Source organism: Actinoplanes xinjiangensis, assembly GCF_003148685.1.
GTDB lineage: Bacteria > Actinomycetota > Actinomycetes > Mycobacteriales > Micromonosporaceae > Actinoplanes > Actinoplanes xinjiangensis.
Genome location: NZ_QGGR01000010.1, coordinates 1 through 57454 on the forward strand (window position 1 = coordinate 1; position 57454 = coordinate 57454).

52 protein-coding genes, 1 tRNA gene and 1 other RNA gene are annotated in these 57454 nt (G+C 69.3%); 30 read left to right on the forward strand and 24 right to left on the reverse strand.

Annotation, left to right across the window (positions count from 1 at the left end; genetic code table 11):
• Positions 1-1526 precede the first annotated feature (1526 nt).
• The 8 genes from ahcY (at position 1527) to hpf (ending at position 10064) form a co-directional block, all read left to right on the forward strand.
• The gene (ahcY, locus tag BC793_RS22435) at positions 1527-2972 is read left to right on the forward strand and encodes an adenosylhomocysteinase (protein ID WP_109595314.1); all 1446 of its coding nucleotides are present in this window, start codon (positions 1527-1529) and stop codon (positions 2970-2972) included.
• 51 nt (positions 2973-3023) lie between these two features.
• On the forward strand, positions 3024-3872 hold the full coding sequence (locus tag BC793_RS22440) for a helix-turn-helix domain-containing protein (protein ID WP_109595316.1): 849 nt from the start codon (positions 3024-3026) through the stop codon (positions 3870-3872).
• Positions 3873-3925: 53 nt separating this feature from the next.
• Positions 3926-4129: a DUF397 domain-containing protein gene (locus tag BC793_RS22445; protein WP_109595318.1), complete on the forward strand. Its 204-nt coding sequence runs from the start codon at positions 3926-3928 to the stop codon at positions 4127-4129.
• A 130-nt stretch (positions 4130-4259) separates the two neighbouring features.
• Entirely contained in the window at positions 4260-4949 is a 690-nt protein-coding gene (mtrA, locus tag BC793_RS22450) for an MtrAB system response regulator MtrA (protein ID WP_109595320.1), read from the forward strand.
• A gap of 101 nt (positions 4950-5050) precedes the next feature.
• A complete protein-coding gene (gene mtrB / locus BC793_RS22455; RefSeq protein WP_239170285.1) occupies positions 5051-6631 on the forward strand; it encodes an MtrAB system histidine kinase MtrB in 1581 nt (526 codons plus the stop codon).
• Between the two features lies 1 nt (position 6632).
• Positions 6633-8444: an LpqB family beta-propeller domain-containing protein gene (locus tag BC793_RS22460; protein ID WP_109595324.1), complete on the forward strand. Its 1812-nt coding sequence runs from the start codon at positions 6633-6635 to the stop codon at positions 8442-8444.
• A 12-nt stretch (positions 8445-8456) separates the two neighbouring features.
• Positions 8457-9173, forward strand: a complete 717-nt coding sequence (locus BC793_RS22465) for a ComF family protein (RefSeq protein ID WP_109595326.1) — start codon at positions 8457-8459, stop codon at positions 9171-9173.
• Positions 9174-9446: 273 nt separating this feature from the next.
• Positions 9447-10064 (forward strand): ribosome hibernation-promoting factor, HPF/YfiA family, encoded by a 618-nt coding sequence (hpf, locus tag BC793_RS22470; RefSeq protein WP_109595328.1) that lies wholly within the window; start codon positions 9447-9449, stop codon positions 10062-10064.
• Here the strand turns inward: hpf and BC793_RS22475 are convergent.
• Positions 10053-11012, reverse strand: a complete 960-nt coding sequence (locus BC793_RS22475; protein WP_239170282.1) for a GNAT family N-acetyltransferase — start codon at positions 11010-11012, stop codon at positions 10053-10055. The two genes, hpf and BC793_RS22475, sit on opposite strands and share 12 nt — an antisense overlap.
• Before the next feature lie 185 nt (positions 11013-11197).
• Between BC793_RS22475 and secA the strand changes: the two genes are divergently transcribed.
• The gene (gene secA / locus BC793_RS22480; RefSeq protein WP_109595330.1) at positions 11198-14089 is read left to right on the forward strand and encodes a preprotein translocase subunit SecA; all 2892 of its coding nucleotides are present in this window, start codon (positions 11198-11200) and stop codon (positions 14087-14089) included.
• A gap of 414 nt (positions 14090-14503) precedes the next feature.
• Here secA and BC793_RS22485 read toward each other — a convergent pair whose 3' ends face one another.
• Together BC793_RS22485 and BC793_RS22490 are read right to left on the reverse strand one after the other, a co-directional pair.
• The gene (locus tag BC793_RS22485) at positions 14504-15058 is read right to left on the reverse strand and encodes an Rv3235 family protein (protein WP_239170284.1); all 555 of its coding nucleotides are present in this window, start codon (positions 15056-15058) and stop codon (positions 14504-14506) included.
• 800 nt (positions 15059-15858) lie between these two features.
• On the reverse strand, positions 15859-16089 hold the full coding sequence (locus BC793_RS22490; RefSeq protein ID WP_109595332.1) for a helix-turn-helix transcriptional regulator: 231 nt from the start codon (positions 16087-16089) through the stop codon (positions 15859-15861).
• Between the two features lie 173 nt (positions 16090-16262).
• Between BC793_RS22490 and BC793_RS22495 the strand changes: the two genes are divergently transcribed.
• Entirely contained in the window at positions 16263-16766 is a 504-nt protein-coding gene (locus BC793_RS22495; protein WP_109595810.1) for a DUF6912 family protein, read from the forward strand.
• A gap of 168 nt (positions 16767-16934) precedes the next feature.
• Here BC793_RS22495 and BC793_RS22500 read toward each other — a convergent pair whose 3' ends face one another.
• Entirely contained in the window at positions 16935-18101 is a 1167-nt protein-coding gene (locus tag BC793_RS22500) for a hypothetical protein (protein WP_239170281.1), read from the reverse strand.
• Positions 18102-18552: 451 nt separating this feature from the next.
• Between BC793_RS22500 and BC793_RS22505 the strand changes: the two genes are divergently transcribed.
• The 10 genes from BC793_RS22505 (at position 18553) to BC793_RS22555 (ending at position 27095) form a co-directional block, all read left to right on the forward strand.
• Complete coding sequence (locus tag BC793_RS22505) at positions 18553-19068, forward strand: PadR family transcriptional regulator (RefSeq protein WP_109595334.1); 516 nt, start codon at positions 18553-18555, stop codon at positions 19066-19068.
• A gap of 50 nt (positions 19069-19118) precedes the next feature.
• A complete protein-coding gene (prfB, locus tag BC793_RS22510; RefSeq protein WP_109595336.1) occupies positions 19119-20231 on the forward strand; it encodes a peptide chain release factor 2 in 1113 nt (370 codons plus the stop codon).
• A 140-nt stretch (positions 20232-20371) separates the two neighbouring features.
• On the forward strand, positions 20372-21052 hold the full coding sequence (gene ftsE, locus BC793_RS22515) for a cell division ATP-binding protein FtsE (protein ID WP_109595338.1): 681 nt from the start codon (positions 20372-20374) through the stop codon (positions 21050-21052).
• A gap of 66 nt (positions 21053-21118) precedes the next feature.
• Positions 21119-21994 carry a permease-like cell division protein FtsX gene (gene ftsX / locus BC793_RS22520; RefSeq protein WP_109595340.1) on the forward strand — a complete coding sequence of 292 codons (876 nt, stop codon included), beginning with the start codon at positions 21119-21121 and terminating at the stop codon, positions 21992-21994.
• 101 nt (positions 21995-22095) lie between these two features.
• Positions 22096-23340, forward strand: a complete 1245-nt coding sequence (locus BC793_RS52355) for a M23 family metallopeptidase (protein ID WP_109595342.1) — start codon at positions 22096-22098, stop codon at positions 23338-23340.
• A 22-nt stretch (positions 23341-23362) separates the two neighbouring features.
• A complete protein-coding gene (gene smpB, locus BC793_RS22530) occupies positions 23363-23839 on the forward strand; it encodes an SsrA-binding protein SmpB (RefSeq protein ID WP_109595343.1) in 477 nt (158 codons plus the stop codon).
• A gap of 120 nt (positions 23840-23959) precedes the next feature.
• On the forward strand, positions 23960-24673 hold the full coding sequence (locus BC793_RS22535; RefSeq protein WP_109595345.1) for a cellulose binding domain-containing protein: 714 nt from the start codon (positions 23960-23962) through the stop codon (positions 24671-24673).
• A gap of 25 nt (positions 24674-24698) precedes the next feature.
• Positions 24699-25080, forward strand: a transfer-messenger RNA (tmRNA) gene (ssrA, locus tag BC793_RS22540).
• 375 nt (positions 25081-25455) lie between these two features.
• Positions 25456-26568, forward strand: coding sequence for a helix-turn-helix domain-containing protein (locus BC793_RS22550; protein ID WP_203896350.1), 1113 nt, complete (start codon positions 25456-25458; stop codon positions 26566-26568).
• The gene (locus tag BC793_RS22555) at positions 26565-27095 is read left to right on the forward strand and encodes a PIN domain-containing protein (RefSeq protein WP_109595349.1); all 531 of its coding nucleotides are present in this window, start codon (positions 26565-26567) and stop codon (positions 27093-27095) included. Before BC793_RS22550 ends, BC793_RS22555 begins: the two co-directional genes overlap by 4 nt.
• 444 nt (positions 27096-27539) lie before the next feature.
• On the opposite strand, the gene BC793_RS22560 is transcribed toward BC793_RS22555, so the two are convergent.
• Complete coding sequence (locus BC793_RS22560; RefSeq protein WP_109595350.1) at positions 27540-27914, reverse strand: type II toxin-antitoxin system VapC family toxin; 375 nt, start codon at positions 27912-27914, stop codon at positions 27540-27542.
• A complete protein-coding gene (locus BC793_RS22565) occupies positions 27911-28135 on the reverse strand; it encodes a type II toxin-antitoxin system Phd/YefM family antitoxin (RefSeq protein WP_109595812.1) in 225 nt (74 codons plus the stop codon). Before BC793_RS22565 ends, BC793_RS22560 begins: the two co-directional genes overlap by 4 nt.
• Positions 28136-28623: 488 nt before the next feature.
• Here BC793_RS22565 and BC793_RS22570 point away from each other — a divergent pair, with 488 nt between their 5' ends.
• A complete protein-coding gene (locus tag BC793_RS22570; RefSeq protein WP_146246388.1) occupies positions 28624-31002 on the forward strand; it encodes a carboxypeptidase-like regulatory domain-containing protein in 2379 nt (792 codons plus the stop codon).
• Positions 31003-31057: 55 nt separating this feature from the next.
• On the opposite strand, the gene BC793_RS22575 is transcribed toward BC793_RS22570, so the two are convergent.
• The gene (locus BC793_RS22575) at positions 31058-31750 is read right to left on the reverse strand and encodes an aggregation-promoting factor C-terminal-like domain-containing protein (RefSeq protein ID WP_203896349.1); all 693 of its coding nucleotides are present in this window, start codon (positions 31748-31750) and stop codon (positions 31058-31060) included.
• 253 nt (positions 31751-32003) lie between these two features.
• Here BC793_RS22575 and BC793_RS22580 point away from each other — a divergent pair, with 253 nt between their 5' ends.
• On the forward strand, positions 32004-33317 hold the full coding sequence (locus BC793_RS22580; protein ID WP_109595356.1) for an extracellular catalytic domain type 1 short-chain-length polyhydroxyalkanoate depolymerase: 1314 nt from the start codon (positions 32004-32006) through the stop codon (positions 33315-33317).
• A gap of 69 nt (positions 33318-33386) precedes the next feature.
• Here the strand turns inward: BC793_RS22580 and BC793_RS22585 are convergent, their stop codons facing one another.
• Positions 33387-34193 (reverse strand): S-methyl-5'-thioadenosine phosphorylase, encoded by an 807-nt coding sequence (locus tag BC793_RS22585; protein WP_109595358.1) that lies wholly within the window; start codon positions 34191-34193, stop codon positions 33387-33389.
• A gap of 122 nt (positions 34194-34315) precedes the next feature.
• Between BC793_RS22585 and BC793_RS22590 the strand changes: the two genes are divergently transcribed.
• A complete protein-coding gene (locus BC793_RS22590) occupies positions 34316-34864 on the forward strand; it encodes a YqgE/AlgH family protein (protein WP_170167265.1) in 549 nt (182 codons plus the stop codon).
• A gap of 97 nt (positions 34865-34961) precedes the next feature.
• Positions 34962-35034 (forward strand) — tRNA-Ala (locus BC793_RS22595).
• Between the two features lie 403 nt (positions 35035-35437).
• Here the strand turns inward: BC793_RS22595 and BC793_RS22600 are convergent.
• The 10 genes from BC793_RS22600 to BC793_RS22645 form a co-directional block, all read right to left on the reverse strand.
• Positions 35438-35842 (reverse strand): response regulator, encoded by a 405-nt coding sequence (locus tag BC793_RS22600; RefSeq protein ID WP_109595360.1) that lies wholly within the window; start codon positions 35840-35842, stop codon positions 35438-35440.
• Positions 35843-35968: 126 nt separating this feature from the next.
• Positions 35969-36550: a type 4a pilus biogenesis protein PilO gene (gene pilO / locus BC793_RS22605; RefSeq protein ID WP_109595362.1), complete on the reverse strand. Its 582-nt coding sequence runs from the start codon at positions 36548-36550 to the stop codon at positions 35969-35971.
• Positions 36550-37245 carry a PilN domain-containing protein gene (locus BC793_RS22610; RefSeq protein WP_109595364.1) on the reverse strand — a complete coding sequence of 232 codons (696 nt, stop codon included), beginning with the start codon at positions 37243-37245 and terminating at the stop codon, positions 36550-36552. Before BC793_RS22610 ends, pilO begins: the two co-directional genes overlap by 1 nt.
• Entirely contained in the window at positions 37242-38267 is a 1026-nt protein-coding gene (gene pilM, locus BC793_RS22615; RefSeq protein WP_109595366.1) for a type IV pilus assembly protein PilM, read from the reverse strand. The genes BC793_RS22610 and pilM overlap by 4 nt, the downstream gene beginning before the upstream one ends.
• Positions 38268-38307: 40 nt before the next feature.
• Positions 38308-39090: a prepilin peptidase gene (locus BC793_RS22620; RefSeq protein WP_109595368.1), complete on the reverse strand. Its 783-nt coding sequence runs from the start codon at positions 39088-39090 to the stop codon at positions 38308-38310.
• 77 nt (positions 39091-39167) lie between these two features.
• Complete coding sequence (locus BC793_RS22625; protein WP_109595370.1) at positions 39168-39665, reverse strand: type II secretion system protein; 498 nt, start codon at positions 39663-39665, stop codon at positions 39168-39170.
• 115 nt (positions 39666-39780) lie between these two features.
• Complete coding sequence (locus BC793_RS22630; protein WP_109595372.1) at positions 39781-41010, reverse strand: type II secretion system F family protein; 1230 nt, start codon at positions 41008-41010, stop codon at positions 39781-39783.
• 4 nt (positions 41011-41014) lie between these two features.
• The gene (locus BC793_RS22635) at positions 41015-42139 is read right to left on the reverse strand and encodes a type IV pilus twitching motility protein PilT (RefSeq protein ID WP_109595374.1); all 1125 of its coding nucleotides are present in this window, start codon (positions 42137-42139) and stop codon (positions 41015-41017) included.
• An 86-nt stretch (positions 42140-42225) separates the two neighbouring features.
• Positions 42226-43893 (reverse strand): GspE/PulE family protein, encoded by a 1668-nt coding sequence (locus BC793_RS22640; protein ID WP_109595380.1) that lies wholly within the window; start codon positions 43891-43893, stop codon positions 42226-42228.
• 86 nt (positions 43894-43979) lie between these two features.
• On the reverse strand, positions 43980-44951 hold the full coding sequence (locus tag BC793_RS22645; protein ID WP_109595382.1) for a GlxA family transcriptional regulator: 972 nt from the start codon (positions 44949-44951) through the stop codon (positions 43980-43982).
• A 53-nt stretch (positions 44952-45004) separates the two neighbouring features.
• On the opposite strand from BC793_RS22645, the gene BC793_RS22650 reads away from it, so the two are divergent.
• On the forward strand, positions 45005-46282 hold the full coding sequence (locus BC793_RS22650; protein WP_109595384.1) for an MFS transporter: 1278 nt from the start codon (positions 45005-45007) through the stop codon (positions 46280-46282).
• Here the strand turns inward: BC793_RS22650 and BC793_RS22655 are convergent.
• Entirely contained in the window at positions 46266-47936 is a 1671-nt protein-coding gene (locus tag BC793_RS22655; protein WP_109595386.1) for a putative bifunctional diguanylate cyclase/phosphodiesterase, read from the reverse strand. The genes BC793_RS22650 and BC793_RS22655 overlap by 17 nt on opposite strands.
• Before the next feature lie 207 nt (positions 47937-48143).
• Here BC793_RS22655 and BC793_RS22660 point away from each other — a divergent pair, with 207 nt between their 5' ends.
• Positions 48144-48401 (forward strand): hypothetical protein, encoded by a 258-nt coding sequence (locus BC793_RS22660; protein ID WP_146246389.1) that lies wholly within the window; start codon positions 48144-48146, stop codon positions 48399-48401.
• Positions 48391-48783 carry a hypothetical protein gene (locus BC793_RS22665; RefSeq protein ID WP_239170280.1) on the forward strand — a complete coding sequence of 131 codons (393 nt, stop codon included), beginning with the start codon at positions 48391-48393 and terminating at the stop codon, positions 48781-48783. The genes BC793_RS22660 and BC793_RS22665 overlap by 11 nt, the downstream gene beginning before the upstream one ends.
• A 17-nt stretch (positions 48784-48800) precedes the next feature.
• Here the strand turns inward: BC793_RS22665 and BC793_RS22670 are convergent, their stop codons facing one another.
• Positions 48801-49085: a DUF427 domain-containing protein gene (locus BC793_RS22670; protein WP_109595391.1), complete on the reverse strand. Its 285-nt coding sequence runs from the start codon at positions 49083-49085 to the stop codon at positions 48801-48803.
• Between the two features lie 119 nt (positions 49086-49204).
• Between BC793_RS22670 and BC793_RS22675 the strand changes: the two genes are divergently transcribed.
• Positions 49205-50290 (forward strand): hypothetical protein, encoded by a 1086-nt coding sequence (locus BC793_RS22675; RefSeq protein WP_109595393.1) that lies wholly within the window; start codon positions 49205-49207, stop codon positions 50288-50290.
• Positions 50287-51798 carry a hypothetical protein gene (locus tag BC793_RS22680; RefSeq protein ID WP_239170279.1) on the forward strand — a complete coding sequence of 504 codons (1512 nt, stop codon included), beginning with the start codon at positions 50287-50289 and terminating at the stop codon, positions 51796-51798. The genes BC793_RS22675 and BC793_RS22680 overlap by 4 nt, the downstream gene beginning before the upstream one ends.
• Here the strand turns inward: BC793_RS22680 and BC793_RS22685 are convergent.
• The 4 genes from BC793_RS22685 to BC793_RS48925 all read right to left on the reverse strand — a co-directional run bounded on the left by BC793_RS22685 (position 51691) and on the right by BC793_RS48925 (position 56388).
• Positions 51691-53466, reverse strand: a complete 1776-nt coding sequence (locus BC793_RS22685) for a GAF domain-containing SpoIIE family protein phosphatase (protein ID WP_239170278.1) — start codon at positions 53464-53466, stop codon at positions 51691-51693. The genes BC793_RS22680 and BC793_RS22685 overlap by 108 nt on opposite strands.
• 217 nt (positions 53467-53683) lie before the next feature.
• A complete protein-coding gene (locus tag BC793_RS22690; protein WP_109595397.1) occupies positions 53684-54532 on the reverse strand; it encodes a bifunctional DNA primase/polymerase in 849 nt (282 codons plus the stop codon).
• 107 nt (positions 54533-54639) lie between these two features.
• A complete protein-coding gene (locus BC793_RS22695; RefSeq protein ID WP_109595399.1) occupies positions 54640-55944 on the reverse strand; it encodes an AAA family ATPase in 1305 nt (434 codons plus the stop codon).
• Positions 55945-56034: 90 nt separating this feature from the next.
• The gene (locus BC793_RS48925) at positions 56035-56388 is read right to left on the reverse strand and encodes a hypothetical protein (protein WP_146246390.1); all 354 of its coding nucleotides are present in this window, start codon (positions 56386-56388) and stop codon (positions 56035-56037) included.
• Between the two features lie 141 nt (positions 56389-56529).
• Between BC793_RS48925 and BC793_RS22700 the strand changes: the two genes are divergently transcribed.
• Positions 56530-56985 (forward strand): hypothetical protein, encoded by a 456-nt coding sequence (locus tag BC793_RS22700; RefSeq protein WP_109595401.1) that lies wholly within the window; start codon positions 56530-56532, stop codon positions 56983-56985.
• Positions 56986-57454: the final 469 nt, after the last annotated feature.

Here is a 57454-nt window from a genome sequence, read left to right on the forward strand (position 1 = left end):
ATCCAGACCCGCTTGCCACTCCGCGAGCACCGCCCCACCCAACATGACCAGTCAACGAGCGACCGCTGCTCAAGTCGCAACACCGGGTTGCAGTACTAGTAGCCCCCTTGGCCGTCACGTCATGGGCTGAGGGGCGTCCGGACAGAGGCGAACTCGGCTGTCGTGCTGGGCCCGCGTCACCGCTCCCTGCGGGCCGGTGACGCTCTGTCTAGAAGACATGACGGAAATTTCTGCAAATAACTTGACATGATGGTTGCGGAGTGTGAATCTAAGAGCACGCAGCGTCATTGGTGATCGGGGGGTCCCACGGACGCGCGCGGTACCAAACCGGGGGGATGAACGGGGCGGCGGGTTTCGACCTGTCGCCCCGTTCGCTATGCCTGGACGATTTCACCCCACGGTGGGCGGGTCTACGCCCGAGACAGGCCGTGCCGTCCGGACAATCGGCGCGGCACGCTCGCTGATCTCAGATATATCCCTTCATCCCCGGCGGGCATCAGCTGCATCCGTGGAGGTCGCCGGGTGCAGCTGAGGGAACCGAATGGGCGGCGACATCCAGTGAGATCCTCCGGTGGGCCGAGGCGGCTCCCGCGGGGTCATGCCGGGCCAGGGCTGCCGACCGTGTGGTGAGCCTGTCGACCGTGTCGGGCGGGGTGTCGACCGTTATGCCCGGCTCATTAAAAGCTGGGCGTGTGTGCCGGGCCCTTGGGGCTGGCGATGTGAGAGCGCACGATCGGCGATCGTGCGCTTCGGCCATCGTCATCACGCTGATCAGGTCACACACTCGACATTGCGTGAGCGCTCATCGTCGGTATCGCGATGGCAGGCGACCACGAACGGGCATTGTGTGCCCCCGTCGTCGTGGCAAGCGCCCGTCGGCCCGTTGGTCGTGGCCGACGCTCGCTGTGACCTCTCGCCGGGGCAGGCGCCCGTCGGCCCCGTGGGTCGTGGCAGACGCTCGGCAGGCGCCCGTCGGTCCGTTGTCGTAGCAGGCGCTCGCCGTGACGGCCGTCCGGCCACGCTCGGCCCAGGTGAGCAGGGCCCGCGCCGGTCCGCCCGCCACCGCCCCCGTCGGGGACCGCCTGGTGGCGGTTGCGGGCACCGGTCATCGGCGAGGCGGGCGGGCGGGGCGATGCGAGGCGATGCGAGGGGCGGGGCGATGCGAGGGGCGGGGCGATGCGGGGCGGGGCGATGCGGGGCGGGGCGATGCGAGGGGCGGGGAGATGCGGGGCGGGCGAGGCGGGCCGAGGCGGGGCGAGGCGAGGCGGGGCGAGGCGGGGCGAGGCGGGGCGATGGGAAGCGGCAACTCGATGCGACGGGGGACGGGCTAGGCGGGGCGGGCTGAAGGCGCCCGGGTGACGGATTGCGGTGTGACGGTGAGTGGGGCAGCCCCGGTGAGCTTCGCCACGGGACAGACACGTGACGGCCTGGCTTGATGGGCCTGCCTGGGTCGTACCAAATCGGGGTTTTCTGGGTGAAGCTCGTCTTAGAGTGAACCGCTGCTTCGGCCATCCACGGGGGTTCGCATGACTGGCACCGACGGTGATTTCAAGGTCGCAGACCTGTCGCTGGCCGCGTTCGGCCGTAAGGAGATCGAACTCGCCGAGCACGAGATGCCGGGCCTGATGGCGTTGCGGGAGGAGTTCGGGCCGTCGCAACCGCTGCGCGGGGCGCGGATCACCGGCTCGCTGCACATGACGATCCAGACCGCGGTGCTGATCGAGACGCTGACCGCGCTGGGTGCGCAGGTGCGCTGGGCGTCCTGCAACATCTTCTCGACGCAGGATCATGCCGCCGCGGCGATCGTGGTGGGGCGCGACGGCACGCCGGAGAAGCCGGACGGGGTGCCGGTCTACGCGTGGAAGGGCGAGACGCTCGACGAGTACTGGTGGTGCACCGAGAAGGTGCTGCTCTGGCCGGACGGCGAGGCGCCGAACATGATCCTCGACGACGGTGGGGACGCGACGCTGCTGGTGCACAAGGGCGCCGACTTCGAGCGGGCCGGCGTCGTGCCGTCGCCGGAGACCGCCGAGTCCGAGGAGTACGCGGTGGTCCTGAAGCTGCTCGGGCGCAGCCTGACCGAGGACGGCAGGCGGTGGACCCGCATCGCGGCCGGGATCAAGGGGGTCACCGAGGAGACCACCACCGGTGTGCACCGGCTCTACGAGATGCAGCAGGCCGGGACGCTGCTGTTCCCGGCGATCAACGTGAACGACTCGGTGACGAAATCGAAGTTCGACAACAAGTACGGCTGCCGGCACTCACTGATCGACGGCCTCAACCGGGCCACCGACGTGCTGATCGGCGGCAAGGTGGCGGTCGTCTTCGGGTACGGCGACGTCGGCAAGGGTTGTGCGGAGTCGCTGCGCGGCCAGGGAGCCCGGGTGATCGTGACCGAGGTGGACCCGATCTGCGCGTTGCAGGCCGCGATGGACGGCTATCAGGTGTCCACGATCGACGAGGTCGTGACGTATGCGGACATCTTCGTCACGGCGACGGGGTGCTTCGACGTGATCACGCACGAGCACATGGCGCGGATGAAGCACCTGGCCATCGTCGGGAACATCGGGCACTTCGACAACGAGATCGACATGGCGGGGCTGCAGCGGCGCCCGGACGTTCAGAAGATCACCATCAAGCCTCAGGTGGACGAGTGGAGGTTCGCCGACGGGCACTCGATCATCGTGCTCTCCGAGGGCCGCCTGCTGAACCTCGGCAACGCCACCGGGCACCCCTCGTTCGTGATGAGTAACAGTTTCTCGAACCAGACGATCGCGCAGATCGAGTTGTTCACCAAGACCGGGGAGTACCCCGTGGGGGTGTATGTGCTGCCGAAGAAACTCGACGAGAAGGTGGCCCGCCTGCACCTCGCCGCGCTGGGTGTGCGCCTGACCGAACTGACCAAGGAGCAGGCCGCATACCTCGGGATCGCGGTCGAGGGGCCGTACAAGCCGGAGCACTACCGCTACTGAAGAGCGTTTGCAAGTTGCATCGAAGGGTCGCCGCGTCGATATGGTGACCACGTGGCGAGGCCGACTTCGACAGCACGCCGGGAGCTGGGCAGTGAACTGCGCCGGCTCCGCGGTGAGCGCCGTGCTGTCGACGTGGCGACGGCGCTGGGATGGTCCGAGTCGAAACTGAGCCGGATCGAGACCGCGCACACCGGGATCAGCGAGCCCGACCTGGACCGTCTGCTGACCCTCTACGGGGTCGCGGTGGAGGACCGGGGACGGCTGCGGGGCCTGGCCCGGCGCGGGCGGGCACGGGCCTGGTGGACGCCGTACCGGTCGTCGGTGCCGGATCCGTACGACGAGTATCTGGCCCTGGAGGCCGAGGCGGTCCGGATCTTCGAGTGGGAGGCCCAGGTGGTCCCGGGCCTGTTGCAGACCGACGAGTATGCCCGGGCGGTGATCGAGACCGGCGCGGACATCGACGACTCGGCGATCATCCAGCGCCGCCTCGCGCTGCGGATGGGCCGGCAGAACACGATGAACCGGGTGCCGCCGCCCACGCTGCGGATCGTCGTCGACGAGGGGGTCCTGCTGCGCCAGATCGGTGGGCCGGCCGTGCAGCGGCGCCAGTTGACCCGGCTCCATGAGGCGAGCAGCCGCCCCGGGATCGAGTTGTTGATCCTCCCTTTTGAGGCGGGCGCGCACGCCGGACTGATCGAGTCGTTCATGGTCCTGGAGTTCGCGCCCGGCACCAGGTCACCCGTGGTGCACATCGAAGGGCTGACCGGCGGCCTCTTCCGGGTGAAGCCGGAGGAGATCGACGTGTACCGCGACGCCTTCGATGACCTGCAGGAACGCGCATTGTCGCCAGAAGAGAGCCGAACGGCCATCGCCCGGTCGAGGGATCGGATCGGCCGTTGACTCCTCGCCGTGGGGTCCAATGGAGAAGCATTCCACGGTAAAGGGAGACGATCATGCAGGACACCACACTGACCTGGCGCAAGAGCAGCCGTAGTGGCGCTGCCGGGCACTGTGTCGAAGTCGCCGAGGCGCCCGCCACGGTGCTGGTTCGCGATTCCAAGAACGTCACCGGCCCGGTGCTCAGCTTCGGCTCCGGTGACTGGACCGGCTTCATCGCCGGTGTTCGCGCGGGAGAGTTCGACCGGCCCGGCATCTGATCGCTGATCGCGTGCCACGGGCGGTCCCGGACCGGGACCGCCCGTTTTTCTATCGCTGAAGGTAGGCTCCCGGGCAAGATCGGCCCCCAGGTAACGCGAAGACCGGGAGGACAGTGCAATATTGGACCGCATGAGAGCCCGGGTACTGGTCGTCGATGACGACCCAGCGTTGGCCGAGATGCTCGGCATCGTTCTGCGCAGCGAAGGCTTCCTCCCGTCCTTCGTAGCGGACGGTGAACGGGCCCTGGCCGCCTTCCGGGAGAACCGCCCCGACATCGTCCTGCTCGACCTGATGCTTCCGGGCATGAGCGGGATCGACGTGGCTCGCGCGATCCGCGCCGAGTCGGGTGTCCCGATAGTCATGCTGACGGCCAAGAGTGACACCGTGGACGTCGTGCTGGGCCTGGAGTCCGGCGCCGACGACTACGTGGTCAAGCCGTTCAAGCCCAAGGAGCTGGTGGCCCGGATGCGGGCCCGGTTGCGCCGGGGCGAGGACGCCGCGCCGGAGATGCTGACCATAGGGCCTCCGGGGAACCAGATCACCATCGACGTGCCGGCGCACACCGTGTCCCGGGACGGCGAGGAGGTGAAGCTGACGCCGCTGGAGTTCGACCTGCTGGTCGCGCTGGCCCGCAAGCCGCGTCAGGTGTTCACCCGCGAGGTGCTGCTGGAGCAGGTCTGGGGTTACCGGCACGCCGCCGACACCCGCCTGGTCAACGTGCACGTGCAGCGACTGCGCGCCAAGATCGAGCCGGATCCGGAGCGGCCGGAGATCATCCTGACGGTCCGTGGTGTCGGCTACAAGGCGGGCACCGGCTGATGCCCGCGAGCGGCTAACCTTGCCGCGAGATGCGTGCTCCTGCCTGGCTCCCCATGCCCGTGCGCCGTGCCCTGCGAGTGGTGCGGCGCTACTGGCGCGTGATGGTGCGATATGCGACGCGATACACGGCGCCGGCCCGGCGGGCCTGGCGCCGGTCGCTCCAGCTGCGGGTGGTGGCGATCACCCTGGTCGCCTCCAGCCTGCTGGTCGGCACGTTCGGTGGCTACATCGCCGACCGCAGCGCCGAGATCCTCCTGAGCCGGGCCGAGGACGAGGCGTTGTCGGCGCTGAACACCAAGGTGAAGTTCGCGCGCGCCCAGCTCACCCTCTATCCCCAGGCGCGTGACCCGGAGCTGCCGAGCGCGCTCACCGACCTGGTCAACCAGCTCTTCGAGGGTGAGTCCACGGCCCGTGGCAACGCGGTGATCTCGATCCGGGCCGAGGGCTGGCCGGATCTCAAGGCCGTCGTCGTGCCCGAGGAGGTCGACACCCGGGACCTGATCACCCCAGGGATGATCAAGGCGGTCTCCGGCGAGGGCGGCGGGGTCAGCAAACAGATCCGGACCGCCGAGATAGGCGGCGAGACGATCAAATATCTGGTGTACGGGTCACCGGTCACCACCCGCTTCGGCCAGGTCGAGCTCTACTACATGGTTCCGCTGACCAGCGAGGACCAGGACGCGAACCTGATGGGCACCACGGTGCTCGCCACCGGCCTGGCCCTGGTCATCCTGCTCGGCGTGGTGGCGGCCCTGGTCACCCGCCTGGTGGTGACCCCGGTGCGGGTCGCCGCCCGGACCGCCCAGCGGCTCTCGGCCGGCCTGCTCGACCAGCGGATGAAGGTCGACGGCGAGGACGATCTGGCCCTGCTCGCGGCCGCGTTCAACCAGATGGCGGCGAACCTCCAGCGGCAGATCGTCCGGCTCGAGGAGATGTCCCGCCTGCAACGCCGGTTCACCTCGGACGTGTCGCACGAGCTGCGGACACCCCTGACGACCGTACGGATGGCCGCCGACCTGATCTTCTCCGAGCGGGAGGAGTTCGACCCGGCGGTGGCGCGCAGCGCCGAGCTGCTCCAGGCCGAACTGGACCGCTTCGAGGAGCTGCTCACCGACCTGCTGGAGATCAGCCGGTTCGACGCCGGTTTCGCCGCGCTGGACGCGGAGCACACCGACCTGGTCCCGATCGTCGAGCGGGTGGCCGAGCGGCTCACCGGGCTGGCCGAGCGGGCCGGTGTGGAGTTGCAGCTGCGCCTGCCGGACGCCGCGGTGATCGCCGAGGTCGATCCGCGGCGGGTGGAGCGGGTGCTGCGTAACCTGGTGGGCAACGCCGTCGAGCACGCCGAGGCGAAACCGGTGCAGATCACCATGGCGACCGACGACGCGGCGGTGGCGATCACCGTGCGCGACCACGGCATCGGCCTGAAGCCGGGCGAGGAACGCCTGGTCTTCAACCGGTTCTGGCGGGCCGATCCGTCCCGGGCCCGGCAGACCGGCGGCACCGGCCTCGGGCTGTCCATCAGCGTCGAGGACGCACGGCTGCACGGCGGCTGGCTGGAGGCCTGGGGTTCGCCCGGCGAGGGCGCCCAGTTCCGGCTCACGCTGCCGGTGCGGGCCGGCGACCGGCTGGTGGCCGCGCCGCTGCCGTTGATTCCCCGGGACCGTACCGCGGAGGTGAGCTGAGATGGTTCGTCGTGTGCTGGCCGGCGCGGCCGTCGCCGCGCTGCTGCTCGCCGGGTGCGGCATCCCCGACGACTCGGACGTGACCGTGGTCGGGCCCGGCCCGTCCACCGGCACCTCCTCCGGGGAGGGCGGTCTGCGGACCCGGATCACCCGGGACTCGACGAGCGACCGCCTCCAGTTCGTCGCCAACTATCTGCGTGCGGCCGCGGGGGAGTACGACGGGGCCCTGGACCGGGTCAAGCAGTTCATGGCGACCAGCACCCGGGACGGTTTCAACCCGCCGGCCGCACCCCGCGTGATCCGCCTGACCGACAAGCCGCTGGTCAACTCGACCGAGGACCGGGTGGAGATCTCCTATCAGCTCCTCGGCACCCTCGGTAAGAACGGGATGCTGGAGCCGTCGCCCGAGCTGGTCGAGGACAAGTACGAGCTGGTCCTCGGCGAGGTCGCCGGCGAAGGGCTCTACGTGGTGCAGGCGCCACCGTTCCTGCTGCTCAGCGACACCGCCGTGACGGAGTACTACGACGAGCGCACGATCTACTTCTGGAACACCGACCGGACCGGCCTGGTCCCCGACGTGCGCTATCTGCTGCGTGAGGTGCCCATCGAGCAGGAGCCGACGATCATCCTGAACTGGCTGATCGGCGGGCCCGCCCCGTGGATCCAGGACGCGGTGGAGCCCCTGCCGGACGGCACCAAACTGGAGAACAAGGTGCCGGCCATCGACGAGGACCGGCTGCAGATCAAGCTGAGCGCGCAGGCGGTGCCGACCGAGGGCGCGGTCGAGGCCATGGAACGCCTGCGCATGCAGTTGCAGTGGTCGCTGCGCCGGCTGCTACCGGATTATCTGGACCTGACGGTCGGCCACCAGCAGCCGCGGAGTTACTCCGGTCAGGACTTCATCTCCAGCAACCCGGCGTATCGGCTGGTGCCCGACCCGGAGCGGTATGTGATCTACGACCGTACCGTCCGGCGCCTGGTCGAGGCGGCCCGTCCCACCTCCGACGCGGTGCCGGGCCTCGCGCCGGAGGACAACAAGGACGTCTCGCGGGCCGCTCTGAGCACCTCCGCGACCCACCTGTTCGCGGCCCTGGTGACCGGCTCGGGGAAGAACGAGCGGCTCCGGGTGGGCAGCGCGGGCCTCGGCGGCCGGGCCGGGCTCAAGGAGATCCCCGGCCTCACCGCCGGCCTGGGCACGCCGGTCTGGGCGATCACCCCGGACAACGACGTCACCGGCGCGGTCGGTCTGATCGTGTCGGGCGGCCGGCTCTGGCGTTTCCGGGCGCAGGGCGGCCCGGTGCAGGAGGTCTCCGCGCCCGGGACGTCCGGGCAGATCACCGCGATCACGGTCGCGCCGGACGGGCACCGGGTGGCACTGGTGGTCGGCGGACGGCTCTACCGGGCGGTCCTCAACCTCAGCGGCGACGGGCTGGCCCTCACCGGCCTCCAGCAGGTCTTCTCACCACTCACGTCGGTCACCGCAGTGGACTTCAGCGGTGAGGGCTGGCTGGCCGTGGCCGGAGTGAGCCGCGGCGGCCGGACCTCGATGATCTACACGTCGATCGACGGTGTGCTTCAGGACCCGGTGCTCCAGGACATGGGCAACGACGTGGTCACCTACCTCACCTCCTATCCGGCGAACCCGTTGGTCAAGCCCAACAGCGACGGCTCGGTTCTCTTCTCCACCTCGAACGGGAGGAACGCGTTCGAGGCCCTGTCGTCGCCGGTGCAGATCGCGGCGAAGGACCTGGCCGGCCCGACCGGAGAGCCGCGGCCCGAGGTGGTTCCCGAAGCGCCGTTCTTCCTCAACTGACGAGCGAGTGACATGGTCTTCTCGGAACTCGCCGATCTCGTCCTGCCGGGCGCCTGCGCGGGGTGCGGGGCGGAGCGGGTACGGCTCACCTACGGCACTTGTGCGGCCTGTGTGACGGCGCTGGAGTCGCTGCGGCCACGGGCGGCCCTGCCCAGCCCGCCGCCGGCCGGTTTTCCGGACTGCGTGACGGTGGGGGCGTACGCCGGGCCGTTGCGGGGCGCGCTGCTGGCGTACAAGGAGAAGGGTCGTCACCGGCTCGCCCGGCCGCTCGGGATGTTGCTGGCGGCGGCGGTGGCGGCGCTCGCACCGCGGGACCGTCCGGTGACGCTCGTTCCGGTCCCGTCGACCGCGGCGGCCCGCCGCGAGCGGTACGGCGACCACATGGCCCGTCTCGCGGGGCACGCGGCCGGGCGGTTGCGGGCCGCCGGTTACCGGGTGAATGTCGTACAGCCGCTTCGCGCCCTGCCCCGTCCTGACTCAACGTCACTGGATGCATCCGAACGGGCGACTGTAGCTGTCAATTCGCTGCGAATGATGCCCCGAATCGGCAATCCCCTCCGCGACGGTAGATCACGAGGCACGCTGGTGGTGACGGATGACATCGTCACCACCGGCGCCACTCTGGCGGCGGTGGCGCGCCGGCTTGAGGAGGCGGACATGCAGGTCACAGGTGCCGCAGTGCTCGCAGCGACGGAATTGCGCGGAATTCGCACCGGCATTCCCCTGTGACCGCGCCCCGGTCTGCCGATAGAGGCCGATGTCAGTCTTCGGTTATCCCAAACGAGGGGTGACTGGCGGGCATAGGCGGGATAGCGTCTAGGTGACGAGGGCGAGCACGCAGACTCGCCCGCCACCGGGAGCGCCTCAGTCGCACCGGAAAGGAGTCGTCTCACTCTCATGGGCCGCGTCCGGTAGTTGATCATGACGCGGTGGTTTTCACCCAGTAGCCGGCCAGGCCGCGAATCGGCGCCGGCAAGCACTTAGCGTTGGGGGAGGTCACGAGTGGACATTGTCGTCAAAGGCCGCAACGTAGAGGTTCCCGACCATTATCGAGAGCATGTCGCCGACAAGCTGAGCAAGGTCGAGCGTTACGACCAGAAGCTGATGAGGGCGGACGTGGAGCTCTTCCACGAACGCAATCCGCGACAGTCCGACACCTGCCAGCGGGTCGAGATCACCGTCAGGACCAAGGGCCCGGTGGTACGCGCCGAGGCCCAGGCACAGGATTTCTACGCAGCCCTGGACTGCGCCATCAACAAACTCGACGCCCGGCTGCGCCGTTCCGCCGACCGGCGCCGGGTGCATCGCGGAAGGCACGCGCCGGTCTCCGTCGCCGCGGCCACCGCCAATCTCCCCACCGACCTGACGCACGGCCGGACCGCGACGCTCACCGAGCCGGCTCTCGAGACGGAGCCGACCGAGCACGACGAGGACCAGCCGTGGCGCATCGTGCGGGAGAAGGAGCACTCGGCCGAGCCGATGACCGTCGACGACGCCCTCTTCCAGATGGAGCTCGTCGGCCACGACTTCTATCTGTTCCATGACAAGGACAGCGGCCGGCCCAGTGTGGTCTATCGCCGCCGCGGTTACGACTACGGCATCCTCAGCCTAGGTATGTGAAGCGCTCCCGCCGGAGGCCTGTGCGAGCAGGTCTCCGGCGAGGAGCACGTACTGGACGTCGTCGGTGCGCGTGCCGTCCGGACCGGGCAGACGCGAGCGCAGGTATGCCTCGCGGGTGAAACCGGCCTTCTCCAGCACCCGCTGCGACCCGGTGTTCGTCGGCAGTGTCCCGGCGATGAGACGGGCGATCCCCGTCTCGGCGAAGGCCCAGAGAGCGAGAAGTTGCGCGGCGCGAGAGGCGAAACCCTTCTTCCGGTACGCCGGGAGCATGCTGTACCCGATCATCGCCTGACCGGTCGGCGGCTCCTGGTAATACAGGCCGATGTCGCCGGCCCGTGCCCCGGTCGCGCCGTCGAGGATGACCAGGTCGGCCCGGTCACCCGCCAGCCAGTGCGCCTGCGCGCGGGCGCACCGGCGCCGGATCTCCTCGGCCGATTTCTGCTCCGGCGGCACGCTGGTGGCGATGACGTCCGGCACGTTGTGCAGCTCGGTGTAGAAGTCGATGTCCTGCTCCCCGAGCGGTCGGAGAGTGACCACGCCGTCGGACAACTCGCCGCCGGGCAGATCGGGCAGCAGGCGCAGCGCGGGGGTCTCCGGGTCGTCCGCCAGGCGGGAGTAGACCAGCAGCTCGGGATGACCCCGGCGGACCGACTCGCGGGTGTAACCGGCGGCCAGGGCGACCCGCTGGGCCACCGGGTTCTCCCACTCGATCCGCATCTCCAGCCGGTCACGCCGGGTGAGCATCACCCGGCTGAACTCACGCACCGCCGTGGTCGCCACACCCCGCCCGCGGAACTCCGGTATCACCTCGAAGGTCAGGATTCCGTGTTCGAGCCCGATGCGCCCGAGAACGTCGCCGGTGCGCCCGTCGACGATCGTGTCGCCCCGGAAGCGGATTCCGCCGCCGGCACCCGCGTCCTCGACCCGTACTTCGGTGTTCTGATCCACATGGCCATCCTCTCCGGGACGCGCCCGGCCATCAAATACGTTTCCGACAAGTCGAAGGCTGCGCTTTCAGCGAACTTCGGGGAGACTTTCGCCCGGTTTGCGAGCTTCCCCGGAGGCCAGGGTCACAGGTCCAGGGCGAAGGTGCCTACGATGGTTCGGCAGACTGTCTAGGGGAGCGTTGACCCGTGTCGATTTTGGAAAAGATTCTTCGCGCCGGCGAAGGCCGCATGGTGCGACGGCTCAAGGCGATCGCGGACGCGGTCAACTCGATCGAGGACGACTATGTCGATCTCACCGATGATGAGTTGCGCGAATGCACCCAGCAGTTCAAGGAGCGTTACGAAGAGGGTGAATCACTCGACTCGTTGCTGCCAGAGGCCTTCGCGGTCGCCCGGGAGGGCGCGAAACGGGTGCTCGGCCAGCGGGCGTATGACGTCCAGCTGATGGGTGGCGCCGCGCTGCACTTCGGCAACATCCCGGAGATGAAGACCGGTGAGGGCAAGACCCTGACCGGTGTGTTCCCGGCCTACCTCAACGCGTTGAGCGGCAAGGGTGTGCACATCATCACGGTCAACGACTACCTGGCTCAGCGTGACGCCGAGTGGGTCGGCCGGGTGCACGTGTTCCTCGGCCTGACCGTCGGCGTCATCCTGCCGAACCGGCCGGCCGCCGAACACCGTGCCGCATACCAGTGCGACATCACGTACGGGACGAACAACGAGTTCGGCTTCGACTACCTGCGCGACAACATGGCGTGGTCGAAGGACGAGCGGGTGCAGCGCGGGCACCACTTCGCGATCGTCGACGAGGTGGACTCGATCCTCATCGACGAGGCGCGCACCCCGCTGATCATCTCCGGCCCGGCCGAGCACTCCCAGCGGTGGTATGGCGAGTTCGCCCAGATCGTCGCCCGCCTCCAGCCCGGCAAGGACGGCGAGGGCGACTACGAGGTCGACGTCGCCAAGCGGACCATCGCGGTCACCGAGCGCGGCGTCGCCAAGGTCGAGGACCGGATCGGCATCGACAACCTGTACGAGTCGGTGAACACCCCGCTGGTCGGCTACCTGAACAACGCCATCAAGGCCAAGGAGCTCTACAAGCGCGACAAGGACTACATCGTCAGCCCCGAGGGCGAGGTCCTGATCGTCGACGAGTTCACCGGCCGCATCCTGCACGGCCGCCGCTACAACGAGGGCATGCACCAGGCCATCGAGGCGAAGGAGGGGGTGGAGGTCAAGCAGGAGAACCAGACCCTCGCGACCGTCACCCTCCAGAACTTCTTCCGCCTCTACGAGAAGCTCGGCGGCATGACCGGTACGGCACAGACCGAGGCCGGCGAGTTCAACAGCGTCTACAAGGTCGGCGTCGTCAGCATCCCGACGCACCGCCCGATGATCCGGATCGACCACCCGGACGTCATCTACAAGACCGAGCGGGCCAAGTTCAACGCGGTCATCGAGGACATCGCCGAGCGGCACGCGACCGGCCAGCCGGTCCTCGTCGGCACCGTCTCCGTGGAGAACTCGGAGATCCTCTCCCAGCTGCTGCGCCGCCGTGGCATCCCGCACAGCGTGCTGAACGCGAAGTTCCACGCGCAGGAGGCCACGATCATCGCGCAGGCCGGCCGGAAGGGCGCGGTCACGGTGGCCACCAACATGGCCGGTCGTGGCACCGACATCCTGCTCGGCGGCAACCCGGACTTCACCGCCGCGGCCGAGCTGCGCCAGCGCGGCCTCGACCCGGTGGAGAGCCCCGAGGAGTATGCGAAGGCGCTGGAGGAGATCCTCCCGGAGGTGAAGTTGGCCACCGAGCAGGAAGCCGCGGAGGTGACGGCGGCCGGCGGTCTCTACGTGCTCGGCACCGAGCGTCACGACTCCCGCCGCATCGACAACCAGCTGCGTGGTCGTTCCGGCCGGCAGGGTGACCCGGGCGAGTCCCGGTTCTACCTGTCGCTTCAGGACGACCTGATGAAGCGGTTCCGGGCCGGCGCCGTCGAGGCGGTCATGGAGCGCTTCAACATCCCCGAGGACGTTCCCATCGAGTCGAAGATGGTGAGCAAGCAGATCCGCAACGCGCAGACCCAGATCGAGGCGCAGAACGCGGAGATCCGCAAGAACGTCCTCAAGTACGACGAGGTGATGAACAAGCAGCGGCAGGTCGTCTACGCCGAGCGCCGGCGCGTGCTCGACGGCGAGGACATGCACGAGCAGGTCACCCACATGATCGACGACGTGGTGGCCGACTACGTGAACGCCGCGACCTCCGACGGTTTCGCCGAGGACTGGGACCTCGACGACCTCTGGACCAACCTCAAGCGGCTCTACCCGATCACCCTCACCCTCGACGACATCGTCGAGGAGTCCGGCGGCGAGCGGGGCACGCTCGACCAGGAGTACCTCCTGGCGCAGCTGAAGCAGGACGCGCAGGCCGCGTACCAGGCCCGCGAGGACGAGCTCGGCTCCGAGGCGATCCGCGAGCTGGAGCGCCAGGTGCTGCTCGCGGTGATCGACCGCAAGTGGCGTGAGCACCTCTACGAGATGGACTACCTCCAGGAGGGCATCTCCCTGCGGGCCTACGCGCAGCGCGACCCGGTCGTGGAGTACCAGCGCGAGGGCTTCGACATGTTCAACCAGATGATGGAGGGCATCAAGGAGGAGGCGGTCGGCCTCGTCTTCAACCTGGAGGTCCAGGTCGAGGAGGCGCCCCCGCCCGTCACGCTGGACCCGAGCCAGGCCTTCGAGCTGCCCCGGGTCGGCGACGTGCCGGACGACGAGCCCGAGCGGGTCGAGGTGCACGCCAAGGGCCTCAACACGCCCAGCCGCCCGCAGAACCTCCAGTACACGGCCCCGACGATCGACGGCGAAGCCGGTACCGGCCGCCCGCAGGTCCAGCAGGAGCCGCCGGTCGCGATCGGCCCGGGCGGCTCGCCCGTCCCGGTCGGCCCGGCCCACACCGCGGCCGGCTCAGCGGGGAACCGCTCCTCCAGCGAGTCGAACGGCCCGTCCCGGAACGCGCCGTGCTACTGCGGCTCGGGCAAGAAGTACAAGCGCTGCCACGGAGCGCCCGGAGCGGTCTGACCCTTCGCAGCGCGACGGCCCGTGTGGGTCCGGCTTCGGCCGGTCCACACGGGCCGTTCGCTTTGCCCGGCATCCGTCGCGGGGCCTCCGGCCGACGCGAGCTCTCCCACCTCGCCCTCCGCCTGCCGGCCGTCCTCCGCGCCGCCGAGCACTCCCGCCGCTGCCGCTTCTCCGCTTTCCCCCGCTGAGCTTCCCCGCCGCCGTTTCGTGTTCGCCGTCAGCCGCCGCCGGGGCTTCACCAAGTGACGTTGATCGCCTCCGCTCGTTCCGGGGAGCCCGTGGGTAGGGCTGTGCCGCGGCGGAGAGCGATGCTGCGTGGACGGCCGCCGCTCGCGGTGGGGTCTTGGCGAGCGGCGGCTGGCCGCGTCCGCCGGGCCTGCTGAAGGCGTCAGCCGCAAGCTTCAGCTGCAGGCATCAGATGATCAACAAGGTGGTCGCGGCCCAGCTCTGCTGGTGCAGTTCGAGCCGGAACGCCATCGCCCAGGTCCGGTCCCCGGTGACCAGGGTGACCGCCGCCTCGACCGCGCCCGCACGAGGCTCGCAGAGCACCACCTTGATCACGCCCACCGGTGACCGACGGGCCGACGGCTGTCGCGTCTTCCGCAAGTCGGCCGCCCGGCGTGCCCCGGCCAGCCCTTGGGCGACGACATCGGCCGCCTGTGACGGCAGCGCGAGCCGCCGCAGGTGGGCGGCGGGCCGGAATCCGTTGAGGACCTCGACACAGAGCCGCACGAACCGGCGGACCGCGAGCTTGGCATCGCCGGAGGCCCCGGCCACGACCGGTGGCTCGACGACGGGCGGTGGGGCCGCCGATGGATTGTCGGCCGGCCACTCCAGCGTCAGCTGCCGCGACGACGTCCAGACCTGTGGCGTCGCCTCGTCGTCGAACGGGGGTTCATACCGGGGAACCGGGCGCAGGCGAATCGTCGCCCCGGACCCGGTGGGTGCCATCTCGACCGCCGAGCGCATCTCCACCGCCAATTCTTGCGTTTGGCTACGTTTGCCTTCGATAGCGTCGAGTCTTGCCTAGATGCTACGGCGGCGGCAACCGTCGCTCATCGATCGTGAAGAGGTGCAAAAGCCATGATGCTGCCAAATGACATCGTCGTCGGCGCCGACCCGACGGGACAGGCCCGGCACAGGGCCGACGCAAGGATCCGCGGGTGGCGGCTGGTGGTGTCCGCGTCGTGCCGGCGGCGGCGTCCCGATCAGGCGAGGGGATGGACCCGTGTCGGGCAGGCGGCAGCTGCTGTGTCTTGCAGGCTAAGCGCCGGCATCTGGCCGCCTGTGGCGTTCGTGTCGTGCTCGCAGCAGTGGCTGCGGCGGCCGGGAAACGATTCGCGTCGAGCTCGCCGGAAGGGCGGGCGGAGAGGCCAGGGGAGATGCGGGCGGAGAGGCCAGGGGAGATGCGGGCGGAGAGGCCAAGGGAGATGCAGGCGGAGAGGCCAAGGGAGATGCGAGCGGAGGGGCCTGCGAGAAGCAGGCGGGGATGGGCCAGGGGAGTAGCGGGCGGAGGGGCCCGCGAGAAGGCGGTGGAGAGGCCTGCGGAGAAGGCGGCCGGCGCGGGGCCCAAGGAGAAAGGTTGGCGGAGAGGACGGGCGCAAGGCCTGCCGAGAAGGGCGGCGGAGAGGTTCGAGGGGGTCGGAGTGTCGGCCCGGGGCCGGCTGTCATCGGGCCTGTCGGGCCGGGGCCGGCTGTCATCAGGCCTGTCGGCCCAGGGCCGGCTGTTGTCGGGCCGAGAAGAGCGGGTGGCGCCGCATTGCGCGTGGTCAGTCCGTCTCGCGCTCGGCCAGTGGGTTGTCACGGACCCATACCGCGGTCTCCGCATACTTGCCCGCGATGTACTCCTCCAGCTTGGTCCGCTCGACCCGCCACTGGCCGCGGCCACCGATCTTGATCGCGGGCAGCTCGCCGCTGCGGACCATGTGGTAGACCTGCGAATCCGAGACGTTGAGCTCGGCCGCCACGTCGGACAGCAGCAGGAAACGCGGCTCGGACACGAGATCTCCTAACGACAGCCTCAGTTTGCCACCGTTTGCCGCCGACCGCCTATCCCGGCCCCGAGCCGCCCCGATTCGGAGACGCCTGGTGAAATGGTGCACTCGGCGAACCGTGTGGACGGTGTACTGTCCGGGACCGCAGAACGCGCCGCGTGCAGGAGGAAGACGTGCCGATCACCGATCTGGTCCGGGTTTATGTGCCGGCCACGTTGCCGATGCTCGCCGCGCTGCGGGCTGACGGGCGGCTCGGCGACCAGACGACGACCGCGCACGCGGTGACGCCCGCACTGCGGGAGTGGTATGCGGAGGGTGACGAGGAGGAGCTGGAGTATGTCGCCTTCACCCGCGCCGCGCAGGGCGCCCTGCAACTGCTCCGGCACGACCCGGCCGCGCCTCGCCGACGGGTCGTGATCTCGGCCGACGTGCCCGCCGCCAGTCTGACCCGGGAGGACACCGAGCTCGGGTCGAGTACCGTCCGCCTGCCGCAGGCGGTGCGCCTGGCCGAGGTGGCCAGCATCCACGTCGACGGCGGCGATGCCGAGGAGGCGGTTGCGGAGGCCGCAGGCGTGGTCGAGGAGGCTCTGGCCGGCGACCCGGATGCTCAATTCACCGTCGACAGCGCCGAGGATCACGAGCTCGAGTGGTACGCCGTCTCCGAGCTGGACGAGCTGCTCTGAGACCCGGCGCCCGGCGCCCGCGACAAGACTCCGGCGCGAAGGCGAAGCGACACCGTTCCGGCACGAAGGCGGACCGAAACCGCTCCGGTACGAAGGCGAATTAACACCCCTCCGTCATGGAGACGGGCGACACCGCTCCGGCATGGAGGCGGGTCGACCTGGCGTTTCCTAGGCGCCGGCCTCGCTCTTGTCCCGCGGAGTCTCGGCTGCGCCCTTCACTCGGGTGCCGGCCCCACCGACGTCCTGGGTCTCTGGCTGGGCACTGTCCTCGGCCTGGGCACTGTCCCGGCTTTCGGGCTCGGCACCGTCCGGGGTCTCAACCTCGGCACTGTCCCAGCTCGCCCGGTCGGCGCGGGCTCGGGTTCCGGTGTCGGTCGTGGCCGCGGCCTCCTCGGCGGGGGAATCGGCCTCGTCGGCCGGTGAGCCGAGCGTCCGGCCGACCGCGAAGATGGCGGTCAGGGCGCCGGCGAAGAGGACGATCAGCGCGTTGTTGAGGCGGGCCGTGCTGAGGAGCTCCTGAACCGTCCGTTCCAGCTCGCTGACCTTGCCGGCCAGTTCCAGCACCTTCGCCCCCGCGGTGCGGGAGAGCAGCTCGCCGATCACGAGGAGCATGCCCGGTCCGGCGCCGGCCAGCGCATACATCGGCCAGCGAAGGCCGGTCGCGGTGTCGTCCGCCGCGGGGGAGGACGCGTCGCGCTGCCGGGCACGGCGCAGCAGGGCGTAGGAGATGAGCCCGGCGGCGAGTCCGCTGAGGGCCGCCTGACTGTACGAGAACCACTGTGCCGCGTTGGCCGACGACGCGGTGTCGCCCGCCCCGAAGGCGTTGAGCACCGGTTCCTGGAAGAGGTTGAGCACGAATCCGATCAGGAAGACACCGACCGACGCCGCGGCGGCAGCCGCGATCACCCGGGGGAGCCGCAACCCGGCCAGTGCGCCACCGATGGTCGCCGCCGCGGCCACGGTGCCGCCGACCGCCGCGTAGATGGTGCCGAGGGTGTTGATCGTGATGATCGGGATCGCGCTGACCACGCCGACGAGCAGCCCGGACCCGGTGGCCACCGCGAACCGGGCGGTCGCGCCGAGGGTCCACCGTCCGCTGACCAGGGTGAGGACGAGCAGTGCCACCGCCGCGCCGGCGACCAGGTCGGCGGAGACGGCACCGGGCAGCGCATAGGCGGTGGAGGTGACCTCCATCGCGGCGTCCGCCCGGCTGGTGATGCTGGCCCGGGCCGACCAGAGCATCGCGGCGGTCCACCCGACGGCGGCGACCGCGAGCAGCGCCACGGTGAGCCGGGACTCCTCGATGGTCTCCGGGGCGGTCTGGCGGTCAGTCATGGGGCTCAGGGTAACCGGCTCGCCCGCGCACGCCGACGGGCCGTCCGGAGGGGTGTGACGATGGACTGTCGCCGTCCGGGGGCCGGTCCGGAGGCCACGGAATCCCGTCGGGGACCGGCTCGAGGACGGTGGGAACCCACCGGGGACCCTCCGAAAGGGCGGCTCTTCGGATGGCGGTATTCGCACATGGGGAGACCGTGGGCGGTTAGCGCCGATTGTCTGGTTTTGCATGGCGAATCGCGGGGTTTCACGAATTTCCTGCCCGCAACGTGTCGTCTGACCGTTTGCCTGCGCCATATTACCTGGTCAACGTCGTTTACACGGCCGAAACGCCCGATCCGCACGCTCGTTGTCGGACTGTCTGTGCGGGACAGTCGTTTGTGGAGGCGCAAACTGGACGGATCGGGCTAAATCCTGGACGGGGGCGCTACAAAGTGGCAGCTTATTAGGCATGCCCGACTTCCAAATCAATCCGACGGCGGCTGCCCTTCTCGGCCTCCTCCATGAGGGGTCGATGACCGGTGGTCAGCTGATGGCGGCTGCCGAACGCCGCCTCGGGCCCTACTGGTCGATGACGCGGAGCCAGGTCTACCGCGAACTGCCCGTACTGGCCGAAATGGGTTACGTCCGTCTCGGAAAGCCGGGCCCTCGATCCAGTCAGCCCTACGCCATCACCGCCTCCGGGAAACGAGCCTTCACCCGGTGGCTGGCCGAGTCGCCGGGCCGGGACGCGCTGCGTAACCCGGTCGCTCTCCGCGTCGCCTTCGGCCAGCAGCACAGCGGCGACCAGTTGCAGACGCTGTACACCCATGCCAACCAGTACCACTCGGAAGCCATGGCGATGGCGAAGGAGCAGGCCAAGGAGGCCAAGAAGAACGGTGACCCGTTCGGCGCGGCGGCGCTGGAGTTCGCGGTCGCCTATCACAAGGCCGCACTCAGCTGGCTCAAGGCAGCTCCGACGAGTTGAACGGACCGCCCCGGCCAGCAATCTGGCCGGGCGGCGTAGTCTTGAGTGTCGTGACCGCTGCCGACTTTCCCGAGCAACTGAAGGCCCTCGACGCGACCCTGCGCAACATCGAGAACGTCCTGGACGTCGACAAGCTGCGCCGGGACAAGGCGGACCTCGAGGAGCAGGCCTCCGCCCCCGACCTCTGGGACGATCAGGCCCGCGCCCAGGAGGTGAACAGCCGCCTGGCGTACGTCTCCGGGGAGATCTCCAAGCTGGAGCGCCTGCGCTCCCGCCTCGACGACGCCGGCATTCTTCTCGAGATGGCCGAGGACGAGGGTGACGCCGGCTCGGTCGCCGAGGTCGGCGACGAGCTGGTCACGCTGACCAAGGCGGTCGAGGAGATGGAGGTCCGCACTCTTCTCTCCGGGGAGTACGACTCGCGTGAGGCCCTGGTCGCGATCCGCGCCGGGGCCGGTGGCGTGGACGCCGCCGACTTCGCCGAGATGCTGATGCGGATGTATCTGCGCTGGGCCGAGCGGCACGGCTACCCGACCGAGGTCTACGACACCTCGTATGCGGAGGAGGCCGGCCTCAAGTCGGCGACCTTCACCGTCAAGGTGCCGTATGCCTACGGCACCCTCGGCGTCGAGTCGGGCACCCACCGGCTGGTCCGGATCAGCCCGTTCGACAACCAGGGCCGGCGCCAGACCAGCTTCGCCAGTGTCGAGGTGATGCCGGTGGTCGCGCAGACCGACAGCATCGAGATTCCGGAGAACGAGATCCGGGTCGACGTCTACCGCTCCTCCGGTCCCGGTGGGCAGAGCGTCAACACCACCGACTCGGCGGTCCGGCTGACCCACATCCCGACCGGCATCGTGGCGTCGTGTCAGAACGAGAAGTCGCAGCTGCAGAACAAGGCGGCCGCCCTGCGGGTGCTCCAGGCCCGGCTCCTGGAGCGCAAGCGCCAGGAGGAGCAGGCCAAGATGAACGATCTGCGGCAGGACACCACCGGCTCGTGGGGCGACCAGATGCGTTCGTACGTCCTGCACCCGTACCAAATGGTGAAGGATCTGCGCACCGAGTTCGAGACCGGTAACCCTTCGTCGGTCTTCGACGGCGATGTGGACGGGTTCATCCAGGCGGGTATCCGCTGGCGTAAGCAGAACCAGATCGCGGGCTGATCTGTCGGTGACGCAGTGCAACCCGTCCTGAACGGTGAGTCAGGCCGGGTTGCGGTCGAATGTGCCGTTACCGCAGGTCGTGAATATTCCCGGCCCCGGCGGGCTTGGCGTTTTCGTTACACCGCGTAGACTCCAGTCCCGTGATTCAGCTCGAGAACGTGACGAAGACGTATCCGAAGGGGTCTCGGCCGTCGCTGGACAATGTCAGCGTCGGGATCGAGAAGGGTGAGTTCGTCTTCTTCATCGGCCCCTCCGGTTCCGGCAAGTCGACGATCATCAAGCTGTTGCTGCACGAGGTTGCCCCGACCAGCGGCAAAGTAATGGTGAACCAGAAGGACGTGACCACACTGCGGTCCTGGAAGGTGCCGCACTTCCGGCGCTCGATCGGCTGCGTGTTCCAGGACTTCCGGCTCCTGCCGAACCGTACGGCGTACGAGAATGTCGCCTTCGCCCTTGAGGTGATCGGCAAGACCAAGGCCGTGGCCCGGCGCGTGGTGCCCGAGGTGCTGGAGCTGGTCGGTCTGGGCGGTAAGGAGCACCGCTACCCGCACGAGCTCTCCGGTGGTGAGCAGCAGCGTGTCGCGGTGGCCCGCGCCTTCGTCAACCGCCCGCTGATCCTGCTGGCCGACGAGCCCACGGGTAACCTCGACCCGGACACCTCCATCGAGATCATGCGCCTGCTGGACCGGATCAACCGGACCGGCACGACCGTCGTGATGGTCACGCACGACTCCAACATCGTCAACCAGATGCGCCGCCGGGTCATCGAGATCGAGAGCGGACGGATCGTCCGTGACCAGGCGCGCGGTGTTTACGGTTAAGCCCGGCTCCGCCCCCGTAACGAAAGCTGAATCTGTGACACGCGGAGTCCTGGAAGGATCCCCCCGATGCGCGTGAAGTACGTACTCAACGAGGTCCTGGTGGGCCTGTGGCGAAACGTCACGATGACGGTCGCCATGATCATCACCATGTCGGTCTCGTTGAGCATGCTGGGCGCCAGCGTGCTGCTCTATATGCAGGTCGACCAGATGAAGGACTACTACTACGGGAACATCCAGGTCTCCATCTTCCTGACCGAGGACATCACCGACGGTCAGAAGGCGAACATCGATCAGGCGATCACCGGTAGCGACCTGGTCAAGGACAAGACCTATGAGACCAAGGAGGACGCGCTCAAGCGCTTCCAGCAGCTCTGGGCCGACTCACCGGACTTCGTGAACGCGATCAACGCGGACAGCCTGCCGGAGTCGTACCGGGTGACGCTCAAGAACCCGGAGCAGTACAAGGACTTCGCCAAGGTGCTCGAGGGCATGCCCGGGATCCGGCAGATCATCGACCAGAGCGACATCCTTGAAGAGGTCTTCGACATCTTCAACTCGATCCAGCTGGCCTCACTGATCGTGGCGGGTTTCATGGCGGTGGCCGCCTTGCTCCTCGTGGGTAACACCATCCAGGTCGCGGCGTACAGCAAACGGCGTGAGGTCGCGGTGATGAAACTCGTCGGCGCCTCGAACTGGTTCATCCAGGCGCCGTTCGTCCTGGAGGCGGTGGTCGCCGGTCTGATCGGCGCGATCCTAGGGTTCGTGGCGCTCTTCATCGCCAAGGTGGTGCTGCTGGACAACAAGCTCCAGGCGCTCACCACGATCCTCACACCGATCCCGACCAGCAACGTGATGCTCATGCTGCCGTTGCTGGCCGGCGTGGGCGCCCTGGTCAGTGCCGTCACCGCGTGGGTCACCCTGCGCTTCTACCTGAAGGTCTGATCACCCGATCGCGTTCGTACCGATGGCCGCATTCCTGTCCGGGGATGCGGCCATCGGGCGATTTGGGGCTTTGGGGCGATTAGTCGCGGTAGCGTGGCGCGGTGAGGTATCGCCAGCTGGATCGCCTGATCGCCGCCTGCCTCTGCTTCCTCGTCGGCATCGCGGGGATCGTCCTGACCGGACCCCGGCCCGCCGTCGCGGACCGCAACGACGACGCGGCGCGCGCCGTCCGCCGGGCCGAGGCACTGCTGGAGAACGCGAGCGCGGCCGCCCGGACCGCCGCGACCAACCTCGCCCGCGCCACCGCCGCCCTCCCGGCCGCCCAGAACCGGATCGCCACCACCCGCGGCGTGGTCGTCGCCACCCGCGTCCAGGCGGATCTGGCCCGCCGCAACGCCGACGCCGCCCGCAGCCGGTACCAGCGGGTCGCCGCCGACTACGAGGCCGCCGACCGACGGCTCGACGAGGCCCGCGCCCGGGTCGACGAGATCGCGAGCGTCAGTTACATGGGCAGCCGCCTCACCCGGTTCAACATGCTCGCCCGGTCGACCGGCCCACAGGACCTGATGGACCGGCTGGGGCTCGTCGAGCACCTCCGGACGCGGGAGCAGGAGGAGGTCCGTACCCTCTTCGGCGCCCGGCGGGAGGCCCGCGCCGCGCAGGACCGGGCCGGTGCCGCGCAACGTACCGCCGAGGCCGCCGAACGGGCCGCCGTCGCCAAGCTCCGCGCGGCGCAGGACGCCCAGGCCGCCGCCCTCCGCGCGCGGCAGGCGCTCAACCACCTGGTCCTCGCCCGGCAGGCCGCGCTGCGGGCCGCCGAGGCGCAGCGCACCACCGTGCTCGCCCAGTACCGGGCCGCGGTCCGGGCCGAACAGCGCGTCCGGTCGGCCGTGCGCGGCTGGGAGAACCGGGGCGGTGTCGGCAGCCGCTACCCCGGCGGGCACCTGCTGATGCCCGTCCGCGGCTGGAAGAGCAGCGACTACGGCAACCGGTACGACCCGTACTACCGGGTCTGGCAACTCCATGCCGGCACGGACTTCGCGGCCGGGTCCGGCAGCCCGATCCGGGCCGCGGCCTCCGGCCGTGTCATCCAGGCCGGCTGGAACGGCGGTTACGGTCGGTACACATGCATCAACCACGGGCGATTGAGCGGGTACGGGTTCACGACCTGCTACGCCCACCAGTCCCGGATCCACGTCGACGTCGGCGAGTACGTCCGCCGGGGCGAAGTGATCGGGCGGGTCGGCAACACCGGCGCCTCCACCGGGGCGCACCTGCATTTCGAGACCCGGTTCGGCGGGGAGCCCCGCAATCCGCTCAATTACCTGCCCGGCTGCCTCTGCTGAATCCCGGGTAGTCTTTTCCCTCATGCCACGGGAACAGGGCCGCAAGGTCGTCGCCTCCAACCGCAAGGCGTACCACGACTACGCCATCCTCGACACCTATGAGGCCGGCATGGTCCTCACCGGCACCGAGGTGAAGTCGCTGCGCGCCGGCCGATCGTCGCTGGTCGACGCGTTCGGCCACGAGAAGGACGGCGAGATCTACCTGCACGGGATGCACATCCCGGAATACACGCAGGGCACCTGGACCAACCACGAGCCGCGCCGCGTCCGCAAGCTCCTGCTGCACCGCGAAGAGATCCACAAGATGCTGGGCAGGATGCGTGACGACGGCGTCACCCTGGTGCCGCTCTCGGTCTACTTCCACAACGGGTACGCGAAGGTCGAACTCGGCGTCGCCAAGGGTAAGAAGAGCTACGACAAGCGCCAGGACATGGCCAGCCGGGACGCTCAGCGGGAGATCAACCGGGCGATGGGCCGCCGCGCGAAGGGCATGGACTGACGGGTATTCTCGCCCGCCAGGCTTTGATCTTCGCCCGATCCGCTGTTGCCCCGTCCTCCGCCGACGTGCGATCTTTCGCTGTCGTCCGCTCTTCCGCTGCCATTTTCGATCTTCCGCTGCATGAGGGAGAACCACCCGTTGGCGAAGCATGCCATCCGTCAGTTCATCCTGGCCCGCCTCGTGCTCGGCTCCGCCGCCACGATCCTGCTCGCCCTCGTCGTGTGGGTCGCCGTCGTCGCCGGCGGATCGGGTGGCAGCGGTGACCCGCTCCTGGTCCAGCCGACCGCCGACCTCCAGGCCGCCGCGGGATCGTTGCCCGCCGCCGCGCCGTCGGCCGAGTCGGCCACGGTGACGCCGTCGGTCACCCCGTCGGCCGGGGCCTCCGGGTCCGCGTCACCCTCACCGTCCGCGCCCGCCTCGGCGTCGGCCTCCCCGTCGGTGAAACCCAGACCCTCCAAGAGCGCCAGCCGTACGCCGAGCGCCTCCCCGTCCCGCGCCGCCAGCCCCACGCCCACCCCGGACGTCTTCGCCGCCACCTACTCCACCAGCGCGAACTGGCGCGACGGCTTCATCGCCGCGGTCCGGATCGTGAACAACGGCTCCACGCCCCGCGACTGGTCGGTGACCCTTACCTACCCGTCCAGCGCCGGCATCGAGGTGCGCGGCGCGTGGAACGCCACCGCCGGAGTCAGCGGCAACACGGTCACCCTGCGAGGTAAGTCCCTGGCCGGCGGCGGCTCGATCACCGTGGGCTTCCAGGGCACCAAGGACATCGGCGACGCGGTGAAGCCGGTCACCTGCTCCGTCAGTGGTGGTTCCTGTCGGATGAGTTAAGATTGCGGGGCTGTGACACAGACATGGGGGTGACTGGTTTCGACTTCGTACGTGGAGACAGGGGAAGCGAGCCGAGGAAGCCGACGTCGTCTCGAGAATCGGTCGTCGGAAACTTATAAGCGCCAACTCTAAGTTTGACGCTGACCAGTACGCTCTCGCCGCCTGAGGCAAGTAGCGTGGTCTGTCGGTCTGGGAGCGCCTCCGTCCCAGCTGCCGGCATCAGCTAGGAGGCTGGCCAACCGGTCCCGGTCACGGGGACCGCACGGCGAGATTAATCAGTGACTGGGCCCGTCGTCCGAACTTGCTCACGTGAGTCGGAGGGCCGAGTAGGGACATAGTGAGCTGCGCTCGGAGAAGCCCTGACAAAACAACGAAGGACCCGGGTTCGATTCCCGGCACCTCCACGGCATTCGGCCTCCCTGCTCGCCAAAAGCGCGAGCCGGGGGGCCGTTTCGGTTTGTCTGCTCCGGGGGCCGAGCCCCCGGAAACCCCGCATCACGGTGGGCACGGCAGGCGGTTTCGTTCCGCTCAGCCCGTGCGTGGTGGATGGGTACGGCCGGTGTGGGGCCGGACTCATGCGAGGCCGAAATCTTGCGCGATCGACTCGTTCACCTCGTTGGAGTCCCGGCCGTCTGCTGCGACGAGTTCACCGGCGAGGGAGCCTCTACCGACCTGATCAACCCAGCGGTTGAGCGGGATCACCTTGGCGATGAGTGTGCCGGCCTGAAGGTGACGCGTCGCTGGCCGGCTCGCCGGGTCGTGGATGTTCTATAATCGCACACGTGACACGGGTAGATAGCGAGATGATCGGTCGTCGAGTGGCTGAAGCTCGTGTCCGGGCTGGGTTGACACAGTTTGATCTTGCGCGCGTCGTTGGTCTCGATCGCAGTGCGCTGGCCAAGGTGGAAACCGGCGGTCGCCGAGTCAGTGCGTTGGAGCTGGCGCGTATCGCGGAGGAGACCGGCGAGGCGTTTGAGTGGTTTGTGACTGATCCGCCGCCTGCAATCGTCTCCTACCGTATTGGGGTGGGCGCGCCCGCGACGTCCTCCATCGATCGCCTCATCGAGCAGGTGGCCAGGGACGTCGAACTCGTCCAGAGTCTTGGGGTGCTCGATGTCATTGAATTCGAGCCGTTCGATCAACCGGCCGACGTCGCCCAAGCAGAGAGCCTGGCGGCGACGGCGCGAACGACGCTGGGCCTTGATCCGGCAGGCCCGATCACTGACCTCGTTACTCCTCTCGCTGACTTCGGTCTATTCGCCTTCGCTCACAATCTGGGAGTCGACGCGCCGGATTCAGCAACCACGCTGTTGCACCGTGGCGGAGTGAGCGTCGTAAACTCGGATCGGGCAGTCGGGCGTCGCAGGTTGGCTTTGGCTCATGAGCTTGGGCACTACTTGCTCGCTGACGAATACACGGTCGATTGGCGGGTAGGGGCGTGGCCTGATTCCCAAAGGACTGAGTGGCTCATTGATGTGTTCGCGCGCGCATTTTTGTTGCCTGTGGATTCTTTGAGGTCACGCTGGGCTGATCTTAGAGCGCGTGAATCTATACGTGAGTCTGCGGTGCGCGCTGCGAGCGAATTTCGCGTCGACATGTCTACTCTGGCGGCCCGGCTGTCGGAACTGAATCTAGCTGACCAGGAAGAATTATCGCTCGTTCGTGCTGTGACAACGACGCGCGCCGACATCATCGAGCACGACCTGCTCGTGGCACACGATCTGGAAGGCACGTCCCTGCCTCGGCGCTATGAGAAGGCCGTCCTTGCTCTATACCGCTCCGAGCGAATCAGTGTGGGCCGGACGGCCGAATTGCTGAGAGGTACGGTCGATGAGGCAGCGCTCCCGCAGCTCCCTCCGGTGCACGAGAGCGAGATTTGGAAGTTCGTGTCTTGAGCGATGCCTATGTATTCGACACGGGGCCGCTAAGTCACTTCGCCGAAGCTGGCTGGCTTAAAATTCTTCAGGCTTTGGCCGGGGATCGGCTCGTGTTGATCCCGGAGGTCGTGCGAACGGAGGTCTCGGAGGCCACGCACCTGTATCCATTTCTGACCCAGATATTAGACGCGGACTGGATTAAGACCGACCGTAGCGACGATGTCGAACTTATTGTGGCTCACGCTCGATATACGGCGCGGTTGGCCAGTGGCAGAAAGAATCTAGGTGAATGCGGTGTGTTGGCGCTCGCCGAGGTGCGGCATCAAATCGCTATTATCGACGACCGTGTCGCACGTGAGGCTGGCGAGGAGTACGGTGTCGAGATCAAAGGAACCCTTGCGTTGATGTGTGACGGGATTCGGCAAGGAATGCTTACCGTCCCGCTGGTATCCAGGATCGCGGACGACCTCTTGGCAACGGAGTATCGCCTCCCATTGCGGCCGGGTCAGTTCGAATCGTGGGCGCGCGACGAGGGCTGGATTTGATCGACGAAAGCGAGGCATCATCTTGGCCCCGCGGAGGCCGGGCAGGTGTCACGACCTACCGAGATCGGGCTCGTTGGCCGGCGCGTCGGGCTGGGCAAGGTCGGCAAGTGCGGTTTGCAGTGTGGTGACCTGGTCAGTGAGGTTCAAGTAGGCCCTCGCTACCTCCACGGCATTGCGGCCCCCTGTTCGCGGAAAGCGCGAACCGGGGGCCGTTTCGGTTGTCTGCTCCGGGGGCCGAGCCCCCGGAAACCCCGCATCACGGTGGTGCGGTGGGCGGGTTGGTTTTGCTTACCTCGGCTTCACGGTGGTGCGGTGGGCGGGTTGGTTTTGCTTACCTCGGCTTCACGGTGGTGCGGCGGGCGGTTTCGTTTTGCTTACCCCGGCCTCGTGGTGGGCGCGGCGGGCGGTTGGGTCGCGGCTGGCCCGCGTCGCGCTTCGGCCGCGTCAGGAGGGAAGGACGGACACGTCGTATTTCTGGATGTGCGCGTCGCGCGTGACGAGGGTCAGGTGTTCTACCTTGGCCTGGGCGATGAGCATCCGATCGAACGGGTCTCGGTGGATCAGCGGTAGCCGTTCTGCGACGAGGGCGTGCTCGGCGGTGATGTTCAGATGCCGGAAGCCGCTGTCACGGATGCGTTCAGGGAGATCGGCCGGTTTCTCGAGTTTGCCGAGCGACTGCTTGATGGCTACTTCCCAGATCGTCGCCGGGCTGATGTAGACGTCCGGTTCATGATCGAGGCGTTCCTTGATCTCGGCGGAGAGCGTGGGGTCGTCCGTGAGCCACCACAGCACGACGTGCGTGTCGAGGAGCAGGCTCATCCGAGGCCGAAATCATGCGCGATCGACTCGTTCACCTCGGTGGAGTCCCAGTCGTCTGCTACGACGAGTTGACCGGCGAGGGAGCCTCTACCGATCCTGTCGACCCTGCGGTTGAGCGGGACCACCTTGGCGACGGGTGTGCCGGCCCGGCTGATGATGATCTCTTCGCCGTGCTCGACGCGGTCGATGATCCGCGAGAGGTTCGTCTTCGCGTCGTGGATGTTGAACTGGAGGAGGGCGGGAGCCTGCGCGTCCGCACCGAGGAGCCGGGCAAGGCGAGCGTCACCGGGACCGAAGTGTCGAGCTGGTCGAGCCAGACGTCCCCGTACAGCGGCGATGTGACCTTCTATCTCTCCGGGACGGTGTCGGCTGCCGGAGGGCAGATCTCGTTCGTACCCCAGTGAGATCGAGGCCCGATGAGAATGGATGACCGGATGCCGCCGATGGACGGGGTCTTCACTCGCCATCGGTGGCGCTCTCGTTTGCGGGACCGGTGACCGCTCCAGGCGCTGGGCGGCGGCGGGCCGGGGTCGTCGGTGGGAACGGCCGTGGGCGGGGAGCGCCGCTGGGCCGGCCGGACAGAGTCGGTTGCCTATATGGACGGTCAGGTAATCGTCTTCACTGGACTGTCGAGAGGGTCATCTATGCTGCGGGCGATGCGACGGATCGACATCGGTCTTGTTGCCTGTCGTCGCCATGGGGGCTTGTCATGATCAGATCTGTTCTTGTCCGGCTTGGTGGCGTGCTCACCGCCGGGCTGCTGATGGCGGCAGGGATGGCCGCGCCCGCGGCCGCCGTAGCCGCAGCCGGAAACGTCGGCGGCGTCTACACCGACCACACGGGGACACCGATCGTCGATGCCTGGGTGGTCGTCTGGGGCGCCGAGGACGGTTCCTATCTCGCCGGGTCGAACACCGATGCCGAGGGCCGCTACAGCCTGGCCGACGTGCCGGCGGGCCCGGTGAAGCTGTCGTTCCAGAGCGAGTCGCTGATCCAGTGGGCGCCGGGGGTGCTCAGCCAGGAGGACGCGCAGGTCTACCAGGTTCCCGCCGACGGGACGCTCACCGTCGACGAGCGGCGGCGGCCCGCGGGTGCCGTCGAGGGTGTCGTCACCGGCGCCGACGGTGCGCCGGCGGCCTGGGTGCAGGTGGACGTCCGGGATCTGGCCGGGGACTCGCACGCCTCGGCCTACACCGACGACGCCGGGCGGTACCGGCTCAGCGTCTGGGCGGGGGACCACCACGTGGGCTTCGGGCCGGATGCCGCGAAGCAGTGGGTGCCGGGGGCGGCCCGCGAGGAGGACGCCGACACGATCACCGTGGCGGCCGGGGCCACCGTTCGGGTCGACGAGACGCTGCTGCCGACCGGGACGTTCCGGGGGCGGCTCACCGCTGTCGACGGGAGCCCGCTGATCTCGGTCGAGGTGCTGCTGTATGCGGGGGAGCGGCGCATCTACGGCGGTTTCACCGACGACAACGGTGACTACTCGTTCCCGGTTCTGCCCGGTGACTACGTCGTCGGGTTCCAGGCCGGATCCCACGGCGCGGAGCAGTACATCCCGGGGGCGGTGGACCGGTCCAAGGCCAGGGTCTACACGATCGCGGCCGGGCAGACGATCGTCGCCGACGACTCGGTGCTGAAACCCGCCTCCTTCTCGGGGCGGCTGGTCGGCGCGGACGGCAAGGCGAAGGCGGACTTCCAGGTCTACGTCACGTCGGCCGACGATCAGCAGAGCTACGGCACCACGACCGGGTCCGACGGCACCTGGCGGATCGACGACGTCCAGCCGGGCGACTACCAGGTCTCGTTCAGCAACCCGTCGGGTGCGCGTACCCAGTGGGCGTACGGCAAGACCAGCCGCGAGGCCGCCGACCTGATCGCCGTCGGTGCCGGGGCGGAGGTCACCGTGGACGAGACGTGGCTGACCGGCGCGACGCTGCAGGTCAAGGCGGTCGACGAGGTCACCGGTGTCGCGGTCGACGACTTCTGCGTCCAGGTCCAGGCGGCCGGCGGATTCGACCAGGGCTGTGCCACCGGCGGGACGGCCACCGTGACCGACCTGACGCCGGGAGCGGCCCTCATCGACGTCGTACCGGGTGAGACCACCTACTTCCTGCGGGACCGGGAGAACCCGGTCACGCTGGTCACCGGCCAGACCGCCACGATGACGGTCCCGCTGGCCAAGGGCGGCAAGGTGTCGTTCTCCGCCAGTGACCGGGCCACCGGCCGGCCGGTGGCGGAGACCTGCTTCGCGCTGATGACGAACGGCCGGGGCGGCCTGCCGGACGGGTACGGCGACTGCACCGAGTCGCAGGGCACGTCGATCAGCGGCGCCGTCGCCCCCGGGACGTACGAGGTCTTCGCCATCGCCCCGGACAGCTACGGCCACCAGTGGATCGGAACGGCCGGCGGCACCGGGGATCAGAGGGCGGCGGCCCGGATAGTCGTCACGGCCGACCGGACCGTGGCGGCCCCGGCCGCGCGGCTCGACCCGGCCGGTTCGATCACCGGTGTGGTGACGGGTTCGAACGGCGCCCCGATCGAGGACGCCGATGTCTCGTTCACCGCCTGGGGCTTCGGCCCCGGCCCCATCCACAGCGTGAACACCGACGGCCGGGGCCGGTACACGATCGGCAAACTCGGACCGTACGCGTGGCCGCTCTCGTTCACCGCGTCCGGTCACCCGCGTCAGTGGTCGGGCACCGTCGGCAACCGCTTCAAGGCCGTGCACATCCCGGTCACCGTGGGCGCCCCGGCGACCTACGGCATCAGGCTGAGCGCGGGCTCGACGGTGAAGGGCAAGGTCACCATCCCGGCCGGACTTCCGGCGACCGGCTGGCGGCTCACCGTGGTCAACGCGGTGACCGGCGACCAGATGGCCGACTTCGACAGCTACGGCCAGGGCCCCGGCGGGACGTACCGCATGCCGGTGATCGGCGGTCAGCCGGTCAAGATCAGCTGGTTGGCCACCGGGGAGAACGACGTCCTCAAGACCGGGTGGTACGACCACGCGACCGACCAGGACTCGGCGACCCGGGTGGGTGTTCCGGCCTCCGGCACGAAGCGTGTCGACGTGACGCTCGGCTGACACCGGCACCGACGTGGAACGCCCCGGGCTCCGCTGAGCCCGGGGCGTTCCGTCGTCAGTAGGAGCCGGCGCTCTGGAAGTGGTTCCAGGCGCCGCACGGCGAGTCGTAGCGGCCCTCGATGTAGCCGAGACCCCACTCGATCTGGGTGGCCGGGCTGATCCGCCAGTCCGAGCCGGCCGAGGACATCTTGGAGCCGGGGTAGGCCTGGGGGATGCCGTAGGCGCCGGAACTGGGGTTGGTGGCCTTGTAGTTCCAGCCGCTCTCGTGGTCCCACAGTTTGTTCAGGCAGGAGAACTCGCCGAATCCGAAACCGGCCTTGATCATCAGGGCGCAGCCGATCTCACGGCTGCCGCTGAAGCTCTTGCAGGCGGCCGGGATCGTGCCGGTGTAGGGCACCGGGCCGGTCAGGGCGGCACGCGCGGCCGCCGCCTTCTTCTCGGCGGTGTCCCGCTTCTGTGCGGCGTCGAGCTTGCGGGCGTCCGCCGCGGCCGTCTTGGCCATACTCGACGCCTTCAGGGCGGCGGTCTGCTCGGACTCGGCCCGGGCCGCGCGGTCCGCGGCATGCTTCGCCTTCCGCTGTACCGCGGCCTCTTCGGCGGCGAGCACCGCCTGCCGGGCCTCGGCGGACGACCGCTCGCGGGCGTCGCTCTGCTGTGCCAGCTGAAAACCGCCGGCCGCGCCGGCCAGTAGCAGCGTCACCGACGCGACGCGCGCGCCGACGGCCTGGAAACGTTGCGGTCGAGTCACCGGGGGTCCCTTCGACAGCCATGGATCGTCTTCGGGGAGTGCGACGGTCCACCGGCAGATCGCTGTGCAGTGAAGTGGGACGGATCATACGCGTGGGACTCGTGTGCGAGAGGTGCCGGTGGTGGGACGGACTGGCTTGACCCCCGCCACCAATACATACTTGTCGATGCTTCGTGTCGGGGGCGAAGTGGGGAGCCGGGCAGCCCCCGTGCTGAAGCGCCCCGTCCCCACGATCCCCCGCAAGGAATCCCCGATGAGAACGAAAGTCAAGGCCCTGCTCGCCGCCCTCGCCATGCTGACGGCGACGGCAGTGGCCGCCGTCGCCCTGCCACAACCCGCCTCCGCGGCCGCGCTGACCGAGGTCACCGGCTTCGGGGCCAACCCGAGCAACCTGCGGATGTACCTTTACGTCCCGGACAACCCGGCACCCCGGCCGGGACTGCTCGTGGCCGTCCACTACTGCACCGGCACCGGGCCGGCCTTCCACAGCGGATCCCAGTTCGCCTCGCTGGCCGACCGGTACGGCTACATCGTCATCTACCCGTCGGTGACCCGGAGCAGCCAGTGCTTCGACGTCGCCTCCCCGCAGGCGCTGACCCGTGGCGGCGGCAGTGACCCGGTCGGCATCAAGTCGATGATCGACTACGTACGGGCCCGCTACCCGATCGACGCCGACCGGATCGTCGCGACCGGTGTCTCCAGCGGCGCGATGATGACGAACGTGCTGCTGGGCCTCTATCCCGACGTCTTCAGTGCGGGGTCGGCCTTCGCCGGGGTGCCGTTCGGCTGCTTCGCCACGACCAACGGCTCCGAATGGAACAGCGACTGCGCCAACGGCCTGGTCACGAAGACCCCGCAGCAGTGGGGCGATCTGGTCCGCAACGCCTACCCGGGTTACAGCGGCCGCCGCCCGCGTATGCAGACCTGGCACGGCACCAATGACGAGGTGCTGCGATACCCCAACTTCGGTGAGCAGATCGACCAGTGGACCAACGTCCACGGCCTCACCCAGACGCCGTCGTTCACCGACACCCCGCAGAGCGGATACACCCGCACCCGGTACGGCGGCACCGGTGACACCGCCCCGGTCGAGGCGATCAGCATGAACGGTGTCAGCCACAACCTCCCGGTCGACGCCGCCGCGGCCGTGCACTTCCTCGGACTCGACACCACGTCGCCGTCACCGTCATCACCGGGGCCGTCGTCACCGGGGCCGTCGTCGCCCGCGCCGTCGTCACCGGCCCCGACCGGTGGCTGCCGGGTCGGCTACACGGTCAACTCCTGGGGCGCGGGCTTCACCGCGTCGGTCACCGTCACCAACACCGGCACCGCCGGCGTCAACGGCTGGACGCTGCGGTTCACCCTGCCGGCCGGGCAGACCGTGACCAACGCGTGGAACGCCGCGGTCAGCCCGTCCAACGGGGCGGTCGCCGCCACGAACGTCTCCTACAACGGCACGATCGCGGCCGGTGGGTCGCAGACCTTCGGTTTCCAGGCCACCCACACCGGCAGCGCGGCCAGGCCCACCGCGTTCACACTCAACGGCGCGAACTGCGCCGTCGTCTGACGAGCCGGGGATGAGGCAGGGTTCCCCACCTCTGCCTCATCCCCGAATCGCCGGCGGGTAGCCGTACGACTAAGGAAGCTCGAAAGGAAGTTTGATGCCCGCCAGGGCGTCCTTGCAGGCGCAGGCGCGCTCGGCCGGAAGCTTGACCACCGCGTCCAGAAGGACCTCGCGCAGGCGGGCCGTGTTCTCGGCGAAGACCGCGAAGACCTCGTCCTGGGTGACGCCGTGATCGCCCTCGACGCCCGCGTCCAGATCGGTGACCAGGGCGATCGCCGTGTAGCAGAGCGCCAGCTCCCGGGCCAGGACCGCTTCCGGGTGACCGGTCATGTTCACGATCGTGCCGCCGATCGCGGTGAACCACCGGGACTCGGCGCGGGTCGAGAAGCGCGGGCCCTCGACGACGACCATGGTCCCGCCGTCGACGGCGCTCACCCGCTCGGCGGAATCCAGGACCGTGGCGCGGCCGACCGGACAATACGGGTCGGCGAACGACACGTGCACCGCACCGGAGTCGTAGAAGGTCTGCTCGCGGCCGCTGGTGCGGTCGATCAGCTGGTCCGGGACCACGAACGTGCCGGGGCCCAGCTCAGGGCGCAGCCCACCGACCGCGCACGGGGCGATGATCTGCCGGACACCGAGCGACCGCAGCGCCCACAGATTGGCCCGGTAGGGAATCCGGTGCGGGGGAAACCGGTGGTCACGGCCGTGCCGGGGCAGGAACGCCACCCGGCGCCCGCCGACATCGGCCACCGTGACCCGGTCCGAGGGCGAACCGTACGGGGTGTCGACCTCGTGTTCAGTGGCGTTCTCGAGGAGCGCATACAGCCCCGATCCGCCGATGACGCCGATCTCTGCTGCCGTAGGTGGCGGGTTCATGTCCAGACCTTATCCGCGGCCGGAATCGCAAGCTAATGTGCGAGTCATGGCTACGTCGAGCGGACGGCGGTAATCAGGTGTTCGGTGAGCAGCAGCGGATCGGAGGCCGGTCGGTGGAGTCGATGACCGGTCAGCTGCTCGTCGCCACGCCCACCCTCAAGGACCCCAACTTCGACCGTACGGTCGTGCTGCTGGTGGCCCACGAGACGGGCGGCGCCCTGGGGGTCGTGCTGAACCGCGCGACCGAGGTCCCGGTGGCCGAGGTGCTCGGCACCTGGGGCGAGCTCGCCGGTGACCCCGCGGTCCTCTTCGAGGGCGGCCCGGTGCAGCCCGAGTCGGCGATCTGCCTGGCCCGGACCAAACCCGAGGTGAAGAAGCGGCTGTCCGGTTTCCATCCGGTCAGTGGCGCGCTCGGCACCCTCGACCTCTCCGCCGACCCGGAGCGGATGCGCGAGAGCGTCGCCGGCATCCGGGTCTTCGCCGGCTACTCGGGCTGGTCGGCGGGGCAGCTGGAGGAGGAGATCGCGTCCGGTTCGTGGTTCGTCTTCGACGCGCTGCCCGGCGATCCGTTCGTGGAGCGCCCGGATGATCTCTGGGCGATGGTCCTGCGGCGCCAGGGGGACATCCTGGCCGCGGTCGCCCATTTCCCCCCGGATGTCTCCCTGAACTGAGGGGGGTGCCGCAGGGAGGGTCAGAAGGGTGTGTAGTATTTCCAGCGTGCCCGGGGGAAACGCCGGGGACGCTAAAGCAGTAAGAGCAGGTCAGTAAGGGGCTGTGGCGCAGCTGGTAGCGCACCACACTGGCAGTGTGGGGGTCAGGGGTTCGAGTCCCCTCAGCTCCACCCTTACGAACGCCCGGACTCAGTCCGGGCGTTTCTTGCATTTGCGCTCCCACCGGCCGGCCTCACTGAGGTTCTCCGGGCGGCTCTCCGTCTCGAATGGATACGCGCCGCGATCGACGTACGGCGTTGATCGGCTTCCGCCCATCGGGCGCGCCGGATTCGGTGATCGACTCCCGTTCGCCGGGCGCATCGGAGTCGGGGAGAAACCGGCGCATGGGATTCGGGGGGAAACCGGCGCATCGGAGTCGGGGAGAAACCGGCACACCGGCGTTCGGGGAAAGAAGTAGGGACCCGTGCCGCTACGGGGGGAACGGCACGGGCCGGACGTAACGATAACCGTCGTTTCGGGCAGATGCGAGGGTTTAGCGGCGATCCATCGGAATCACACAGGAAACCGGTCGTGTCAGGACGGTCCGTCCGGGGTCATCGCCAGGTGACGCTTGCTGATCAGCGACTGCATCTGCGTGACCAGCTCCCGCGGGGTGAGCGGCTTCGGCAGATAGCCGTCGGCACCCGCGCCCAGGCCCGCGTCGACGTCGTAGGTGTGGCTGTTGCCGGAGACCATCAGGATCGCGATGTCGCGGATCGCCGGGGTGTTGCGGGCCAGCCGGCACAGTTCCATGCCGTTCATGGAGGGCATCCGCACATCGGTGATCATGCCGACCGGCTTGGCGACGGTCAGGATGCGGGCGGCGGTGTTGCCGTCCTTCGCGCCGAGGGTCCGGTAGCCGGCCGACTCCAGTGTCACGGAGAGAAGGTCGCGAACATCGCTGTCGTCGTCGGCGATCAGGATCAGGTTCTGGTTCATCGGGGTTCCTCCTCGTGTCGTCTGCCAGATCGGCCGGATCCTCCAGGGCTCCGAGTGCCGTTGCGTTGCCGGCCGGGTGCGGCGAACGCCCCTGTCCACAGAGGGCAGGGGCGTTCGGTGATCGGGTCAGGACTTCACGGTGGCGGTCTTCGTCGAGGTGATGAACGCCTTGAGGGTGACCGACAGCTCCCAGCCGCCCCCCTCGCCTTGGCCGAGCTGGGCGGTCTCGATGAGCAGGGCCCGCGGTTGCTCGGTCTGAAGGTGTTTCACCAGATTGAGGATCCGGTCGACACTCTGACCCTCGATGCTGAGGGTGATCGGCAGTTGGGTCACCGCGTCGGTCGACTTCGACGGCACCTCGGTGGTCGCGCCGTAACCGCTGACCTCGACCTTGTACTTGGCACCGAGACTCTGTAGTTGCTTCAGGAATTCCGGGATCCGGTTGGTCGAGTTGCGGTGCGGGATGGCCTGCTGGTTGGTGAGCAGCGTCTTCTTGTACTGGTTGATCTTCTTGAGTTCCGCCTTCAGCTCGGCGAGCCTCTTCTGCTCCTTGATCAGCTGAGTCTGCGTGTCGCCGGTGTCGGCGTTGACGGCGTCGATCGCGGTGTACTGCGGTTTGATCAGCATGAACCAGCCGCCCGCGACGAGCAGGAGGGTCAGGGCGAGGCCGCCGAAGAGCCAGATCTGATCCATGCGGCGCGCGGTCATCACTTGCCTCCACTCGGGCACTTGGTGGTGAAGCGGCCGCAGAGCGCCTTGTAGGTGACAGCCACGGTGGCTGTGAAGGAGTAGTGGTTCAACGTCTTGTCCTTGTTGGCATTCGTGACGAACGGATTCGTCACGTGTTGGAGGCTGCCAAGCTTGTTGACGAAGTCGGCGATCACACGCTTGTCCTTGGCCGTACCGGAGATGTTCAGCGTGCCGATCACTCCGCTGGTGTCCTGGGCACCTTCGGTCTTCTCCGCGAGACTGGCGTTGAGCTCGGTGAGAGTCACCTTCTCCTTGCGAGCCTCTTCTCTGATCAGATTGATCAGATTGGTCCAGGACAGGTCGTCGGCGAGCACCGCGGTCAGTTCGGTCTTCAGCGTCTCGCCGCCGTCCTGGTACTCGACGAGGGCCCGGAACTCGTCGGTCTTCTGGGCCGCCCGGGTGTCGGTCAAGTCCTGGAACGTCGCCTCGTAGTCCTGATCGGCGGTTTCCTTGGCGACTGTCGTCTGCCAGTACCAGGCGCCGACGGCCGCCACCACGAGGAGGACCACGAACACGATCAGCGAACGGATCCGCCGGGACCGCCGGCCGTCCCGGATCTCCGGTGGCAGCAGGTCGGCGCGGATGGTGAGGATCCGGGCCGCTTGCTGCGGCGAGACCGACGGGTCCACGGGCATCAGCGCTGTGGTGGTCATCGGGTCGCTCCGAGGGTGAGGCCGATCGACACCGCGGCCGATGGCACGAAACTGTCGAATCCACGCTCGCGCGCCTTGCGGGTGTCGCGGAGGCGGGAGGCGTTGTCGGCGTACATCACCGCGACGCCGAGCTGCTCCTGCAGGTGCTCGGCGAGGCCGGGCATCAGGGCGCTGCCGCCGCAGAGCAGGATCCGGGTGACCTGCTTCTGGCGCTCGCCGGAGGCCAGGTACGTGAACGAGCTGCGCAGTTCGCTGGAGAGCGGGCGGACCGCGTCCACCAGGGCGGCCACGGTGTCCGGGTTGCCGTCGCCGTGCAGGCCGTACCGGCATTTCAGCGCCTCGGCCCCGGCGGTGTCCATGCCCAGGCGGGTGGCGATGTTGTCGGTGATCTCGGCGCCACCGCGCGGGAGGGTGCGGACGAACAGCGGCTCGCCGTCCGCGTGCACCACGACGCTGGTGATGTTGGCGCCGATGTCCACGATCGCCTCGACCTGGGCGTCCAGCCGGGAGGCGGAGCGCAGCATGGCGAACGAGGCGAGGTCGACGCCGACCACTTTGAGGCCGGCCTTCTGCACCGCCTGGACCATGGTGAGCACCGCGTCCTTGGGCATGGCGATCAGCAGGCCGCGAACGGTCGGATTGTCGCCGGGCTGCTCGAGCGGGTAGAAGTCGAGCAGCGAGCGCTCGACCGCGAGCGGCAGCTGCTCCTTGACCTGGAACGGCAGGGCCTGGCGCATCTGGCTCTGCGGCAGGTTCGCCACGGACGTCTCGCGGACCACCAGCTGCGGGTTGGTGACCGCGAGGGTGACCTTCTTGCCGGCGAACTTGCTGGCGTTCCAGAGCTGCTTGAGGGCGGTGGTGACGGTGCCCGGGTCCTGCACCACGCCGGCCGAGACGATGCCCGGCTCGAGGGGGAACTGGCCGAAGTTGAGAAGGGTGAAGTCGTCCTTGCTGCGCCGGACTTCCACGGCCCGGATGGAGGACGAGCCGATGTCGAGCCCGATCGGCGTTGAGCCAGCCATCGGTGTTCCTTCCTTCTGGTAGCGGAGCAGGCGGTGTGGTTCAGGCGGTGGGGAGGAGCAGGTTCGTGTACCAGCCGGCGAGCGGTGCCGCCGCGAAGACCGCGAGGAAGGCGCCGGCCAGCATGTAGGGCCCGAACGGGATGCGGCTCTTGCGGGAGGCCAGCTTCAGCGCGATCAGCATCCCGCCGACGACGCCGCCGAGCAGGAAGCCGGCGAGTGCGCCGACCGCGACCGCGCCCCAGCCGAGCCAGCCGAGGTAGAAGCCGAGCAGGGGGGCCAGCTTCACGTCACCGCCGCCCATGCCCCAGATCGCGAGCACCCGGTAGAGCAGGTAGAGCAGACCGGCGGCGAGGAACCCGCGGAGCAGGTCAGCCGGGTCGCCGGCGGTCAGCGAGACCGGGACGAGCAGGGCGGCGGCCACGGCGTACGAGGGAAGAACGATCTTGTCGGGAAGGCGCATCACGTCGAGGTCGATCATCGCCAGGGCGATCGCGACGGCGGCGAGATAGAGGTACGCCGGAAGTTCCCAGGACCAGCCGAAGCGGGCCGCGACGGCGACGAACAGTGCCGCGGTGCCGGCTTCGACCAGCGGGTAGCGGGCGCTGATCCGGGTGCCGCAGTCGGCGCACCGGCCGCGGAGCATCAGCCAGCCGACGACCGGGACGTTGTGCCGGTTCCGGACCGGGTTGGCGCACTGCGGGCAGTGCGAGCCCGGGTGGATCAGCGACTCATCGCGGGGCACCCGGTGGATCACGACGTTCAGGAACGATCCGATGGCGAGCCCGAGGAGGGCCACGATGCCGAACAGCGGGATCTCGGGCATGGCTGGTCTCCTCCTTGGTCGTCGCCGGGAATGGGGTTCCGGGTGGCGCCGATGTCGACGCCACCCGGGTCAGTGCGTCAGGCCGCGCAGTCGGACAACTTGAGCGCGGTGGCGGCGGCCTTGACGGAGCCACCGTCCAGGCTGTTGTAGACGTACCACTTGCCGCTGCCGCCGGTGTTGTTGGCGCAGATCAGGTAGTGGGCCGGAACGGCGCCGGCGGTGGCGACGAACACGTAGCCCAGCTGGGTCTTGTCGGACAGGGTGATGGTGGCGATGGCGGGGGCGGTGCCCAGCTCCAGCTTGCCGACGGTGCCGGCGGCGTTGGCCTCGCTCTTGGTGGCCGGGTAGGCGTTGCCGTTGCTGGTGTAGTACTGCTCCACCGCGCTGATCGCGCCGCGGACGTCCGACTGGGCCGACTTGTCAGCCGCGCCCTGGCGGTAGTTGAGGTACACCGGCACGGCGATCGCGACCAGGACGCCGATGATGACGACCACGACCAGGAGCTCGATGAGGGTGAAGCCCTCGTCGTTCTTCTTGCCGGCGCGGAGTCGGGTGATGGTGTCGTGCAGCTGCATGGGGTTGCCTCCGAGGCATGGGGTGGGGTGGAGAAGGCGCGGGCTCGGGTGCCCGGTGGTGCTCCGGCCGTCGGGAGTCGGCCGGGGGAATTGCGGGTGTTACCTGGCGGAGTCGTCAGCCCTGGATGCTCTGGCCGATGGTGAACATCGGCAGGTAGAGGCAGATGACCATGCCACCGACCACGGTGCCCATGACGACGACCATGATCGGCTCGATCGAGGCGGTCAGTGACTCGGCTGCGGCGTCGACTTCTCGGTCATAGAAGTCGGCAACCTTGTCGAGCATCTGACTGATCTGACCGCTCTCTTCCCCGACCTCGATCATCTGGGTGACCATGGTCGGGAAGATCGGGTGATGACGCAGTGCCGAGGACATCGGGTTGCCGTCACGGACCGTCGCCTGGACGTCCTTCATGGCGGCGTTGATGACCTCGTTGCCGGTGGTCTCGCCGACCACCGCGAGGGCCTGCATGACCGGGACGCCGACGTTCAGCAGCAGGCCGAGGTTGCGGGCGAAACGGCTCATGGCCAGCTTGCGCAGCAGCGGACCGAAGACCGGCAGACGCATCTTGATCTGGTCGACCCGGAGCCGGAACTCCGCGCTCGACCGGATCTTGCGCTTGTAGAACACGGCCGTGGCGATGCCGCTGCCGAGGAACAGCGGCCCCAGCCAGCCCATGTTGTTGCTGGCCGTGACCAGGAACTGGGTCGGCGCGGGTAGTTCGCCGCCGAGGCTTTTGAACATCCCCTCGAAGATCGGGACGATGAAGATGAGTACGCCGGCGATCATCACGAACGTGAAGCCGAGCACGATGGCCGGATAGGTCAGTGCAGCCTTGATCTTGCCGCGGAGCGCGGTGTCCTTCTCAAGGCTCTCGGCGATCTGCTCGAGAGCCTTGTCGATCATGCCGCCGGTCTCGCCGGCCCGGATCATGGCGATCATGAGGCGCGGGAAGGCGCGGTCGTGCTTCGCCATCGAGGCGGACAGGCCCGCGCCGGTGGCGACGTCGGTGCGTACCTCGCCGATCGCCTTCTTCAGCGGCAGCGAGGAGGTCTGTTCCTCCAGGATCGACAGTGACCGCAGCAGCGACATGCCGGAGGAGGTCATGGTGGCGAACTGCCGCGCGAAGACCGCGAGGTCCTTGAGCTTGACGCGGTTCCCCATGCCGGGGATCTTGATCTCCATCTGGAGACCCTGACCCGCCTCGATCAGGTCGAGCGGGACCTCGCCGCGCTGGCGCAGCATGTGGGTGGCGGCAGCCTCGGTGGGCGCCTCGATCGTGCCTTTGGCCTTCTTACCGGAGGCATCGATCGCGTGATAAGTGAAAGTCTTGGTCGCTGACATCGGATCACCCGTTTCCCACGAGCCGCTTGAGCTCCTCAGGGGAGTGGCAGATCTCCAGTGCTGCCTGCATGGCGACCGTGCCCTCCCGGATCTTCTCGGCCAGGTGCTGGTCGAAGGCGAGCATGCCGTCGGCCCCGCCGGCCTGCATGAAGGACGGGATCTGGTGCGTCTTGCCCTCCCGGATCAGGCTGCGGATGGCCGGGGTCGCGGTGAGGATCTCGCAGATCACGGCCCGGCCCTTTCCATCGGCGGTCGGAGCCAGCGCTTGAGTGATCACGCCCTGGAGACTGGCCGCCAACTGGGCGCGGATCTGCAACTGCTGGTGCGGCGGGAAGATGTCGATGACCCGGTCGATGGTCTGGGTGGCGCTCTGCGTGTGCAGGGTCGCCATCACCAGGTGACCGGTCTCCGCGGCGGTCAGCGCCGTGGAGGTGGTGGTCAGGTCACGCAGCTCGCCGACCAGGATGATGTCCGGGTCCTGCCGCAGCGCGTGCTTGAGTGCCGAGGCGAAGGTGTCGGTGTCGGTGCCGACCTCCCGCTGGTTCACCACCGACCGCTTGTGCGGGTGCAGGAACTCGATCGGGTCCTCGATGGTGATGATGTGGTCGGCCCGGCTGCGGTTGGCCAGGTCGAGCAGGGAGGCCAGGGTGGTGGTCTTGCCGGAACCGGTCGGGCCGGTCACCAGGACCAGACCACGCGGGAGGTGCGCGAAGCGGGCCACCGACTCCGGCATGCCCAGCTCGTCCAGCGGCTTGATCTTGTGCGGGATGGCCCGGAAGACCGCGCCGCACGAGGTCCGCTGCCGGTAGAGGTTGCCGCGGAACCGGGAGACGCCGACGATGCTGTGCGCGAAGTCCATCTCCTGCTCGGCGAGGAACGTCTCCCACTGGGCGGGGCTGACGGCCGCGCGGGCCAGCAGCTCGGTGTCGGCGGTGTTCAGCTTGCCGTAGCCGGGGAGCGGCCGTAGCGAGCCGTGCACGCGAATCATCGGCGGGGAGCCGACGGTCAGATGCAGATCGGACCCGCCCGACTCGACCAGGGTGATGAGCATCTGGTCGAGCACGTCCAGATCATCCGCGGACGTGGCGGTGGCCTCCGCCTGGTGTCCGTTGTACTGGAGCGTGTCCATCTGGCCCCTCCCGGTCCGTCCTCGGTGTCTCTGACGCCTGTTGAATCGGCACCACCGGGACCGGGTTTAGTAGCGGAACGGGAGCGCTAAACGGCCACCCGGGAGATCTCCCGGATCGATGTCAGGCCGCCCGCCGCCTTGGCCAGGCCGTCGGCGCGCAGTTCGTACATCCCCTGGGCGAGGGCGACCTCGCGGATCTCGCCGGCCGAGGCGCGCTTGATGGTCAGCGATTCGATCTCCGGGCTGACCTGCATCACCTCGTGGATCGCGACCCGGCCCTTGTACCCGGTGTTCGCGCAGTTCCGGCAGCCCACCGGCCGGTACAGCACCTCGGGGAAGGCCAGGTCCTGCAGCGGCCAGTTGGCGCCGATGATCTCCTCCTCGGTCGGCGTGTACGGCTCCTTGCACCAGTCGCAGATCCGCCGTGCCAGACGCTGGGCGAGCACGCAGTCCAGCGACGAGCCGACGAGGAACGGCTCGATGCCCATCTCGGTGAGACGGGTGACCGCGCCCGGCGCGTCGTTGGTGTGCAGTGTGGAGAGCAGGAGGTGACCGGTGAGGGCTGCCTCGACGGCGATCTGTGCGGTGTTGCCGTCCCGGATCTCACCGATCAGGACCACATCGGGGTCGGTACGCAGGATGGCGGGCAGCACCGCCGCGAAGGTCAGCCCGGCCTTCGCGTTGACCTGTACCTGGTTGATGCCGCGCAGCCGGTACTCGACCGGGTCCTCGACGGTGATCACGTTGACCTCGGGCCGGCTGATCTTGCCGAGGGTGGCGTACAGCGTGGTCGACTTGCCGGAGCCGGTCGGCCCGGTCACCAGGACCATGCCGTGCGGCTTGGTGAACGACGCGGAGAAGCGCTGGAGGTTGTGCTCGGTGAAGCCGAGTTTGGCCAGGTCGAGGTCGATGCCGCCGGTGTCCAGGACACGGAGCACGATCTTCTCGCCCCAGACCGTCGGCAGGGTGGCGGTGCGCAGGTCGACCGTACGGTCGCGGATCATCGCGGTGATGCGGCCGTTCTGCGGGATCCGTTTCTCGGTGATGTCGACCCCGGACATGATCTTGATGCGGGAGATCAGCGCGTTCATCACGCCCCGGGGCACCAGGTCCACCTCGTGCAGCACGCCGTCGATCCGGTAGCGGACCCGCATGTCGTCCTCGGTCGGCTCCAGGTGCAGGTCCGAGGCACGGTTCATGACGGCCTGCTCGATCAGGCTGTTCACGTACCGGACGATCGGCGCGTCGTCGGTGCTGGTCGCCTGCGCGGACATGCCGGCCTGGTCGTCCAGACCGGCCTCGGCCAGATCGGCCAGGTCGGCACCCTCACGCTGGAGCTTCTCGATGATCCGGCGGACCTCGCTGCGGGCCACCACCACCGGCCGGATCGTCATGCCGGTCGCGGCCCGCACGTCGTCCAGGGCCACCACGTCGGCCGGGTCGGTCACGCCGACGACCAGTTCGCCGTCGTTGATGGCCAGGCCAAGGACCCGGTGCCGGAGCACCACGGGCAGCGGGATCCGCTTCAGCGCCTGCGGATCCGGGGTGAAGCCGACCAGGTCCAGGGTGTTGATCCCGAACGCGGCGGCGGCCGCCTGGGTCAGCTGCTCCTCGGTGACGACCTGGTCGTTGATCAGGACGGCACGCACCGACCGGCCGCTGCGCTGTGCCTCCGCGGCGGCCCGGTCCACCGCGTCGGGGTCGACGCCGATCTGCTTGAGGGCGTCGAGCAGCGGGCGGAAGGTTTGATCCATGGGTTCCTCAGCGGGGGCGGAAAAGAGGGCTCAGAGATCCAGTCGGACACTTCTGGGCGGAACTGAGCGTGGGAACCCCCGGGGTGTCAGTGGCGGAAGGTGCGGCGGTACGCGGACGGGGCGACCCCGATCGTGGCGTGCATGTGCTGGCGCAGGGCGGTCGCACTGCCCAGCCCGGACCGGCGGGCCACCGCGTCGACCGCCAGGTCGGTCGACTCGAGCAGGATGCGGGCGTGCTCGACCCGCCGGCGGAGCAGCCACTGCCGCGGGCTCAGCCCGGTCTCGTCGCGGAACCGGCGGGTGAACGTCCGTACGCTCATCCGGGCGTGCCCGGCCATCTCCTCCAGGGTGACCGGATCGGCGAGCCGGTCCAGTACCCACGCCCGGGTGCCCTCGGTGCCGGCGCCGTTCGCGGCCGGGACCGGTCGCTCGATGTACTGCGCCTGGCCGCCGTCCCGCCACGGCGGCACCACGCAGCGCCGGGCCGTCCGGTTCGCCACCGAGGCGCCGTGGTCGGTACGGATGATGTGCAGGCAGAGGTCTACCCCGGCGCCCACCCCGGCCGAGGTCAGCACGTCCCCGTCGTCCACGAACAGCACGTCGAAGTCCCACTCGACCTGGGGGTAGAGCCCGCCGATCCGGTCCGCCCAGGCCCAGTGGGTGGCGGCCGGGCGCCCGTCCAGCAGGCCGGCGGCGGCCAGCACCGACGCGCCGGTGCAGATCGAGACGATCCGGGCGCCCCGGGCCGCGGCGGCGACGAGCGCGTCCCGCACGTCGGTGGCGAGTGTGCCGTCGGTCACCGGGCCGCCCCGGTGGATCCCCGGGACGATCACCGTGTCCGCGATCGCCAGCTGCTCCAGCCCGTGGTCGGGGACGACGGTGAAGCCGACCTCGGTGACGACGGGGGCGGGACCGCAGACGCGGACGTCGTACAGCCTCGTCATCGTGTCGTCGCGGGCGGAGAGGAACACCTGGGTGGGGGTGCCGAGGTCGAAGGGGACCAGACCGTCCAGGATCAGGACCGCGATCAGATGACGCATGGCTCGATTCTTGCGCATGATGGCCCTCTGGCCACTCGCCCGAACGCGTACGACGAAGAAGGATCAATGCCGTGAGACGTTTCCATCCCGCCTGGGCTGTCGCCGCGGTCACCTTCATCGCCCTGCTCGGGGCGGCCGGTTTCCGGTCCACCCCGTCCGTCATGCTCCAGCCGCTGCACGACGAGTTCGGCTGGTCGCTCGGCACGATCTCCGCCGCGGTGTCGGTGAACCTGCTGCTCTACGGCCTCACCGCGCCGTTCGCGGCGGCCCTGATGGCCCGGTTCGGCATCCGCCGGGTCGCGATGGGCGCGCTGCTGCTGGTCTCGGCCGGCTCCGGGCTGACCCTGTGGATGACCCAGAGCTGGCAGCTCGTCCTCTGCTGGGGTGTGCTCGTCGGCCTCGGCACCGGCTCGCTGGCGCTGGGATTCGTGGCCACCATCACCGGACGCTGGTTCGTCCGGCACCGCGGCCTCGTCACCGGGGTGCTGACCGCGGCCGGGGCGACCGGCAACCTGATCTTCCTGCCGGTGCTGTCCCGGGTCGTCGAGTCGGACGGGTGGCGGACGGCGGCTCTCACCGTGTCGATCGCCGCGCTTCTGGTCGTACCCCTGCTGTGGTGGCGGTTGCGGGACCACCCGGCCGACCTGAACGTGCCCGCTTTCGGCGCCACCGAGATCGAAGAACCGGTGAAGCCGGCCGGCGGAGCCGCCGCAAACGCTCTGCGCGCCCTCCGGGATGCCGCGAAGACCCGGCCGTTCTGGCTGCTCGCCGGTGGTTTCGCGATCTGCGGGGCGACCACCAACGGTCTGGTCGGCACCCACTTCATCCCGGCCGCCCACGACCACGGCATGCCCTCGACCACCGCGGCGACCCTGCTGGCACTGGTCGGCGTCTTCGACGTGGTGGGCACCATCGCGTCCGGCTGGCTCACCGACCGGGTCGACAGCCGGATCCTGCTCGGCGCCTACTACGCGCTGCGCGGGCTGGCGCTGCTGACGCTGCCGTCGCTGTTCGCCGCGACCGCGCACCCGAGCATGCTGATCTTCATCCTGTTCTACGGGCTGGACTGGGTGGCCACCGTGCCGCCGACCGTGACGCTCTGCCGCGAGTACTTCGGGGCCGCCGGACCGATCGTGTTCGGCTGGGTCTTCGCCTCGCACCAGTTCGGTGCGGCGGCCGCCGCCACGGCCGCCGGCCTGGTGCGTGACCGGATGGGCGAATACACGGTCGCCTGGTACGCGGCCGGCGGCCTGGCGATCCTCGGCGCGGTGCTGAGCCTGATGCTCTACGCCGGGAAACGTCTCCCGCTCCTGGAACAGTCCGTGCAGGGCGCTACATCTCGAGCTTGACCTCGGCGGACTGCTTGTCGAGCAGCTCGGTCACCCCGATCGCCGGCATCGGCCGGGCGAAGTGGTAACCCTGGGCCCGGCCCGCGCCCAGATCCTTGAGCCGTTCGGCCTGACCGGCGTCCTCGACACCCTCGGCCACCGGCGACAGGTTGAAGGTGCGGGCGATGTGCAGCACCGCCTCGGCCACCGACGCGCCGCCGGTCTCCGGCATCGCCTGGACGAACGAGCGGTCGATCTTGACCACGTCCACCGGCAGGGTGCTGAGGTGGCTGAGCGAGGAGAAACCGGTGCCGAAGTCGTCCAGGGCGATCCGGACACCGAGCTCCTTGAGCTGGCTCAGCACCCGGGCCGACTCGACCAGGTCGGTGAGCGCCACCGACTCGGTCAGCTCCAGCACCAGGTCGCGCGGCGGCAGGCCGGTACGCTCCAGCACCTCGCGGACCTCCTGGATCAGCTTGGGGTTGGTCAGCTGGGAGGCGGACAGGTTGACGTTCATCTCGAAGCCGGGGAACTGCACCTGCCAGGCCAGTGCCTGCCGGCAGGCCTCCTCCAGGACCCAGCCGCCGAGCCGGGGCACCTGTCCCAGCTGCTCGGCCAGGTCCAGGAAGAGCGCCGGCGGGACCAGGCCCTTCTCCGGGTGACGCCAGCGCACGAGAGCCTCCACGCCGACGGTGATGCCGCCGTTGTCCAGGTCCACGATCGGCTGGTAGTGCACCTCGAACTCGCCGGCCTCCAGGCCGCGCATCAGGTCGTGCTCGGCCAGGCGGCGCTGTTCCGCCTTCGCGAACAGCACCGGGTCGAACCGGCGGGCCACCCCGCCACCGTCCCGCTTGGCCCGGATCAGCGCCTGGTCGGCGCGGCGCAGCACCCCGTCCAGACCGTCGAGGCCGTCGGTGATCGCGACGCCGGCACTGGCCCGGATGCTGAGCGCCACCCCGGCCAGTTGGAGCGGGCGGTGCAACTCGGTGAGTACACGCTCGGCCACCGCGACCGCGGCCTGCTCGTCCTCCAGGCCGGGAAGCAGCACGACGAACTCGTCGCCGTCCAGCCGGGCGACCGTGTCATTGGCACGTACGTTCACCGCGAGACGGTCGGCCGCGGCACGCAGCAGATCGTCGCCGGCGGCGTGTCCGAGCACGTCGTTGACCTCCCGCAGGCCGTCCAGGTCGACGACGATCACGGCGGTCTTGGTACGCGCCGGCTCGGCGAGCACCTCCTCGGCGTACTCGACGAACATCCGCCGGTTGCCGAGCCCGGTCAGCGGGTCCCGGAAGGCCTGCTGCGCGAGCAGTGCCTGCTGCCGGTTCCGGTCCGGGTCGATCCGGTTGCCGAGGAACTGCCGCAGCACCCCGGCGCCCGCCACCAGCAGGACCAGCCAGGTCGCCGCCGGTGGCAGATCACCGGCGACGTGCCGGATCCCGGCGACGGCCAGAGCGGCCGTCACGGTGATGTACCGCAGGATCCCGCGCCGGCTGTCCAGCAGCAGGACGGCGAGCCCCAGGCAGAGCGCCGCCAGTAGCGGCATGATGCGGCCCGCCGGCCCACCGGGCTGCGCGGGATCGGCCACCGGCCAGGCGAGCAGTACCAGCGACGCGAGCACCACGGCATCGTCGACGACGACCCGAACCCGGTCCCACAGAGCGTTGCGACCCACGATCCACCTCCGGCGAGACACATCGGTCCACGCCGGGCCCGCTTGAGTCATCGCACTGCGGTTACTTCAAGATCTATTGGGGTACGGCCTGCGCGTACCCTTCACAATCGGTGACGGACGGTCGGTCCGGTCGATGCGTTGCCAGGGCGTTACGCCGGTCGTCGGGTTGGGTGACCAGGGTCGCGGGGTTTGCACGGGCGTGATCTCATGGGACTTCATCACGGTAAGTCGGTAACGGAGGGCTATAACGTGCTGGAGGGCTATAACGTGCTGGATGGAGAACGGGGCGCCGACGACGGTGTCCTACGCGCCGCCGAGGGCGTGACATCGGACGGAAGCCCGGTCGACGTCGAGGAGCCGGTGATGCCGGCTCCGGACTTCCCGACCTTCACCCGCACGGCGGGACTGCCACAGCAATCGCCGGGCAACGGTTTCGAGAGCGGGCGCGACAGTCGTGCACGGTGAACCCAGCCCCTCACTGCCCCGGCGCGGCCCGGCCCCGCCGGTCGACCGGATGGACAACGCCGAGCTGGCCCGGCTGATCGAGTCCGAGCACCCCTACCGGGGGAAGGCGCTGTTCGAGCTGTGCGACCGGGTCGCACTCGACGACGACGCGGCCACCAAGGTCGGGATGCTGTCCCGGCTCACCTCGCTGCGGCGGGCACGGCTCTTCGACCGGGTGTCCCTGGCCTGGTCGGCGATCATTGCGCTGCTGGCGGCGGAGACCACCCACGCCCGCGAGGAGGCGTACGCCGCGTTCGGTGCGCTCGGCCCGGAGGAGCAGCGGGACATGCTGGACTACCTGGAGGTGGCGAAGATCGAGGAGGCCCACCCGCGGATCACGTGAGCGGGCCCCCGTTGCGGTCAGGCCTGGATCGAGACGTCTCGGCGGAATGCGACGCGGTCGCGTACGGCCGAGGCGTCCGGTTTCGGGTCGGGGTAGAACCAGGCGGCATCCGGCGCGGTGTGCCCGTCCGCCCGGAGCGAGTAGTAGGACGCCTTGCCCTTCCAAGGGCAGACGGTGTGCGTGTCCGAGGGGACGAGCACGTCCGCACGGACGCTGTCGAGGGGGAAGTAGTGATTGCCCTCGAGCACCACCGTGTCCTCGCTGTCGGCGATCACTTCGTCGTTCCAGATGGCCTTCGGCATGCCCCGAACGTAGCGCGCGGCTGGGTTTGTGTCTGATATGTGCGATTTATTCACCTCCCGTGGGTGAATTGCCGCGACCTGGTGGAAGATCTAGAGTCAATGTCCTTATGGAGTCTCCGATGGACCAGGGCACCAGGCTGGACCAGAGCACCAGGCTGGACCAGTTGCGCGGCTCCGGTCGGGCCAAACGCCACAACGCCCGCACCATCGCCGCGCTGACCGGCAATCCCGGCTGCAACCGCCGGGCCGTCCTCGACGCGGCCGGCATCGACAAGCAGAGACTCGCCGAGCGCGTCGGGCACCCCGGCAGCTTCGGCCAGTCCCGGTTCGCGCTGTCCCGCGGCAACGCCTTCGAGGCCATGCTCAAGGCCGACGACTGCGCCCTGCTGCGCGAGGTCCTCGCCGCCGACGCCGGCCTCGGCTACCAGGACCTCGGCGCCGACACGCTGAGCGACCGGCACGAGCAGACCGTCAAGGTGCTCGCCGACGCCCGCTCCGCGCTCATCGACCACCCGCTGCTCACCCTCGACGTCGCCGGTCAGACCGTCTACCTCGAACCGGACCTGATCGCGTACGCCCATCACGGCCGCCTCCAGGTGGTCGAGATCAAGTCGTTCGCGATCGTCGACGGGCAGGCCGACAGCGCCAAGGTCTCGGCCGCCGCGGTCCAGGCCGCCGTCTACGTCCTCGCCCTGCGCGACCTGATGGAACGCCTCGGCCAGGACCCGTCCACGGTCAGCCACGAGGTGGTCCTGGTCTGCCCGGCCGACTTCAGCTTCCACCCCACCGCGGTCGTCCTCGACGTCCGTAAACAGCTCTCCACCCTGCGGCGCCAGCTGTCCCGGCTCGCCGCGGTCACCGGCCTGATCGACGCCCTCCCGGCCGGCCTCACCTTCGACCTCGCGCTCGAACCCGAGGAACTCGTCGCCGCGCTCGCCCACGTCGAGGCCCGGTATGCGCCGGAGTGCCTCTCCGCCTGCGAACTCTCCGTCTACTGTCGGAACGAGGCGGCCGGCAGCACCGCGGCGCTCGGCCGGACCGTCCGGGAGGCGCTCGGCGGCATCGACTCCGTCGGCGAGGTGCTCGACCTCGCCGAGGGGCGCCGCGAGCCCACCGAGGACCAGGCCGAGGCGGCCGCGATGCTCCAGGCCGCGCTCCGCCTGCGGTCCGAGGCCCTGTCCCTCGTTCCCGAGGCCCGTTCTTGAGTACGCTCACCGCGCTCGCCCGGGCGCAGGCGGTCGCCACCGGCCGCGCCCAGCCCATCGCCACCGTGCGCCACCTGCACGTGCACGACCACCCGCTGGTGCTGATCCCGCTGGTCATGGCCGGTGAGGCCAACGCACCACTGGCCGCGATGGCCGGCACCGACCCGGCCCGGCCGCGGCTGCTCGTCGTCGGTCAGCCCCGCAACCGTGACGAACGGTTCGCCTTCGCCGCCGACCTCGCCGCGATCCTCGTGCCCTACGCCGACTCGTTCACCATCGACACCGAGGACGTCGCCGTCGACCGGGGGAAGGACGTCCGCAAGCGGTACGTCGACGCGCCCCAGATCTGGATGCCCAACCCGGCCGGCATCGACTTCGTGCGCCTTTTCGGCCGGTCCACCCGGTTCCGGCGGACCGACGGTGACAACCCGGTCCCGGCCGCCGTGCCGCTGCTCGGGCGCTGGCTCACCTTCTTCGCCAACACCGCCGAGGTGCCCGGCTCGTCGTTGCTGGTCAACGCCGTGCAGGCGCTCGGGCTGCACTGGGTGACCGGGCAGAGCGGCACCGAGGACGCCCAGTTCGGTGCACAGCTCGCCTGGATCGAGTCCGGCGCCGCCGCCGCCCGTGCGGCCGAGAAAGGGCCGGTCGCCGGGCCCGCCACCGACCCCGACTTCGACAACCGGGTGCTCGCCCCGCTGATCGAACGCTCCGCGCCGGAACTGCCGCAGGTGCTGCACGATCTGCTGCTGCCCACGTGGGAACGGATGTGGCGGACCGTCGGCCTGCTGCGGCGCCTGCCCGCCGGCGAGCGGGTGCGGCTGCGCTGGGACGCCGACCGCGACGTCTTCACCGCCTTCGCGCAGAACCTCGCCGAGGGCGGCCCGCCGCAGCCCCGCCGCGACGGTGCGGTCGCCGCGGCCGCCCGCCTCCAACGGCTGGAGAACGCCGCCTCCCGGTATGCCGTCCAGCGCGCGTTCGACGACCCGCTGGTCCTGGCCGAGTACCGGCTCAGCGGTGCCGCCTTCGCCGGGACCGTCACCCTCGCCAACCCGGACCGGGTCGACGACACCGGCAGACGGCCGGTACTCCGGCCCCGGATCATGGTCCACACCACCGAGCCGGTCCGGGTCGAGCCCGGCGCCTCGCTGACCTCCCCGGCCCGTCCGTCCCAGAAGGCACGTGTCATCTCGATCAGCCCGGCCGGCGACGGTCAGGACGTCCTGCTCGAACTGTCCGGCGGGATGGGACGGCGCCTGGTCGCCGAGCCCGGCAGCGTCCCGGCGGTGGGGGAGCGCCTGATCCTCACCACACTCAGCGAGGCATACCGGCCGGGCGGCACCCTGCCCGACCCGGCCGAGACGCCCTGGACCCACGGCGGGCCGCCCGCGCCGTACGACCCGTCAGGTCAACCTGACCAGCAGCAGCGCGATGTCGTCGCTGCGGTGCGGGGCGACCTCGAGCAGCCGGGCGCAGAGCTCGTCACCGGGGCGGGCCGCATTCTCCCGTAACACCGCCGACAGCCGGGCGATCCCGTCGTCCAAGAGCTGCTCCCGGTCCTCCACCAGACCGTCGGTGTAGAGGACGAGCGTCGAGCCCGCCGGGACGAACCGTCGCGCCGTCGTGCGGGGCTCGTCCCTCGGCGGCAGGCCCAGCAGTGGCTCCGGCGGCACCCACCACACCTGGACCTGGCCGTCCGGCAGCAACAGCAGCGGCGGCGGATGCCCGGCGTTGGCGAACCCCACCTCATAACCCGACCAGCAGGTACGCACACGGGCCAGCACCGCCGTCGCCGACGCCGGCACCCGCAGCCCGTGCAGCGCCTGGTCGAGGGCGGTGAGCAGGGCACCCGGCTCCTCGTCACGGCCGTAGGCGTCACCCCGGACCAGATTGCGGAGCTGGCCCATGGTCGCGGCGGCCTCGATGTCGTGCCCGGTCACGTCCCCGACCGCGACCACGACACTGCCGTCCGGCTGGGCGAACGCGTCATACCAGTCGCCGCCGACCGCCGCGCCGTGCTGCGCCGGAAGATACCGGGCGTGCAGCTCCATCCCCGGGATGACCGGCAACTCGGTGAGCAGGCTCCGCTGGAGCACCTCGGCGACGTGCCGCTGCTCCCGGTAGAGCCGGCCGTTCTCCACCGCGAGACCGGCCCGGCGGCCCACCTCCGCCGCCGTCCACTCCTCGGCGGCCGAGAAGGCGGGCCGATCCGGACGATTCACCAGCAGGATCGCCCCGACCGCCCGCCGGCGCACCGGCGACACCACCGGAACGATCATCGACGCTCCGAACCCGGCCCGTGCGGTGATCTCGGACAGCTCCGCATCGCTGATCCGGCTCCGCATCTCGGTGTCACCGTCCACCGACCGGACCGGACGGCCCCGCGCCCGGACCGCGCGGATCATCGCCTGCAGATCGGCGTGCGAGCCGGCGGCCAGCTCGGCGAGCCGGGCCATGTCGGCCGCCCGGTCCGGGTCGCAGTGCGTGGCCGAGACCCGCGCCGGGCCCCGGCCCCCCGGATCGTCGGCGAGCGCCACCACGCACCAGTCGGCCAGGGCCGCCGTGACGATGTCGCCGAGCCGGCGCATCGCCTCCTCCACGTCCATCGTCGCCGCCAGCGACTCGGTCAACTCGGCCAGCAGCTCCAACTGGTGATGCGCCGACTCGGCCGCCCGGCGGGCCTCCTCGGCCGCGCTGCGGGCGATGCGCAGGCACACCTCCGACGAGCACACCTCGGCCAGCTCCCCGATCAGGGCGATCTCGCTCGGGGTCCAGACGCGGGGCTCCTGATCGATGGCGCAGAGCGCACCGACGATCAAGCCGTCCGGATCGACGATCGGCGCCCCCACATACGCGATCGCGCCGATCTCGCGGATCATCGGGTTGTCCCGCATCCGCGGGTCGGCGCGCACGTCCGCGACCACCTGCATCTCGCCGGCCACCACGACGTGCCTGCTGAACGAGTGGGTCAGCGGCATCTCCCGGGCCGAGGCCATCGGCTCCGGCATCCCCACCTGACCGGCCAGCACCTGGCGATCCTCGTCGACCAGGCAGACCACACCGATCGGTGCGTCGATCAGCTTGTGCACCAGCATCGCGACCCGATTGAAGGCGTCGTCCGGCACCGGACCCGCGGTGATCCGGCGCACCGAACGCAGGCGCGGCGGATCAGCGAGCACAGCTTCACCGATCAGGCCCCACTGAAGCACCATCGCCCCCCGCGGTCTCGACCGTCAGGCTACCGGCGTCACGTGTATGCGGGCCGTTTCCACGGCGACCCGATCATCCGTTTCGGCCCGCCCGAACGGACTACCCGCCCCCTGCGCTGAGGGACGCCCCTGTTCCGGGGTCACCAACACGGTGCTTTTCGTCACCCGTACCGGATCGGGGGCCCACTCACGCCGCGCTCGATGGCCGGTGACCGAACGGCTGGCGTCGGCCCGCGGTCAGCCCCGAGCGGATCGTGCCGCGGATCTCGGCCCGGCCCAGCCCGGCCCGCCGGGCCGCGGCCGTCAACGCCCACCGCACCTGCGCCTCGTCCAGCAGACCGGCCCCGACCAGGCGCCCGAGCGCGAAAGCCGCCCGGTTCAGGGTGTCGTTGCGGGTCCCGGTGACGGCCTCGGCCACCCGGGCGGTCTCGGCGTCGAGAGCCGCCTCCGCATAACGATCCGGGTGGGCCGGCAGCCGCCTGCGGACCGGCTCCGGCGCGGGGCCGGCGATCAGTGCCAACAGCGGTGACGGGCCGGCCGGCAGGGTCACCGCGGGCCGCTGGATCCAGCGATAGACGGCCCCGCTCGCGTGTCGCGACGGTGGTGCCAGGACGTAGCCGGCGGAGCCACGCCAGTCCAGCCCCGGCAACAGGCGCACCCGGTTGCCGAAACCGGTCGGGCGGAACCAGAGATGACGGCCACCCGAACCGGTACGCACCTGCGGGCCGGGCGGCACGTCGCCACCGAGCAGGTGGCGCAGCCCGTGCCAGCCCTCCGCCGAGTCGACGTCGGCCACATCCATCACCACACCGGTGCGCAGGCCCACGTTGGCGCGCGGCCAGAACGTCCACCACAGCCGGATCTGGCGGGGATCGGTCGACGCCTCGGACACGCCGTGCCGCAGGCGGGGGTGCTTGCCGGAACGCTCGCATCGGGCTCCTCTGTCGCAGGAACAGGCGCCGGTCAGGTCAGGCGTGTGCACCGGCAGGACGGGGACGCCGTGCCGGGCGTACGCCAGGGCAGCCGTGAGCGACATTAGAACAAGCGTACGACAATCGGTCGCCCTCCGGCAGGGTGCGGAGGACGTGGTGCTCCCGCGATCCAGCGGCCAGCTCGCCGCCCACGCGGTCAACGGGAGAACCGTCACGAACGGTACAGATGGGCGAGCATCGACTGATTGGCCTCCCAGCCGTCCGGGAACTTCACCGGGACATTGAGATGCACCGGCTCGGTCGACGGGTGCGCGTCCAGCAGCTCGGCGATGCCCGCCCGGGCCACCACCACACACGCGTGCCGGTGCCGGGAGGTCAGCACGCACAGGCGGCCCGACTCCAGGTGGAAGGCGGTCGCGTCACGCCGGCCGGAGAGCGGGTGCAGAATCACGGTCAAGTCGTACTCCCGGCCCTGCAGCCGGTTCGCGGTGTCCACGGTGACCTCGGCCGCCTCCGCCGGTAGCAGCGAGCGGATGACCGCGACCTGGTCACGGTGGGCCGCGCCGACGGCGATCCGGTCCGGCGTCAACCGGCCCGTCCCGGACTCCGACATCGCGACGCCGTCCCTGGTCAAGGCTCGTGCGGCGAGCGTCGCACAGGCGGCGGCGGCTTCCGCGTCGGTACGCACGGTGAACCGCTCCGCCAACTCGTGCAGCCCCCACCCGGTGGCCGCCGCGGAATCCAGCACGGCGTCGAACGCGTCGCGCCCCGGCCGCTCGAAGGCCAGCGTCCGATCACCCGGCCCGGTCCCCGAACGGAACCCGGTGAACGGGTAGAACGCCTGCGCCACCACCGGCGCCGCCGACGCGGGCAGCCGCCACGACACCGGAAGACGATGCACCGGCAGGTCCGGATTGTGCCGCAGCAGCACCGCCACCGCGCTCTGCATCGGATCCCAGGACAGGCCGATCCACCGCTCCACCTCCACCGTGGAGAACGGGTCCAGCTGGCCGGGATCACCGACGAACAGTGCGCGGGCGAAACGCGGCGCGACACGCAGAAGAGCATCGGAACGCATCTGGTACGCCTCGTCGACGATCGCCCACGGCCAGGTGCCCTCGGTCACCGTGGCCCACTTGGCAGCCGTGCCGATGGTGACCGGTGGTGACCCCAGATCGGTGACCTTGGCCGCCACCCGGCACGCCGGATGGGCCCGGACCCGTGGCGTCGGCTCGTAGTCGACAGCCGACAACCGGCCCACCCGCAGCTCCGGCGAACGCACACCGAGCCGCTCGATGAGGTCGTCCACCTGCTCGTTCGTCTGCGCCACGATCATCAGCGGCGCACCGGTGGCGGCCAGCTCCCCGGCTGCCCGCACCACCAGCGTCGACTTGCCGGCGCCGGGTGGGGAGTCGACCACCACCCCACGATGATCACCTTCGGTGAGATCGCGGAGGACCGCGGCGATGACGGTCGCGGCCTCCTCGGCCGGGCTGACGAGCGTGTTCGAACCCATGTCGGCACGTTAGCGCCCCCCTCCGACAGAACCGCGAGCCTCCCCGAAACGACCGGCGGGCACAGGCGCTGGGAAGTCTCCGCCGCGCCGCTACTCGGGACGCTCCTGACGGACCAGCAGGCGCCGTGCCAGATCGTCGTCACCGTCGGGTCCCGGTGCTGGGATGAACGGAGAGTAGTTATCCACAGGCCTTCCCCGCGGTACCGCCATTCTCGCTACCGTCTGCCACGAAGTCATGACGGTGAATGAGGAGGCGGCATGTTCGACGGGCGGATCTTCGATGTCGGCGGGTTCGGCGGCCTCGCGGGGCGGGTCCCGCGCGGCTTCACCGGACGGGATCTGGCTGAGGCCGGGCGGTTGATCGACGAATGGCGCGCCACGAGCGCGCGCCCCGGCCCGGAAGGCGGCGCCGGTGGAACGCGACATGCGCGTCCAGGTGCTCATGCCCCTCGGGCGTGGCAGGCGCGGCTCTCCGGGACGGTGCGAAGTCGCGGCGGCCCGGGCGCGGGGGTCCCTCCGGCGTCCGGCTCCGCTTCTCCGTCTCGTTCCGGTTTCTGATCACCAGCAGGGGAGAGGAGCGACGCCGTGTCCACTCAAGAGCACGTCTACTTCCATTCGGGGCACAGCGCGGCGGCGTTCGCCGCGGAGATCGGGCCAGCGGTCGGGATGGCGGTGATCCGGGGCGGGCGTGGGGAGACCTTCCTGTCGCGGCCGTTGCCGGACGGCGGCGCGGTCGGCGGTGAGTTGCGGGCCAACGAGCTGGCCGATCCGGTGGAGCCGTCGTTCCTCGACGTGTTCCCGCTGGTCCTCGACCTGGGCATCACCATCGGTGATCGGGGACGGCAACTGGCCGAGGCTCGTGCGCTGTTCGCCGAATTGGCCGGGGTGTCGCCGGTCCCGGTCGCACTGGTGCGTGGTTACGACTTCCTGCTCGGCACCGCGGACGGGAGTAAGAAGTTGGTGTGGTTTCCGGAGAACGTCACTCCGTATGCCGAGGATCGGGAGACGTGGCTGCCATTTCAGCCGGCGGTGCACCGATAATTGGCAGCGCGCCAAAAGCATGGCCGGAATTGATCCGCCGTGCTTTTGGCACCTGCCGCAAACTACCGGCGGTGCGGGTTTGATCTCGTCATCATCGTCGCGCGGGCATGAATGCCTCCAATCCGGCTAATCGCCCACAACCGAACCGTCGGATAAGTCGGACTGCGTCGGAAGGCTCGATCACGCCGTGGAGAGCGTTTGCCCGCCGACCTCGACATCTCCGGCGGCGATCTGACGGGTATCTGACACTTGACGGCTGTCCCTTGCGGGTCAGGGGCGTCGTGAGCGGGAGCCGGCGCCGTTCACGTGAAAACGGACGCGTGTACTGCAATTCATTTCAGCTCCCTCGCCGTCGGCAGGCGGACCGCCAGTTGATCAACCGACTCACCGATCTGCTGGTCGCGCGGTATTTGATCACGCTCGGTGAAGCATTGTTTGCGCGCACGTCACCGGTAGGAAATATCTCTCG

Excerpts from the sequence above, each read along its gene's own strand:
- BC793_RS22610 (WP_109595364.1), bottom strand. The coding sequence starts at position 37,245 with ATGACCACCACAGCGCTGATGCCCGTGGACCCGTCGGTCTCGCCGCAG.
- BC793_RS22535 (WP_109595345.1), top strand. The coding sequence starts at position 23,960 with ATGAGGGAGAACCACCCGTTGGCGAAGCATGCCATCCGTCAGTTCATC.
- BC793_RS22635 (WP_109595374.1), bottom strand. The coding sequence starts at position 42,139 with ATGGACACGCTCCAGTACAACGGACACCAGGCGGAGGCCACCGCCACG.
- pilM (WP_109595366.1), bottom strand. The coding sequence starts at position 38,267 with ATGGCTGGCTCAACGCCGATCGGGCTCGACATCGGCTCGTCCTCCATC.
- smpB (WP_109595343.1), top strand. The coding sequence starts at position 23,363 with ATGCCACGGGAACAGGGCCGCAAGGTCGTCGCCTCCAACCGCAAGGCG.
- ftsX (WP_109595340.1), top strand. The coding sequence starts at position 21,119 with ATGCGCGTGAAGTACGTACTCAACGAGGTCCTGGTGGGCCTGTGGCGA.
- BC793_RS22625 (WP_109595370.1), bottom strand. The coding sequence starts at position 39,665 with ATGCAGCTGCACGACACCATCACCCGACTCCGCGCCGGCAAGAAGAAC.
- BC793_RS22660 (WP_146246389.1), top strand. The coding sequence starts at position 48,144 with ATGGGACTTCATCACGGTAAGTCGGTAACGGAGGGCTATAACGTGCTG.
- BC793_RS22570 (WP_146246388.1), top strand. The coding sequence starts at position 28,624 with ATGATCAGATCTGTTCTTGTCCGGCTTGGTGGCGTGCTCACCGCCGGG.
- BC793_RS48925 (WP_146246390.1), bottom strand. The coding sequence starts at position 56,388 with ATGAGCACCTGGACGCGCATGTCGCGTTCCACCGGCGCCGCCTTCCGG.
- BC793_RS22505 (WP_109595334.1), top strand. The coding sequence starts at position 18,553 with ATGCCCGACTTCCAAATCAATCCGACGGCGGCTGCCCTTCTCGGCCTC.
- BC793_RS22485 (WP_239170284.1), bottom strand. The coding sequence starts at position 15,058 with ATGCGCTCGGCGGTCGAGATGGCACCCACCGGGTCCGGGGCGACGATT.
- BC793_RS22695 (WP_109595399.1), bottom strand. The coding sequence starts at position 55,944 with ATGGGTTCGAACACGCTCGTCAGCCCGGCCGAGGAGGCCGCGACCGTC.
- BC793_RS22590 (WP_170167265.1), top strand. The coding sequence starts at position 34,316 with ATGACCGGTCAGCTGCTCGTCGCCACGCCCACCCTCAAGGACCCCAAC.
- BC793_RS22620 (WP_109595368.1), bottom strand. The coding sequence starts at position 39,090 with ATGCCCGAGATCCCGCTGTTCGGCATCGTGGCCCTCCTCGGGCTCGCC.
- BC793_RS22585 (WP_109595358.1), bottom strand. The coding sequence starts at position 34,193 with ATGAACCCGCCACCTACGGCAGCAGAGATCGGCGTCATCGGCGGATCG.
- BC793_RS22500 (WP_239170281.1), bottom strand. The coding sequence starts at position 18,101 with ATGACTGACCGCCAGACCGCCCCGGAGACCATCGAGGAGTCCCGGCTC.
- BC793_RS22630 (WP_109595372.1), bottom strand. The coding sequence starts at position 41,010 with ATGTCAGCGACCAAGACTTTCACTTATCACGCGATCGATGCCTCCGGT.
- mtrA (WP_109595320.1), top strand. The coding sequence starts at position 4,260 with ATGAGAGCCCGGGTACTGGTCGTCGATGACGACCCAGCGTTGGCCGAG.
- BC793_RS22675 (WP_109595393.1), top strand. The coding sequence starts at position 49,205 with ATGGACCAGGGCACCAGGCTGGACCAGAGCACCAGGCTGGACCAGTTG.
- mtrB (WP_239170285.1), top strand. The coding sequence starts at position 5,051 with ATGGTGCGATATGCGACGCGATACACGGCGCCGGCCCGGCGGGCCTGG.
- BC793_RS22690 (WP_109595397.1), bottom strand. The coding sequence starts at position 54,532 with ATGTCGCTCACGGCTGCCCTGGCGTACGCCCGGCACGGCGTCCCCGTC.
- BC793_RS22600 (WP_109595360.1), bottom strand. The coding sequence starts at position 35,842 with ATGAACCAGAACCTGATCCTGATCGCCGACGACGACAGCGATGTTCGC.
- BC793_RS22465 (WP_109595326.1), top strand. The coding sequence starts at position 8,457 with ATGGTCTTCTCGGAACTCGCCGATCTCGTCCTGCCGGGCGCCTGCGCG.
- BC793_RS22670 (WP_109595391.1), bottom strand. The coding sequence starts at position 49,085 with ATGCCGAAGGCCATCTGGAACGACGAAGTGATCGCCGACAGCGAGGAC.
- pilO (WP_109595362.1), bottom strand. The coding sequence starts at position 36,550 with ATGACCGCGCGCCGCATGGATCAGATCTGGCTCTTCGGCGGCCTCGCC.
- BC793_RS22560 (WP_109595350.1), bottom strand. The coding sequence starts at position 27,914 with ATGAGCCTGCTCCTCGACACGCACGTCGTGCTGTGGTGGCTCACGGAC.
- BC793_RS22640 (WP_109595380.1), bottom strand. The coding sequence starts at position 43,893 with ATGGATCAAACCTTCCGCCCGCTGCTCGACGCCCTCAAGCAGATCGGC.
- BC793_RS22445 (WP_109595318.1), top strand. The coding sequence starts at position 3,926 with ATGCAGGACACCACACTGACCTGGCGCAAGAGCAGCCGTAGTGGCGCT.
- BC793_RS22460 (WP_109595324.1), top strand. The coding sequence starts at position 6,633 with ATGGTTCGTCGTGTGCTGGCCGGCGCGGCCGTCGCCGCGCTGCTGCTC.
- ahcY (WP_109595314.1), top strand. The coding sequence starts at position 1,527 with ATGACTGGCACCGACGGTGATTTCAAGGTCGCAGACCTGTCGCTGGCC.
- BC793_RS22580 (WP_109595356.1), top strand. The coding sequence starts at position 32,004 with ATGAGAACGAAAGTCAAGGCCCTGCTCGCCGCCCTCGCCATGCTGACG.
- BC793_RS22645 (WP_109595382.1), bottom strand. The coding sequence starts at position 44,951 with ATGCGCAAGAATCGAGCCATGCGTCATCTGATCGCGGTCCTGATCCTG.